At 68.2% G+C, this 57,545-nt stretch carries 54 protein-coding genes (2 of these 54 cut by a window edge); 20 read left to right on the plus strand and 34 right to left on the minus strand.

All coding sequences use genetic code 11. From position 1 onward, the window contains the following. Both D5S18_RS33235 and D5S18_RS33240 read right to left on the minus strand, forming a co-directional pair. Window positions 1–618, minus strand: partial view of a helix-turn-helix transcriptional regulator gene (locus D5S18_RS33235; protein WP_120045095.1) — the 5' portion only. It extends 192 nt beyond the left edge of the window; the window shows 618 of its 810 coding nt (coding positions 1–618); the start codon lies at window positions 616–618; its stop codon lies beyond the left edge, outside the window. 32 nt (window positions 619–650) lie between these two features. Beyond that, the gene (locus D5S18_RS33240) at window positions 651–950 is read right to left on the minus strand and encodes a hypothetical protein (RefSeq protein WP_120045096.1); all 300 of its coding nucleotides are present in this window, start codon (window positions 948–950) and stop codon (window positions 651–653) included. Window positions 951–1,011: 61 nt separating this feature from the next. On the opposite strand from D5S18_RS33240, the gene mptB reads away from it, so the two are divergent. From mptB to D5S18_RS33260, 4 genes are all read left to right on the plus strand, one after another. Then, window positions 1,012–2,715, plus strand: coding sequence for a polyprenol phosphomannose-dependent alpha 1,6 mannosyltransferase MptB (mptB, locus tag D5S18_RS33245; RefSeq protein ID WP_120045097.1), 1,704 nt, complete (start codon window positions 1,012–1,014; stop codon window positions 2,713–2,715). Window positions 2,716–2,758: 43 nt separating this feature from the next. After that, on the plus strand, window positions 2,759–3,691 hold the full coding sequence (locus tag D5S18_RS33250) for an ABC transporter ATP-binding protein (protein ID WP_120045098.1): 933 nt from the start codon (window positions 2,759–2,761) through the stop codon (window positions 3,689–3,691). Then, window positions 3,688–4,470 (plus strand): ABC transporter permease, encoded by a 783-nt coding sequence (locus D5S18_RS33255; RefSeq protein ID WP_120045099.1) that lies wholly within the window; start codon window positions 3,688–3,690, stop codon window positions 4,468–4,470. Before D5S18_RS33250 ends, D5S18_RS33255 begins: the two co-directional genes overlap by 4 nt. 86 nt (window positions 4,471–4,556) lie before the next feature. Further along, window positions 4,557–5,525, plus strand: a complete 969-nt coding sequence (locus D5S18_RS33260) for a COX15/CtaA family protein (protein WP_120045100.1) — start codon at window positions 4,557–4,559, stop codon at window positions 5,523–5,525. A gap of 24 nt (window positions 5,526–5,549) precedes the next feature. On the opposite strand, the gene D5S18_RS33265 is transcribed toward D5S18_RS33260, so the two are convergent. After that, window positions 5,550–5,897 carry a hypothetical protein gene (locus D5S18_RS33265; RefSeq protein ID WP_120045101.1) on the minus strand — a complete coding sequence of 116 codons (348 nt, stop codon included), beginning with the start codon at window positions 5,895–5,897 and terminating at the stop codon, window positions 5,550–5,552. 76 nt (window positions 5,898–5,973) lie between these two features. Here D5S18_RS33265 and D5S18_RS33270 point away from each other — a divergent pair, with 76 nt between their 5' ends. Beyond that, window positions 5,974–6,939 carry a quinone oxidoreductase family protein gene (locus D5S18_RS33270; protein WP_120045102.1) on the plus strand — a complete coding sequence of 322 codons (966 nt, stop codon included), beginning with the start codon at window positions 5,974–5,976 and terminating at the stop codon, window positions 6,937–6,939. Between the two features lies 1 nt (window position 6,940). Here D5S18_RS33270 and D5S18_RS33275 read toward each other — a convergent pair whose 3' ends face one another. Continuing rightward, window positions 6,941–7,543 (minus strand): TetR/AcrR family transcriptional regulator, encoded by a 603-nt coding sequence (locus tag D5S18_RS33275; RefSeq protein WP_120045103.1) that lies wholly within the window; start codon window positions 7,541–7,543, stop codon window positions 6,941–6,943. Window positions 7,544–7,732: 189 nt separating this feature from the next. Here D5S18_RS33275 and D5S18_RS36010 point away from each other — a divergent pair, with 189 nt between their 5' ends. Continuing rightward, window positions 7,733–8,143, plus strand: coding sequence for an FAD-dependent monooxygenase (locus D5S18_RS36010; RefSeq protein WP_239004168.1), 411 nt, complete (start codon window positions 7,733–7,735; stop codon window positions 8,141–8,143). A gap of 127 nt (window positions 8,144–8,270) precedes the next feature. Then, complete coding sequence (locus tag D5S18_RS36015) at window positions 8,271–8,441, plus strand: hypothetical protein (RefSeq protein WP_239004169.1); 171 nt, start codon at window positions 8,271–8,273, stop codon at window positions 8,439–8,441. Here D5S18_RS36015 and D5S18_RS33285 read toward each other — a convergent pair. Continuing rightward, entirely contained in the window at window positions 8,434–9,423 is a 990-nt protein-coding gene (locus tag D5S18_RS33285; RefSeq protein WP_120045104.1) for a heme o synthase, read from the minus strand. The two genes, D5S18_RS36015 and D5S18_RS33285, sit on opposite strands and share 8 nt — an antisense overlap. 303 nt (window positions 9,424–9,726) lie before the next feature. On the opposite strand from D5S18_RS33285, the gene tkt reads away from it, so the two are divergent. From tkt to D5S18_RS33320, 7 genes are all read left to right on the plus strand, one after another. After that, entirely contained in the window at window positions 9,727–11,868 is a 2,142-nt protein-coding gene (gene tkt / locus D5S18_RS33290; RefSeq protein ID WP_120045105.1) for a transketolase, read from the plus strand. A 7-nt stretch (window positions 11,869–11,875) separates the two neighbouring features. Beyond that, the gene (tal, locus tag D5S18_RS33295) at window positions 11,876–13,000 is read left to right on the plus strand and encodes a transaldolase (protein ID WP_120045106.1); all 1,125 of its coding nucleotides are present in this window, start codon (window positions 11,876–11,878) and stop codon (window positions 12,998–13,000) included. A 5-nt stretch (window positions 13,001–13,005) separates the two neighbouring features. After that, a complete protein-coding gene (zwf, locus tag D5S18_RS33300) occupies window positions 13,006–14,571 on the plus strand; it encodes a glucose-6-phosphate dehydrogenase (protein WP_120045107.1) in 1,566 nt (521 codons plus the stop codon). Next, the gene (opcA, locus tag D5S18_RS33305) at window positions 14,568–15,476 is read left to right on the plus strand and encodes a glucose-6-phosphate dehydrogenase assembly protein OpcA (RefSeq protein WP_120045270.1); all 909 of its coding nucleotides are present in this window, start codon (window positions 14,568–14,570) and stop codon (window positions 15,474–15,476) included. The genes zwf and opcA overlap by 4 nt, the downstream gene beginning before the upstream one ends. Further along, entirely contained in the window at window positions 15,469–16,194 is a 726-nt protein-coding gene (gene pgl / locus D5S18_RS33310; RefSeq protein WP_120045108.1) for a 6-phosphogluconolactonase, read from the plus strand. Before opcA ends, pgl begins: the two co-directional genes overlap by 8 nt. A gap of 141 nt (window positions 16,195–16,335) precedes the next feature. Beyond that, on the plus strand, window positions 16,336–18,489 hold the full coding sequence (locus tag D5S18_RS33315) for a thiamine pyrophosphate-dependent enzyme (RefSeq protein ID WP_120045109.1): 2,154 nt from the start codon (window positions 16,336–16,338) through the stop codon (window positions 18,487–18,489). A gap of 91 nt (window positions 18,490–18,580) precedes the next feature. Next, window positions 18,581–19,309: a tetratricopeptide repeat protein gene (locus D5S18_RS33320; protein WP_147404340.1), complete on the plus strand. Its 729-nt coding sequence runs from the start codon at window positions 18,581–18,583 to the stop codon at window positions 19,307–19,309. Here the strand turns inward: D5S18_RS33320 and D5S18_RS33325 are convergent. From D5S18_RS33325 to D5S18_RS33340, 4 genes are all read right to left on the minus strand, one after another. Beyond that, the gene (locus D5S18_RS33325; RefSeq protein WP_239004170.1) at window positions 19,260–20,282 is read right to left on the minus strand and encodes an alpha/beta hydrolase; all 1,023 of its coding nucleotides are present in this window, start codon (window positions 20,280–20,282) and stop codon (window positions 19,260–19,262) included. The two genes, D5S18_RS33320 and D5S18_RS33325, sit on opposite strands and share 50 nt — an antisense overlap. A 118-nt stretch (window positions 20,283–20,400) precedes the next feature. Then, entirely contained in the window at window positions 20,401–20,634 is a 234-nt protein-coding gene (gene secG, locus D5S18_RS33330; RefSeq protein WP_120045112.1) for a preprotein translocase subunit SecG, read from the minus strand. Window positions 20,635–20,718: 84 nt separating this feature from the next. Next, window positions 20,719–22,311: an MFS transporter gene (locus tag D5S18_RS33335; RefSeq protein WP_120045113.1), complete on the minus strand. Its 1,593-nt coding sequence runs from the start codon at window positions 22,309–22,311 to the stop codon at window positions 20,719–20,721. A 93-nt stretch (window positions 22,312–22,404) separates the two neighbouring features. Further along, a complete protein-coding gene (locus tag D5S18_RS33340) occupies window positions 22,405–23,289 on the minus strand; it encodes a DMT family transporter (protein WP_120045114.1) in 885 nt (294 codons plus the stop codon). A gap of 352 nt (window positions 23,290–23,641) precedes the next feature. Here D5S18_RS33340 and D5S18_RS33345 point away from each other — a divergent pair, with 352 nt between their 5' ends. Continuing rightward, on the plus strand, window positions 23,642–24,427 hold the full coding sequence (locus D5S18_RS33345; protein WP_120045115.1) for an META domain-containing protein: 786 nt from the start codon (window positions 23,642–23,644) through the stop codon (window positions 24,425–24,427). A gap of 52 nt (window positions 24,428–24,479) precedes the next feature. Here the strand turns inward: D5S18_RS33345 and tpiA are convergent, their stop codons facing one another. From tpiA to D5S18_RS33390, 9 genes are all read right to left on the minus strand, one after another. Continuing rightward, the gene (tpiA, locus tag D5S18_RS33350; protein WP_120045116.1) at window positions 24,480–25,265 is read right to left on the minus strand and encodes a triose-phosphate isomerase; all 786 of its coding nucleotides are present in this window, start codon (window positions 25,263–25,265) and stop codon (window positions 24,480–24,482) included. Next, entirely contained in the window at window positions 25,266–26,483 is a 1,218-nt protein-coding gene (locus D5S18_RS33355; protein WP_120045117.1) for a phosphoglycerate kinase, read from the minus strand. A gap of 4 nt (window positions 26,484–26,487) precedes the next feature. Then, the gene (gene gap / locus D5S18_RS33360; RefSeq protein ID WP_120045118.1) at window positions 26,488–27,507 is read right to left on the minus strand and encodes a type I glyceraldehyde-3-phosphate dehydrogenase; all 1,020 of its coding nucleotides are present in this window, start codon (window positions 27,505–27,507) and stop codon (window positions 26,488–26,490) included. 211 nt (window positions 27,508–27,718) lie between these two features. Next, window positions 27,719–29,350: a GMC oxidoreductase gene (locus D5S18_RS33365; protein ID WP_120045119.1), complete on the minus strand. Its 1,632-nt coding sequence runs from the start codon at window positions 29,348–29,350 to the stop codon at window positions 27,719–27,721. Window positions 29,351–29,496: 146 nt separating this feature from the next. Beyond that, window positions 29,497–30,480 carry a DNA-binding protein WhiA gene (gene whiA / locus D5S18_RS33370; protein ID WP_120045120.1) on the minus strand — a complete coding sequence of 328 codons (984 nt, stop codon included), beginning with the start codon at window positions 30,478–30,480 and terminating at the stop codon, window positions 29,497–29,499. After that, window positions 30,471–31,517: a gluconeogenesis factor YvcK family protein gene (locus D5S18_RS33375; RefSeq protein WP_120045121.1), complete on the minus strand. Its 1,047-nt coding sequence runs from the start codon at window positions 31,515–31,517 to the stop codon at window positions 30,471–30,473. The genes whiA and D5S18_RS33375 overlap by 10 nt, the downstream gene beginning before the upstream one ends. Continuing rightward, on the minus strand, window positions 31,514–32,404 hold the full coding sequence (rapZ, locus tag D5S18_RS33380) for an RNase adapter RapZ (RefSeq protein ID WP_239004182.1): 891 nt from the start codon (window positions 32,402–32,404) through the stop codon (window positions 31,514–31,516). The genes D5S18_RS33375 and rapZ overlap by 4 nt, the downstream gene beginning before the upstream one ends. Before the next feature lie 232 nt (window positions 32,405–32,636). After that, a complete protein-coding gene (uvrC, locus tag D5S18_RS33385; RefSeq protein WP_120045123.1) occupies window positions 32,637–34,640 on the minus strand; it encodes an excinuclease ABC subunit UvrC in 2,004 nt (667 codons plus the stop codon). Window positions 34,641–34,721: 81 nt separating this feature from the next. Beyond that, window positions 34,722–35,411 carry an HAD family hydrolase gene (locus D5S18_RS33390; RefSeq protein WP_120045124.1) on the minus strand — a complete coding sequence of 230 codons (690 nt, stop codon included), beginning with the start codon at window positions 35,409–35,411 and terminating at the stop codon, window positions 34,722–34,724. A gap of 170 nt (window positions 35,412–35,581) precedes the next feature. On the opposite strand from D5S18_RS33390, the gene ggt reads away from it, so the two are divergent. Further along, window positions 35,582–37,528, plus strand: coding sequence for a gamma-glutamyltransferase (ggt, locus tag D5S18_RS33395; RefSeq protein ID WP_120045125.1), 1,947 nt, complete (start codon window positions 35,582–35,584; stop codon window positions 37,526–37,528). Here the strand turns inward: ggt and D5S18_RS33400 are convergent, their stop codons facing one another. The 4 genes from D5S18_RS33400 to D5S18_RS33415 all read right to left on the minus strand — a co-directional run bounded on the left by D5S18_RS33400 (window position 37,529) and on the right by D5S18_RS33415 (window position 40,504). Beyond that, window positions 37,529–38,017, minus strand: a complete 489-nt coding sequence (locus D5S18_RS33400; protein WP_120045271.1) for a PH domain-containing protein — start codon at window positions 38,015–38,017, stop codon at window positions 37,529–37,531. 11 nt (window positions 38,018–38,028) lie between these two features. Further along, window positions 38,029–38,508: a 6,7-dimethyl-8-ribityllumazine synthase gene (gene ribH / locus D5S18_RS33405; RefSeq protein ID WP_120045126.1), complete on the minus strand. Its 480-nt coding sequence runs from the start codon at window positions 38,506–38,508 to the stop codon at window positions 38,029–38,031. A 51-nt stretch (window positions 38,509–38,559) separates the two neighbouring features. Then, a complete protein-coding gene (locus D5S18_RS33410; protein ID WP_120045127.1) occupies window positions 38,560–39,804 on the minus strand; it encodes a bifunctional 3,4-dihydroxy-2-butanone-4-phosphate synthase/GTP cyclohydrolase II in 1,245 nt (414 codons plus the stop codon). Between the two features lie 76 nt (window positions 39,805–39,880). Next, window positions 39,881–40,504: a riboflavin synthase gene (locus D5S18_RS33415; protein WP_120045128.1), complete on the minus strand. Its 624-nt coding sequence runs from the start codon at window positions 40,502–40,504 to the stop codon at window positions 39,881–39,883. Window positions 40,505–41,005: 501 nt separating this feature from the next. On the opposite strand from D5S18_RS33415, the gene D5S18_RS33420 reads away from it, so the two are divergent. Continuing rightward, window positions 41,006–41,464: a hypothetical protein gene (locus D5S18_RS33420; RefSeq protein ID WP_120045129.1), complete on the plus strand. Its 459-nt coding sequence runs from the start codon at window positions 41,006–41,008 to the stop codon at window positions 41,462–41,464. A gap of 19 nt (window positions 41,465–41,483) precedes the next feature. Here D5S18_RS33420 and rpe read toward each other — a convergent pair whose 3' ends face one another. Continuing rightward, complete coding sequence (gene rpe, locus D5S18_RS33425; RefSeq protein WP_120045272.1) at window positions 41,484–42,140, minus strand: ribulose-phosphate 3-epimerase; 657 nt, start codon at window positions 42,138–42,140, stop codon at window positions 41,484–41,486. A 97-nt stretch (window positions 42,141–42,237) separates the two neighbouring features. Here rpe and D5S18_RS33430 point away from each other — a divergent pair, with 97 nt between their 5' ends. Together D5S18_RS33430 and D5S18_RS33435 are read left to right on the plus strand one after the other, a co-directional pair. After that, window positions 42,238–42,660, plus strand: a complete 423-nt coding sequence (locus D5S18_RS33430) for an anti-sigma factor (protein WP_120045130.1) — start codon at window positions 42,238–42,240, stop codon at window positions 42,658–42,660. Further along, window positions 42,660–43,538 carry an RNA polymerase sigma factor SigF gene (locus D5S18_RS33435; RefSeq protein WP_439651206.1) on the plus strand — a complete coding sequence of 293 codons (879 nt, stop codon included), beginning with the start codon at window positions 42,660–42,662 and terminating at the stop codon, window positions 43,536–43,538. The genes D5S18_RS33430 and D5S18_RS33435 overlap by 1 nt, the downstream gene beginning before the upstream one ends. A 273-nt stretch (window positions 43,539–43,811) precedes the next feature. Here D5S18_RS33435 and D5S18_RS33445 read toward each other — a convergent pair whose 3' ends face one another. The 6 genes from D5S18_RS33445 to D5S18_RS33470 form a co-directional block, all read right to left on the minus strand. Next, window positions 43,812–45,167, minus strand: coding sequence for an RsmB/NOP family class I SAM-dependent RNA methyltransferase (locus tag D5S18_RS33445; RefSeq protein ID WP_120045131.1), 1,356 nt, complete (start codon window positions 45,165–45,167; stop codon window positions 43,812–43,814). Between the two features lie 960 nt (window positions 45,168–46,127). Beyond that, window positions 46,128–47,051, minus strand: coding sequence for a methionyl-tRNA formyltransferase (fmt, locus tag D5S18_RS33450; RefSeq protein ID WP_120045132.1), 924 nt, complete (start codon window positions 47,049–47,051; stop codon window positions 46,128–46,130). Further along, window positions 47,051–47,599 carry a peptide deformylase gene (gene def / locus D5S18_RS33455; RefSeq protein ID WP_120045274.1) on the minus strand — a complete coding sequence of 183 codons (549 nt, stop codon included), beginning with the start codon at window positions 47,597–47,599 and terminating at the stop codon, window positions 47,051–47,053. Before def ends, fmt begins: the two co-directional genes overlap by 1 nt. Before the next feature lie 159 nt (window positions 47,600–47,758). Further along, window positions 47,759–48,715: an esterase/lipase family protein gene (locus tag D5S18_RS33460; RefSeq protein ID WP_120045133.1), complete on the minus strand. Its 957-nt coding sequence runs from the start codon at window positions 48,713–48,715 to the stop codon at window positions 47,759–47,761. 136 nt (window positions 48,716–48,851) lie between these two features. Next, window positions 48,852–49,472, minus strand: a complete 621-nt coding sequence (locus D5S18_RS33465) for a PadR family transcriptional regulator (protein WP_120045134.1) — start codon at window positions 49,470–49,472, stop codon at window positions 48,852–48,854. Between the two features lie 82 nt (window positions 49,473–49,554). Next, window positions 49,555–51,000: a carotenoid oxygenase family protein gene (locus D5S18_RS33470; RefSeq protein ID WP_120045135.1), complete on the minus strand. Its 1,446-nt coding sequence runs from the start codon at window positions 50,998–51,000 to the stop codon at window positions 49,555–49,557. Window positions 51,001–51,063: 63 nt separating this feature from the next. Between D5S18_RS33470 and D5S18_RS33475 the strand changes: the two genes are divergently transcribed. Next, on the plus strand, window positions 51,064–51,732 hold the full coding sequence (locus tag D5S18_RS33475) for a TetR/AcrR family transcriptional regulator (protein ID WP_239004171.1): 669 nt from the start codon (window positions 51,064–51,066) through the stop codon (window positions 51,730–51,732). A 3-nt stretch (window positions 51,733–51,735) separates the two neighbouring features. Here D5S18_RS33475 and D5S18_RS33480 read toward each other — a convergent pair whose 3' ends face one another. From D5S18_RS33480 to coaBC, 5 genes are all read right to left on the minus strand, one after another. Further along, window positions 51,736–52,485 (minus strand): YqeB family protein, encoded by a 750-nt coding sequence (locus D5S18_RS33480; protein WP_120045136.1) that lies wholly within the window; start codon window positions 52,483–52,485, stop codon window positions 51,736–51,738. Further along, complete coding sequence (locus D5S18_RS33485; protein ID WP_120045137.1) at window positions 52,482–53,087, minus strand: TetR/AcrR family transcriptional regulator; 606 nt, start codon at window positions 53,085–53,087, stop codon at window positions 52,482–52,484. Before D5S18_RS33485 ends, D5S18_RS33480 begins: the two co-directional genes overlap by 4 nt. 77 nt (window positions 53,088–53,164) lie before the next feature. Further along, on the minus strand, window positions 53,165–55,309 hold the full coding sequence (locus D5S18_RS33490; protein ID WP_239004184.1) for a primosomal protein N': 2,145 nt from the start codon (window positions 55,307–55,309) through the stop codon (window positions 53,165–53,167). Window positions 55,310–55,373: 64 nt separating this feature from the next. Beyond that, window positions 55,374–56,585 carry a methionine adenosyltransferase gene (gene metK, locus D5S18_RS33495; RefSeq protein ID WP_120045139.1) on the minus strand — a complete coding sequence of 404 codons (1,212 nt, stop codon included), beginning with the start codon at window positions 56,583–56,585 and terminating at the stop codon, window positions 55,374–55,376. Window positions 56,586–56,798: 213 nt separating this feature from the next. Then, window positions 56,799–57,545: the 3' portion of a bifunctional phosphopantothenoylcysteine decarboxylase/phosphopantothenate--cysteine ligase CoaBC gene (gene coaBC, locus D5S18_RS33500; RefSeq protein WP_120045140.1), read on the minus strand. 480 nt of this gene lie beyond the right edge of the window; the window shows 747 of its 1,227 coding nt (coding positions 481–1,227); its start codon lies off the right edge, out of view; the stop codon is at window positions 56,799–56,801.

Consider the following 57,545-nt stretch of genomic DNA (forward strand, 5'->3'; position numbering starts at 1 on the left):
TTCGGCTTCGCAGAGTTGGGGGAATTCCTCGGCCACGTGCGAGACCGGGCAGTGGTGCTGGCAGATCTGCACGCCCGCGCCCACCTTGCGGGTGGTGGCGGCGAAGCCCGCGTCGGTGAACGCCGCCGCGATCTCCTCGGCCTTGGCCGCGGTGCGCTCGGGGGTGTGCCCGCCGACCGGTTCGATGCCCGCGACGATGGTGCGCGCGCGGCGACGGGCGAATTCGGCGATGGCCGCCTCGCCGCCGATCTCGCCGAGTTGGCGGATGGCCGCGCCCGCCAGGTCGTCGTAGGCGTGGCCGAGTTGGCCGCGACCGGCGGCGGTCAATTGGTATTGCTTGGCGGGACGGCCGCGACCCTTCTGCTGCCACGGCGCGGATCTGCCCGCCCGCGCCCGGCCCGATTCGATGAGTGCGTCGAGGTGGCGGCGCACGCCCGCGGGGGCGAGGCCGAGTCGAGTGCCGATGGCGGTGGCCGTGATCGGCCCCTCCTCCAGCAGCAGTTGGATGATCGCCGCCCTGGTGTGGCCCTCACCGCTCGGTGCGGGCGCGCAGGACGACGCGGCGCCGGTCTCGCGACCCGCGCCGTTGTCGACTTTCCGCAAACCCACGGTTTTCACAACATCAGTGTGGCGGAATTCGTTCCCGAAATCTAATAAGGGTTACCTGATTCTTCGCGCGAATCGCACGTCGCGGCCGGTGCGATCCGCGTCACACCGCGACCGGAGATAACGAAACGGTCGCGGCGCTCCGTTACCGATGGGGTGTCAACGGACGGCGACGAGCTTGTGCGGGTCCCCAGCAGGGCTTCGACGGTGTCGTCCCAGCCGACGGTGGTCTCGGTGACCGGGGCAGGATCGAAGCGGCCCGCCGCGACCAGGTCGAGTACGGCCGGGATATCGGGGCGGACATTGGCGCGGCCGGTGTGGAAGGTGCAGCAGCGCGAATACATCGGCGCCGCCGCGCCGCCCGTTGGCCCGCAGGCCCGCGACCGACAACTACGCTCTCCTCTCGTGGCAGTACTGGACGACGCGCGACGCGGCGCAGCGGCATTGCGGCGCAGGACATCCGCGGTGGGTCGCCGGGCACTCGGACTCGATGTGCCCGCCGCCGACCACACCATCGCGGTGCTGCATGTGCGCGAGTCGGAGGTGCCCGGCCTCGACCGCAGGGAACTGGTGCAGTTGGACCGGATCCGGCTGCTCGGCGCGACCGGCGCGGTGCTCATGGCCATCAGCGCGCTCGGCATCGGCGCGCAGCCGGTGCACCAGAACCCCACCTCCGGGATGCGGGTGCTCGGCATCTTCGCCCGCGCGCACACCGGATCACTGGCCATGTGCATGGTCGGCACGGTGGCGGTGGTGCTGGCCTGGCTGCTGCTGGGCCGTTTCACCGTGGGCGCGTTCAGCGGCGCGCCGCTGCACCGGCTCACCCGCTCGCAACTGGATCGCACGCTGCTGCTGTGGATCATCCCGCTGAGCGTCGCCCCGCCGCTGTTCAGCAATGATGTGTACTCGTATCTGGCACAGAGCGAGATCGCCGCCCGCGGTATCGATCCGTATCAGGAGGGGCCGGTCGCGGGCCTGGGCATCGACAATGTGCTCACCAACAATGTGCCGAATATCTGGCGCAATACCCCCGCGCCCTACGGGCCGCTGTTCCTGTGGATCGGACGCGGTATCGCCGAGATCACCGGCGACAACATCATTCTCGGCGTCATGGCGCATCGACTGCTGGCACTGGCGGGCGTCGCGCTGATCGTGTGGGCGCTGCCCCGGCTCTCGGTGCGCTGCGGGGTCGCGCCGGTGAGCGCACTGTGGCTGGGGGCCGCCAATCCGCTGGTGCTGTTCCACCTGGTGGGCGGTGTGCACAATGAGGCGCTCATGCTCGGGCTGATGCTGGCGGGCGTGGAGTTCTGCCTGCGCGCCATCGAGGATATGCCGCGATTCGACGGACGGGCCTACGCCGTGCTGATCGGGGGGGCCATCACCATCACCCTGTCCTCGACGATCAAGTTCACCTCGATCATCGCGCTCGGTTTCGTCGGCATGGCGCTGGCCAAACGCTGGGGGGGCTCATTGCGCGCGGTCCTGCGGTCGGCCGCGATGCTCGGTGCCATCGCCCTCGGCACCACACTTTTCATCAGCGCCGTCAGCGGACTCGGATTCGGGTGGCTGTTCACCCTCGGCACCGCCAACGCCGTGCGCAGTTGGATGTCACTGCCGACCGCGATCGGCATCGTCACCGGATTCGGCGGCGTGCTACTGGGTCTCGGCGATCACACCACCGCGCTGCTGAGCATCACCCGCCCGATCGCCATGGCCGTGGCGGCCTTCTTCACGCTGCGCATGCTGGTGGCCACCGGCACCGGACGCCTGCACGCGGTGGGCGCGCTCGGGGTGGCGCTCGGCGCGTTCGTGCTGCTGGCCCCGGTGGTGCAGCCGTGGTACCTGCTGTGGGCCATCGTGCCGCTGGCCGCCTGGGCGACCAGGCCCGCATTCCGGGTGCCCGCCATCGTCTTCTCCACGATCGTGAGCGTCATCCTCATGCCGCGCGGCGCGGACCTCGCGGTTTTCCAGATCATCGGGGCCGCCGTAGCCACCGTCATCGTCGGGGTGCTGTTCATCGTGGTGACCAGGAACATACTGCCGTGGCGGCGGGAGCGGGGGGTGTCGGCTCCGTCACACGAACCCACGTCCTACGGTGTGTCCTCGTGAGCGAGCGAACCACGGGCGGTCCGAGATCCGGTGAGGCGCAGCGATGAACGCGGATTCCGAACCGGCTGTCCGGGTCGAGGGCGCGGTCAAGCGCTACGGCGAGATCACCGCTGTCGACGGGATCGGTTTCGAGGTGCCGCGCGCGCAGGTGCTGGCCCTGCTCGGCCCGAATGGCGCGGGCAAGACCACCACGGTGGAGATGTGCGAGGGTTTCCGCGCCCCCGATGGGGGTTCGGTGCGAGTGCTCGGCCTGGACCCGATCGCGGATTCCGAGCGGCTGCGCGCGCGCATCGGCGTGATGCTGCAGGGCGGCGGCGCGTATCCGGGCGCGCGGGCCGGGGAGATGCTCGATCTGGTCGCCGCCTACTCGGCCCATCCGCTCGATCCGGACTGGCTGTTGAAAACCCTTGGGCTGCAAGATAATCGCCGCACCCCCTACCGCAGGCTCTCCGGCGGACAGCAGCAGCGGCTGGCGCTGGCCTGCGCGCTGGTGGGGCGGCCGGAGATCGTCTTCCTCGATGAACCCACCGCCGGACTCGACGCCCAAGCGCGGCTGATCGTCTGGGAGCTCATCGATTCGCTGCGGCGCGACGGGGTTTCGGTGCTGCTCACCACGCACCTGATGGACGAGGCCGAACAGCTCGCCGACCAGTTGGTCATCATCGACCACGGCCGCATCGTGGCGGCGGGCACCCCGGCCGAGGTCACCGCGCACGGCGCGGCCGGACAGCTGCGCTTCTCCGCACCACCCAAACTCGATCTGGGATTGCTGAGAACGGCGCTGCCCGAAGGGTTCGCGCCGCGCGAGACCACACCGGGCGCCTATCTCGTCGAAGGCGAGATCAACCCGCAGGTGCTGGCCACCGTGACCGCATGGTGCGCGCGAGTCGACGTGCTGCCCAGCGACATTCGCATCGATCAGCGCCGCCTCGAGGATGTCTTCCTGGAACTGACCGGACGGGACCTACGCGGATGATCCAAGAATCGACCCGGTTCGCACCCGGCACGTTCCGGCCCGACCCGCGACCGAGTTCACGGCAGGCCATGCTCACCGCGCAGACCCGCCTCGAACTGATCCTGCTGCTGCGCAACGGCGAACAACTGCTGCTGACCATGTTCATCCCGATCACCCTGCTGATCGGGCTCACCCTGCTGCCCTTCGGCGACCCGGGCGCGCACCGGGTGGATCGGATCGTGCCCGCGGTGATGATGGTCGCGGTCATGTCCACCGGTTTCACCGGGCAGGCCATCGCCGTCGGTTTCGATCGCCGCTACGGCGCGCTCAAACGCCTCGGCGCGACACCGCTTCCGCGCTGGGGCATGGTCGCGGGCAAGTCGGCGGCGGTGCTGATCGTGGTGGTGTTGCAGGCGATCCTGTTGGGCAGCATCGGATTCGCGCTCGGCTGGCGGCCCGGCGCGGCCGGGTTGCTCCTGGGCGCGGTGGTGATCGCGCTGGGCACCTTCACCTTCGCCGCGATGGGGCTGCTGCTCGGTGGCACGCTCAAGGCGGAAGTGGTGCTGGCGCTGGCCAATATCCTCTGGTTCGCCATGCTCGGCATCGCCAGTGTGGTGTTCGCCACCGACAGTCTGCCCGGCGCGGTCGAGATCATCGCGCGCCTGGTGCCCTCGGGAGCGCTGGCGGCCTGCCTGGAGGAGGCGCTGCGCGGCGGGATCGACTGGTTCGGCGTGGTGGCGCTCACGGTGTGGGGCGCGGTGGCCGCGGTACTCGCGGTGCGCTGGTTCCGCTTCGAATAGCGGCTTCCACCAGAGCATTTCCACGAAACGACAAATTGTAGTAGACCGGCTGCGGGCGGTCGGGAGCCGGTCGCTACCATCGTTGCGTGCTGTATCGCGCCTTTCTGCGACTCGTCGACCGGCTCCCGCGCCCCACCCTGCGGGCGCAGCGCCTCATCGCGCTCGCGGTCCTCGCCTCGCAGGCCGGAATCTGCGTCACCGGCGCGGTGGTCCGCGTCACCGCCTCCGGCCTGGGCTGCCCCTCCTGGCCCGAGTGCTTCCCCGGCAGCTTCACCCCGGTCGGCGTCTCCGAGGTGCCGGTGCTGCACCAAGCCGTGGAATTCGGCAATCGCCTGCTCAGCTTCGCGGTGGTGCTGTGCGCGGCGCTGATCGTGCTCGCGGTCACCAGGGTGCGGCGCCGCCGCGAGGTGCTGGTGTACGCGTGGCTGATGCCCGGCGGCACGGTGCTGCAGGCCGTCATCGGCGGGATCACGGTGCGGGCCGGACTGCTGTGGTGGACCGTCTCACTGCACCTGCTGGCCTCGATGCTCATGGTCTGGTTGGCCGCGGTGCTCTACGCCAAGGTCGGCGAACCCGATGACGGCGTCGAGGTCGTCCAGGCCCCCGCCCCCCTGCGCTGGTTGACCGGTCTCACCGCCCTCGCCATGGCGGGCGTGCTCATGGCAGGCACCATGGTGACCGGCGCGGGTCCGCACGCGGGCGACAAGAGCATCACGCGGCCGGTGCGGCGGCTCGAGGTCGATATCACCACGCTCGTGCACCTGCACGCCGAACTGCTCGTCGCCTACCTGGCGCTGCTGATCGGACTGGCGTTCGGTCTGCTCGCCATCGGCGTCTCCCGCGCCGTGCGGATGCGGGTCTTCGTGCTGCTCGGGCTGGTGCTCGCGCAGGCGCTGCTCGGTCTGGTGCAGTACCTCACCCACGTACCGGCGGTGCTGGTGGTATTCCACGTCGGCGGCGCGACCGTGTGCATCGCCGGGACGGCGGTGCTGTGGGCCGCGCTGCGCAGCCGCGAGAAGATCGAGACGGTCGCACCGGTCGGCGAGCCCGCCTGAGCGGAACCGGCCGACCGGAGCCGGTTATTCGTTGCGGGCCTTGGGGAATCGCGTCTGACCCGCGACCCAACCCGCCATTTTGGCCCAGTGCCCGCGCCGGGGCGTGACGATCGAGGTGAGTTCGCGATCCCATTCGTCGGCCTCGGTCAGCCCGTCCACGATTTCGACGAGCCTGCGCGCGGCGGCGAGATCGACCACCACACGATCCCCCAGGATCCCGTCCGAACCGACCAGGGTGACCCGCACGCCCGCGCGGCCGATCGGCTGCAGCACGGCCGTGGCGGCGCCGCCGTGCTCGGCGACGAATCCCTTGACCGAATCGATGACCGAACCCGGCAACTGCGGCGGGGCCGGGGCGACAGAAGCACTCATGGGCCGAAGTTTACCGGCCGGTAGTAAGTCCGCCCAGCCGGGCGGCCCGCGAACCCACGGTGTAGAACTGGAATCCATGCGCGCCATTCAGGTTTCCGAAAACGGTGGTCCAGAGGTCCTGAGGTATGCGGAGGTCGCCGACCCGCAACCGGGTCCGGGCGAACTGCTGGTGCGCACCGAGGCCATCGGCGTCAACTTCATCGACACCTACATCCGCATCGGCCGCTACCCCACCGCACTGCCCTACATTCCGGGCGCGGAGGGCAGCGGCGTGGTGACGGCGGTGGGTTCGGGCGTCACGGAATTCACCCTCGGCGACAGGGTCGCCTGGGCCGACGCCAAGGGCAGCTACGCCGAGCAGGTCGTGGTCAACGCGGCGGCCGCCATTCCGGTGCCCGCCGGGGTGAGTCCCGCCGTCGCCGCTTCGGCGCTGCTGCAAGGGATGACGGCGCACTACCTGATCGAATCCATCTACCGGCCCGAACGCGGCGAGACGGTCCTGGTGCACGCGGGTGCGGGCGGTGTCGGCCTGATCCTCACCCAATTGGCGGTCGCGCGCGGCGTTCGGGTCATCACCACCGTGTCCACCGACGAGAAGGCGGCGCTCTCGCGCGAGGCGGGCGCGGCCGAGGTGCTGCGCTACGACGACGACCTGGCCGAGCGGGTGCGCGCGCTGACCGACGGGATCGGCGTCGCCGCCGTCTATGACGGGGTGGGCGCGGCCACCTTCGAGGCGAGCCTCGCCGCACTGCGGGTGCGCGGCATGTTGGCGCTGTTCGGCGCGGCCAGCGGGCCGGTGCCGCCCTTCGATCTGCAACGTCTCAATGGTGCGGGCTCACTGTTCGTCACGCGCCCCAAGCTCGGCGACTACACCCGCGACCGCAACGAATTGCTGTGGCGCGCGGGCGATGTCCTCGCCGCCATTGCCGACGAATCGCTGCGGATCCGGATCGGCGCGACCTATCCGCTGGCCGAGGCCGAGCAGGCGCATCGTGATCTGGAAGGGCGCAAGACCACCGGATCGATCGTGCTGCTGCCGTGAATCAGAAGTCGCGGCCGCTGAGTCCCCGGTAGACGAAGCGGGTCAACGCGTCGACGGCCTGTTCGTCCGTGAGTTCCAGCGCGCCTTCCTCGACGGCCTGCAGCAGGCTCTGGGTGAGACCGAACATCATGGCGAGCGCCACCTCCGGCGCGGCGGGCAGGGTGGGGCCTTCGGCGCCGAAGCCGTCGAGGTGGTCGAGGATGTCGCGGCGCTGCCGGACGGCGAATTCCCCCGCGCGCCGGGCGAATTCGTCGTCGACCAGGGCCGCCTGCTGTATCGACCGGTAGACGGCCCAGTGTTTGCGCGCCGCCAGCCAGAACTGCTCGATGTGCAAGCGCACGGCCGCCGGGTCGGTGAAATCCGGATTGTGTGCGGCCGTCTCGGCGCTGAGGTCGCCCTCGGCCGCGATGTCGTCGAGCAGTTCCTGGAGCAGTTGCTCCTTGCCGGTGAAGTGGTTGTAGAACGAACCCGCCGCGCGCCCGGCCGCCGCGGTGATATCGGTGATCTTGGTATTGAGGTAGCCGCGCTCGGCGAATAGCCGCCTGGCCGCGGCTTTGAGCGCCTGCTCGGTTTCTGCCGAGCGTTCCTTGCGGCTCTGTGACATGAAATCACCTCCTTGACAGCGAAAGGTAGCAACTCCAATACTGAAACTGCATTCACTGAATATAATTTCAGCAACTGGGAGGAGTCATCATGTCGCCGCGCGCACTCATCGCCGGCGCCGGACCCACCGGCCTCACCGGTCTTCGACGACCTCGGCGTCCTCGACGCCATCGCGGCCGCGAGCATTCCGGTGCCGAGCACCCGCGTCACCCTCGACGGACAGGTCGTCGACGAGCGCCACTTCGCCGCCAGAGTCGACCCGACCCCGGACGTCCCCTACCCCAACGCGCGGATGCTCGGACAGGCCGATATCGAGGCCGTGCTGCGCGCCCGACTCGCCGAATTCGGCGTCACCGTCGAACTGTCCACGGCCCTGGTCGATTTCACCGCGGGCGATAGGGGTGTCACGGCTCTACTCGACGGGCCTGCGGGCCGCGAACAGGTGCGGGTCGACTATCTGGTCGGCGCGGACGGCGGGCGCAGTACGGTGCGAACCGTCCTTGGCATCCCCTTCGAGGGCAGTACCGACGATTCGCTGCGCATGCTGCTCGGCGATGTCCGCGCCGACGCGCTCGACCACGACCATGCCCATCACCGGTGATCGCGCACCCGACGCACCTGTGAAAGACGCGGCCGGACAAACGATCCGACTGTTCGATCTGTTCCGGGGGCCGCATGCGACACGGCTGGTCTTCGGCGAAACGGCAGGTGCACCAGGTGAATTCGTCATGCCACCGTGGACCCTCAGCACCGGCGTGCGGACCCGCACGATCGCTCGACCGGGCGGATCAGGCGATCTGATCGATGCCGAGGGCCACGCCTTCGCCGCCTATCACGCCGTCGACGGCACCGATATCCTCGTCCGCCCCGATGGCTACCTGGGCGAGCGGATCAGCTGAAGAAGCTCCCGACGGTATCCCAGCCGAGAACCGAATCCACCGCCAGACCGCAGAACACCACGGCCAGATAGTTGTTCGACTGCAGGAACAGTCGCAGCGGCTTCACCGATTCGCCACGGCGCACGCCCGCGTAGAGCTGATGGGCCATGAGCAGGAACCAGGCGCCCGCCACCAGCGCGACCGCCGTGTAGATCACGCCGGTGGCGGGGGCGAGGGCCAGCGTGGTCAGCACGGTGAGCCACGTGTAGATGACGATCTGCTTGGTGACCTTCTGCTCGGTGGCCACCACCGGCAGCATGGGCACGCCCGCCGCGCGGTAATCCTCCTTGTAGCGCATGGCCAGCGCCCACGTGTGCGGCGGAGTCCAGAAAAAGATCACGCCGAACAGGGCGATGGCGGGCCAGCCGATACTCCCCGTGACGGCCGACCAACCGACCAGTGCGGGCATACATCCGGCGGCCCCGCCCCACACCACATTCTGCGAGGTGCGGCGCTTGAGGCCGAGGGTGTAGACGAAGACGTAGAAGAGGATGGTGACCACGACGAGCACGCCGCTGAGCAGGTTCGCCTGCCACCACAGCCAGGCGAAGGAGGCCGCGCCGAGCAGCACACCGAAGACCAGGGCGTGCGAGGTGGGCACGGCGTCCCTGGCCAGCGGGCGCTTGGCGGTGCGCTTCATGACCTTGTCGATATCGGCGTCGACCACGCAGTTGAGGGTGTTGGCGCTGGCCGCGCCCATCCAGCCGCCGAATAGGGTGGCCAGGATCAGGCGGATATCGATATGGCCGCGGTCGGCCAGCAGCATGGTGGGAATCGTTGCCACCAGCAGCAATTCGATGACGCGCGGCTTGGTGAGCGCGATATAGGCGAGCACGCGCCGCAGCAGTCGGGCCGGTAGGCCCTCGCCCTTGATCCGGTCGGCCTGCGCCGTCGCTGAGGAGCCGTGCGCACCATGGCCACCCGGCTTTTCACCGATCCGCACTGTCTCTCCTCGCACGCTGTGCATCTATCCGGCATGAACAAGCAGTGCGCCCTGCCCTGCTGATCATGCGGTCCGGAGCGACAACTACTACAGGGGATGGTAGACCCATCGCCGTCCCCGACCCGCCATCGGCCCTCGCGCGGCGACTGGATCGACCGACACCGCGGGATGTGAATAGCCGACACGGCTGTGGATGTAAGCCGGGTTACCGACAATCCTTTCACCGGGCACATCTAGGGTGGAACCGGTACGCCGCCAGTACGCGAAAACACCCGACGAAACCATGTCAGGAGAACTCCGGTCGTGTCAGTCACAGACGACATCCGCGCCCTCACTCAGCCGAACCACCCGGACGACTGGTCGGAGCTGGACACCAAGGCCGTCGACACGGTTCGGGTACTGGCCGCCGACGCGGTACAGAACGCGGGCAATGGCCATCCCGGCACCGCCATGAGCCTCGCTCCCCTCGCCTACACCCTCTACCAGCGGGTGCTGCGGCACGATCCGCGCGACCCGCACTGGGTCGGCCGGGACCGCTTCGTGCTGTCCTGCGGGCATTCCAGCCTCACCCAGTACATCCAGCTGTACCTGGCCGGATTTGGGCTCGAGCTCACCGATCTCGAGCATCTGCGCAAATGGGGTTCGCTGACCCCCGGCCATCCCGAGTACCGGCACACCGACGGCGTGGAGATCACCACCGGCCCGCTGGGCCAGGGTCTGGCCTCGGCCGTCGGCATGGCGATGGCCGCGCGCCGCGAGCGCGGCCTGTTCGATCCGGACGCCGCACCGGGCAGGAGCCCGTTCGATCACTTCATCTACGCCATCGCCTCCGACGGCGACCTGGAGGAGGGCGTCACCTCCGAGGCGTCCTCGCTGGCGGGCACCCAGCAACTGGGCAACCTGGTGGTGATCTACGACGACAACAAGATCTCCATCGAGGACGACACCACCATCGCCTTCACCGAGGATGTGGCCGCGCGCTACGCCGCCTACGGCTGGCACGTGCAAACCGTCGAGGGCGGCGAGAACGTGGTGGCCATCGAATCCGCCATCGCCGCGGCCAAGGCGGAGACGGGCAAGCCGTCGATCATCGTGCTGCGCACCGTCATCGGCTACCCGGCCCCCACCAAGATGAATACGGGCGCCTCGCACGGCGCCGCGCTGGGCGCCGACGAGGTCGCGGCCACCAAGCGCGCGCTGGGCTTCGATCCCGACAAGAGCTTCGATGTCGATCCGGCCGTCATCGCCTACACCCGCAAGGTCGTCGAGCGCGGCGCGGCGGCGCACGCCGCCTGGCAGGTCGGCTTCGACGCGTGGGCCGCGGCCAACCCGGAGCGCAAGGCCCTGTTCGACAGGCTGGCGGCCCGGCACCTGCCCGAGGGCTGGGCGGCGAATCTGCCGGTGCACCAGCCGGATCCGAAGGGTATGGCCACCCGCAAGGCGTCGGGCAAGGTGCTGGCCGCGCTCGCGCCGGTCCTGCCCGAACTGTGGGGCGGTTCGGCCGACCTGGCCGAATCGAACCTCACCACCATGCCCGGCGAACCGAGCTTCGGCCCGGAATCCATCTCCACCGGCATGTGGAAGACCAACCCCTACGGCCGGACCCTGCACTTCGGTGTGCGCGAGCACGCGATGGGCGCGATCCTCAACGGCATCGCGCTGCACGGCCCCACCCGCCCGTACGGCGGCACCTTCCTGGTGTTCAGCGACTACATGCGTCCGGCGGTGCGACTGGCCGCGCTCATGCGGGTGCCCGCCATCTACGTCTGGACCCACGACTCCATCGGCCTCGGCGAGGACGGCCCCACCCATCAGCCGATCGAGCATCTGGCGGCGCTGCGCGCGATCCCCGGCCTGAATGTGGTGCGCCCCGGCGACGCCAACGAGACCACCTACGCCTGGCGCACCATCCTCGAACGCGACAGCAGCGAGCGCACCTCGCACTTCTCGGTCTCCGAGCCCGCACACCAGGACGGCCCGTCCGCACTGGCGCTCACCCGGCAGGATCTGCCGATCCTCGAGGGCACCAGCTTCGAGGGTGTTGCCAAAGGTGGGTACATCCTGGCCGAGGCGTCCACCGCAACGCCGCAGGTCATCCTGATCGGCACCGGTTCGGAACTGCACCTCGCGGTCGAGGCCCGCACTAGGCTGGAAGCGCAGGGCATCGGAACCCGCGTGGTGTCGATGCCGTGCGTCGAATGGTTCGACGCGCAGGACCGCGCCTACCGCGACGAGGTGCTGCCGCCCGCCGTCGCCGCCCGCGTCACCGTCGAAGCGGGTATCGCGATGCCGTGGCATCGGTTCGCGGGCGACCGGGGCGAAATCGTCTCGATCGAGCACTTCGGTGCCTCGGCCGACTACAAGACCCTGTTCCGCGAGTTCGGTATCACCACCGACGCCGTTGTAGCCGCCGCCGAGCGCGCGGTCGAGAACGTGAAGGGATAAAAAGTCCATGGCACAGAACGAGAACCTCGCCGCCCTCTCGGCCGCCGGTGTATCCGTCTGGCTCGACGATCTGTCCAGGGACCGGATTCGGTCCGGCAACCTGGCCGAGATGGTGAGCACCCGCAGCGTGGTGGGCGTGACGACGAACCCGACCATCTTCCAGGGCGCGCTCAGCAAGGGCCACTCCTACGACGAGCAGGTCAAAGCCCTTGCCGCACAGGGCGCCGACGCCGATGCCGCCGTTCGCACCATCACCACCGACGACGTGCGCGCGGCCTGCGATGTGCTGGCCGGGGTGTACGAGGCGTCCGGCGGTGTGGACGGCCGGGTCTCCATCGAGGTCGACCCGCGCTTGGCCTTCGACGCCGACAAGACCATCGCCCAGGCCATCGACCTGTGGAAGACCGTCGACCGGCCCAACCTGTTCATCAAGATCCCGGCCACCGAGCCGAGCCTTGGCGCCATCACCGCGGTGTTGGCCGAGGGCATCAGCGTCAATGTGACGCTGATCTTCTCGGTGCAGCGCTACCGCTCGGTCATGGGCGCGTACCTGGAGGGTGTGCGCAAGGCCAGGGCCGCCGGGCACGATCCCGCCAAGATCCACTCGGTCGCCTCCTTCTTCGTCTCCAGGGTCGACACCGAGATCGATAAGCGGCTCGAGGCCATCGGCACCCCCGAGGCGCTGGCGCTGCGCGGCAAGGCCGCGGTCGCCAATGCCCGGCTCGCCTACGCCGAGTACCAGGACGTGTTCGATGGCGGCGCGCACACCTCCGTCTACAGCAACCTGGCCTCGGCGGGGGCGAACCGACAGCGTCCGCTGTGGGCCTCCACCGGCGTCAAGAACCCGGCCTACTCCGACACGCTCTACGTCACCGAGTTGGTCGCGCCGAATACGGTGAACACGCTGCCGGAGCAGACGATCGAGGCCATCGCCGATCACGGCGAGATCCGCGGCGACACCGTCACCGGCACCGCCGCCGAGGCCCAGCAGGTCTTCGACCAGTTGGCCGCCGTCGGCATCGACCTCGACGACGTCTTCGCCGTCCTGGAACGCGAGGGCGTGGAAAAGTTCGAGAAGTCCTGGGAGGAGCTGCTTTCCGCGACCGCAGCCGAATTGTCGGGAAGTAACTGACCGAGATGGCAGAAACCACCCTGGCGTGGCGCAACCCGCTGCGCGACGAGCGAGACAAGCGCCTGCCGCGTATCGCGGGTCCGTGCAGCATGGTGATCTTCGGAGTCACCGGCGACCTGTCGCGCAAGAAGCTGATGCCCGCCATCTACGACCTGGCCAATCGGGGGCTGCTGCCCCCCGGTTTCGCACTGGTCGGCTTCGCCCGGCGCGACTACGCGAACGAGGATTTCGCCGAGGTGGTGCTGGACGCGGTGCGGGCGCATGCCCGCACCCCGTTCCGCCAGGAGGTCTGGGATCACCTGGCCGAGGGCATCCGCTTCGTCCAGGGCACCTTCGACGACGACGCCGCCTTCGCCACGCTGGCCGACACCCTGGCCAAGCTGGACCAGGAGCGCGGCACCGGCGGCAATCACGCCTTCTACCTGTCGATTCCGCCGAATAGCTTCCCGGTGGTGCTCGACCAGTTGTCCCGGCACGGTTTGGCCAAACCCAACGGCCCGCAGAAGAATGCCAACGGCGGGCAGGAACCGTGGCGGCGGGTGGTGATCGAGAAGCCGTTCGGGCACGACCTGACCAGTGCGCGGGAACTCAACGCCCTGGTCAATCGGGTCTTCCCCGAGGAGACGGTCTTCCGCATCGACCACTACCTCGGCAAGGAGACGGTGCAGAACGTCCTGGCGCTGCGCTTCGCCAACCAACTGTTCGACCCGATCTGGAATGCCAACTACGTCGACCACGTCCAGATCACCATGGCCGAAGATATCGGCCTGGGTGGGCGCGCGGGGTACTACGACGGTATCGGCGCGGCCCGCGACGTCATCCAGAATCATCTGCTGCAACTGCTGGCGCTCACCGCGATGGAGGAGCCGATCAGCTTCCATCCGACGCAGTTGCAGTTGGAGAAGATCAAGGTGCTCTCGGCGACCAAACTCGTCGAACCCCTGGACGAGACCACGGCGCGCGGCCAGTACGCCGAGGGCTGGCAGGGCAGCGACCACGTGGTCGGCCTGCTCGAGGAGGAGGGTTTCGACCCCAACTCCACCACCGAGACCTACGCGGCGATCACGCTGGAGGTGGACACCCGCCGCTGGGCGGGCGTCCCGTTCTACCTGCGCACCGGCAAACGCCTGGGCCGCAGGGTCACCGAGATCGCGGTGGTGTTCAAGCGCGCCCCGCACCTGCCCTTCGATCAGACCATGACCGAGGAGTTGGGGCAGAACGCGCTGGTCATCCGGGTGCAGCCCGATGAGGGCATCACCATGCGCTTCGGATCGAAGGTGCCGGGCACGGGAATGGACGTGCGCGATGTGAATATGGATTTCAGCTACGGCGAGGCATTCACCGAATCCTCCCCCGAGGCATACGAGAGATTGATCCTCGATGTGCTGCTCGGGGAGCCGTCGCTGTTCCCGGTCAACGCGGAGGTCGAATTGTCCTGGCGCATCCTGGATCCGGTGCTCGACCGCTGGGCCGCCGATGGCAAACCCGAACAGTACGAGTCCGGGACCTGGGGTCCGGCCTCGGCCGATGAGATGCTCGCCCGCACCGGGCGGGAATGGCGGCGGCCATGATCGTCGATATGCCCGACACCGATACCGGTGAGGTCACCAAGCGACTGGTGCAGCTGCGGGAGAGCAACGGCGTCATCACCATGGGCCGGGTGCTCACGCTGGTGGTGTGCACACTCGACAGCTCCGAGGCCGAGGACGCCATCGCCGCCGCCAATGACGCCAGCCGCGAACATCCGTGTCGCGTGGTCGTTTTGGCGCGCGGCGACCGCGAGGCCGCGACCCGGTTGGACGCGCAGATCCGGGTCGGCGGCGACGCGGGCGCGGCCGAGGTCATCGTGCTGCGCCTGCAAGGTGAGCTGATCAGCCACGAGAGCAGCGTGGTCATCCCGTTCCTGCTGCCCGACACACCGGTGGTGGCGTGGTGGCCGCGCGGCGCACCGGAATTCCCGTCCAGGGATTCGGTCGGGCGGCTGGCCACCCGACGCATCACCGACGCCACCTTCGCGGCGGATCCGCAGTCCGCCATCAAGAAGCGGCTCGCCTCCTATGCCAGCGGCGATACGGATCTGGCCTGGAGCCGGATCACCTATTGGCGCGCGCTGCTCGCCGCGGCCATCGATGAGCCGCCGCACGAGCCGGTCGCCTCGGTGATCATCTCCGGTCTGCGCGAGGAACCCGCCCTGGATATCCTGGCCGGCTGGTGCGCGGCCCGGCTCGGCTGCCCGGTGGTGCGGCGCACCGGTCCGCTGCGGGTGGAATTGCACCGCCCGAGTGTCTCGATTTCCCTCGAGCGTCCGCAGACCGGCCGCACCGCGACCCTCGCCCGGACCGGCGATCCCGATCAGCGCATCGCGCTGGCCCGCCGGGAGACCAACGAATGCCTCGCCGAGGAGTTGCGCAGGCTCGATCCGGACGAGATCTATGCCGAGGCGCTGGCGGGCATCGAGAAGGTGACCTATGAGTGACCATGAGATCTTCGCCGACACAGCGGCTTTGGTGGCCGCCGCGGCCGCCAGGTTCGTAGCGGTGGTCGAGGCCGCGCAGGCCGCGCGCGGGTCGGCGTCGGTAGTGCTGACCGGCGGCGGGACCGGAATCGGGCTGTTGGAATTGGTGCGCGCGCAGCCGGGCGCGATCGACTGGTCGCGACTGGATGTGTTCTGGGGTGACGAGCGGTTCGTGCCCGCGGGCGATCCGGAACGCAATGAACTGCAGGCCCGGCAGGCCCTACTCGATCACGTACCCGTCGATCCGGCGCGGGTGCGTGCCGTGGCGGCCTCCGACGGCGAATATCCGGACCCGGTCGAGGCGGCGGCCGAATATTCGGCGGCGGTGCACGCGCACCTGGCCGAGCACGGCGCGTTCGACCTGCACCTGCTCGGTATGGGCGGTGAGGGGCATGTGAATTCGCTGTTCCCGCACACCGACGCGGTGCGGGAGGCGCACGAACTGGTGGTGGCGGTGACGGATTCGCCGAAACCGCCGCCGGTTCGGGTGACGCTCACCCTGCCCGGCGTGCGGCGGGCCAGGCATGTGGTGCTCGTGGTCGGTGGCGCGGCCAAGGCCGAGGCGGTCGCGGCGGCGCTCGATGGCGCCGAGCCGGTGGATATTCCGGCGGTGGGCGCGCTCGGATCGGAATCCACCACCTGGCTGCTCGATCAGGAAGCCGCCGCCCGGCTCAGCTGAGATACTTCGGATTTCCCACCCGTTTCACACAAGATCACCGCGCGCGACGGGTATTTGCCGGTATTGTTCCGGAATACGCTGGCGGACTGAGTATTCGAGCCACGGGTATTCGAGCCCTGGCTCCTTGGCGGTGAGGGTGCCATGACGGAAGAACTGGACGAGCGGTTCCGCACGGAGGTCTCGGCACTCGCCGCCGCGCCCACACGGTCGCTCAGCGCGACCGTCGCGGGCTACACCGGGGCGGAGCTGGTGGAGTTCTTCGAATCCCAGTCGGCCAGTAGGCGCCTGGATCTCGCGGCCCGGCGACTGGGCGCCGAGCGGCGCGGCTACTACAGCATCGGCTCCTGCGGACATGAGGGCAACGCCGCGCTCGCCATGGCCCTGCGCCCCACCGATCCCGCACTGCTGCACTATCGTTCGGGCGCGTTCTTCGTGCAGCGGTGTCGGCGGATCGCCGGACTCGATCCGATTCGGGATGTGCTGCTCGGGGTGGTCGCGGCCGCCGCCGACCCCATCTCCGGCGGCAGGCACAAGGTCTTCGGCAGCAAACCGGCGAGCATCATCCCGATGACCTCCACCATCGCCTCGCATCTGCCGCGCGCGGTCGGACTCGCCTTCGGCATCGAACGCGCGGCGCGGCAGGGGATCGCGAGCGAATGGCCGTCGGATTCGGTGGTGCTGTGCAGTTTCGGCGACGCGTCGGCGAATCATTCGACGGCGGTCGGCGCGATCAATGCCGCGATTCACACCGCGCACCAGGGAGTTCCGCTGCCGCTGCTGTTCGTGTGCGAGGACAACGGGATCGGGATCAGTGTGCCCACCCCGCCGGACTGGATCGAGATCGCCTATGGTCGGCGGCCGGGGCTGCGGTATTTCACGGCCGACGGGTGTGATCCCCTTGCCGCGCTGACGGTCTCCGCGCAGGCGGCCGAGTGGGTACGGGTCAATCGCAAGCCCGCGTTTCTGCGACTGCGCACGGTCCGGCTGCTGGGTCATGCCGGGTCGGATGTCGAAGCGGCGTATCGGCGGCCCGCAGATATCGCGTCGGATTTGGGACGCGATCCGCTGCTCGCCACCGCGCGCCTGCTCGTCACGTCGGGGTATTTGCGGCCCGAGCAGGTCATCGACCGGTACGACGCGATCGGGCGACGTGTCGCGGAAACGGCCGAATCGGTGTGCCTCGAACCGAAATTGGTCTCGGCTGCCGCCGTACTGGCGCCGCTCGCCCCGGCGCACCCGGACGCTGTTCGTGCGGAGGTGCGGCGCACCGCGGCCCGGTCGGTAGACCTTCCGGTGACACTGGCGCAGGCGATCAATCAGACCCTCGCGGATCTGCTTGCCCGCGACCGCGACATCCTGGTGTTCGGCGAGGATGTCGGTCGAAAGGGCGGCGTCTACGGGGTGACCAAGGGGCTGCGCAAAACCTTCGGCGCGCGCAGGGTTTTCGACACCCTCCTCGATGAGCAGAGCGTGCTCGGCACGGCATTGGGGACGGCACTGGCCGGATTCGTGCCGATTCCGGAGATCCAGTATCTGGCCTACGTCCACAATGCCGCCGACCAGATTCGCGGTGAGGCGGCGACGCTGCAATTCTTCGCCGCCGGGCGGTATCGCAATCCGATGGTGGTGCGGATCGCGGGCCTGGCCTATCAGAAGGGGTTCGGCGGGCACTTCCACAATGACAATTCCGTTGCGGCCCTGCGGGATATCCCCGGCCTGGTGCTGGCCGCGCCTGCCCGCGCCGATGACGCGGCGGCCATGTTGCGGACCTGTGTGGCGACGGCGCGGGTGGACGGGCGGGTATGCGTATTCCTGGAGCCGATCGCGCTCTATCACACCCGCGACCTGTACGCGGCGGGTGACGAGGCTTGGCTCGCACCCGATTCCGGCGCGCATATCCCCATCGGCAGTGCTCGCTGCTATGGCGACGGAGCGGATTTGACGCTGGTCACCTTCGCCAACGGTGTGCCCATGAGTCTGCGGGTGGCGGCGCGGCTGGCCGAGCGCGGTATTCGGGCGCGGGTGCTCGACCTGCGCTGGCTGTCCCCGCTGCCGGTCGAGGATCTGGTGCGCCATGCCGTCGCCACCGGGCGGGTGCTCGTTGTCGATGAGACCCGGCGCAGCGGCGGTGTCAGCGAATCCGTGTGCGCCGCACTGCTGGATGCCGGGTTCGCGGGTCGTCTCGCGCGGGTCGCGAGTGCGGACAGTTTCGTGCCGCTGGGTCCGGCCGCCGATACCGTGCTGTTGGACGAGGCTGAGATCGAGGCTGCCGCCGACAAGCTGCTCGCCGGCTGAGGGGGCCGGCCCTCCTACCTGCGCTCCGGCCGCGAGTCTTGCAAAGCGTGTAGTGTAGATCGGTTCGGCCGATGAACATGTGGAGGCTGCGGTGCAGGTCGGGGATGTGCTCATCAGACGCGAGGATTCCGGCGAATGGTCGGTGGTCAAGGTTCTCGCGGTGGACTCCTGGCCCGATGGAGCACCCCTGCTGCACTGTCTGATGTACCGGGCCACCGCCGAACCGCCGACCCCCGCCACGGTGCCCTCGCTGGAGGTGCTCGCCTATCACGCGCCCCTGCGCCCCACCGCATTTCGCGGCGACTGGTCGGTCCTCGGCTCCTCGCCCGTCATCCAGGGCGACCTGATCGGCTTCCACGAATATCTCAAGCGCGTCGACTTCCAGCGCTATCTGGAGGCCACGGGCCAGGATCTGGAAACGGTGCTGACCCGTGCCAATTCACACTACGCGGCGGGTGGCGAACTGACCCTGCTGCGCCGCTACCGCGAGGCCATCGACGAATACACCAGGGCCACCGACCTTTTCCCGCTATTCCACGAGGCCATCGACCGACGCGGCTTCAACTACATGCACCTGGGTGACTATCGGCGCGCCCTCGACGATTTCGACCATTCGCTGCACCTCAATCCGGATGGTGAAGCCGCCTGGTTCGCCAGCGGCGAATGTCTGTTGCGGCTGGGCGATCTGGCGGAGGCGGAGGAGGTGTTCGCGACGGGTGCGCTGGATTCGACCCAGTACCGCGACCGGCACGAACAGTATCTGGCGCGGGTCAGGGAGTTGCGCGCCGAGCAGTCGCCGCCGACCGCTCCGTGCGCGTGAGTGCGCCGAGATGGGCTAGCAGCAAGCCGTTTACTTGATCGGTGCGTTCCAATTGTACGAGGTGGCCCGCGCGCGCGATCCTGGTCACCGCGCGCAGGTCGGTGACGTGGGTGCGCAGGGTGGTCAATGGATCTCGGCCGCTGAAGCCCGCCATATCCAGATCGCGGGCGCCGTAGAGGAAGAAGGTGGGTGTCGCGACCGTCGCGGGCAGTCCGGCGCTCGACTCCCAGTTGCGGTCGATGGCGCGATACCAGTTGAGTCCGCCGGTGAATCCGGTGCGCACGAATTCTGCGGCCAGCGTGTCGAATTCGGTCTTGGCGAGCCACGGCCACGGCAGCGGGGGCGCGGTGGGCAGCACGTCGAGGTAGCCGTTGCCTTCGGGCGGGAAGCGCCAGATGTCGAAATAGTCGTAGTCGGCGCTCAGCGCGTAGTAGAGGCGGGCCAGGAAATCCCTGGGCCGATCAGCCAATTCGGCATCGGCCGGTCCCGGTCGCTGGAAATAGTCCAGATGCAGGAAGTGCCTGCGCGCGGCCATGGCCCACAATTCGCTCGGTTTGCGGGTGGTGCGGGGCGCGTAGGGGTTGTTGAGCACGATGAGCGCGCGGATCCGCTCCGGCGCCCGCCGCGCCAGCTCCCACAGCAGTGCCGCACCGAAGTCCAGTCCCACGAAAACCGCGCGCTCGGCGCCGATTTCGTCGAGTAGGCCCAGCAGGTCGGCACCGGCCTCGACATTGGTGTAGGCCGCAGGGTCCTCGGGGGCGTCGCTGCGACCGTAGCCGCGCATATCCGGGGCGATGGCCCGATATCCGGCGGCCGCCACCGCGGCCATTTGCCGATGCCAGATGTACCAGGTGTGCGGGAAGCCGTGGCAGAACACCACCGGATCGCCGGCACCCTGCTGGGCGACATGCAGTCGAATGCCATTGGTTCGCACGAATCCGGTGCTCAGCCGCACGGCCGCCTCCCCAGTCACTGGAACACGTCCGAGTGTACGTGCGCGGCCCGCTCCTCGCCGGACAGCACAAAACGGCCGGACCACACGGGGTCCGGCCGAAATGCCTGGCGCGCCGGGTGCTTCCCGGCGGATCAATTCAGGAGAACTTGATTTCCAGCCCGATGCCCAGAATCGAGATGACCCAGATCAGGCCGGTGAAGATGGTGATCCGGTCCAGGTTCTTCTCCACCACGGTGGAGCCGGACAGGCTCGACTGCACGCCGCCGCCGAACAGGCTGGACAGACCCCCACCCTTGGCCCGGTGCAACAGCACCAGCAACACCAGCAGCACGCTCGTGATGATCAGGAGGATATCCAGGAACATCTTCATGCGGGCCAGTCTAGGCGGGGCGCGGTTTGTCTCCACAGCCGGGCAGTCCTGTTCCCGGCCCGAACACACAGCCGGGCGGTCCCGTCAGTGGGCGTCCACGGCCACCAGGTGGATCTGCGGCTCTCCGGTGGCGAATTCGGCCACACCCTGCTCGAACTGCTGATCCTGCGCGGTCAATCGGATCTGGTGCTGATGCATGTGCTCGGCCCAGGAACGCACCACGAACGCCTCGATATAGCGGTCCACCTCGCCGACATCACGGTAGAGCCGCCACTCCATCGCACCGGTCCGCTGCATCGAGCGACCCACCTTGGCCATGGCGGCGAGGAATTCCTCCAGTTTCGGCTCCGGCACGTCGTAGCGGCGCAGCACCAGGACCGGACCGTCGGTGGGATCGGGTTCGACCACCAGTTCCGGATCAGGCCAGAAGGCGGTGGGCGTCAGGTCGACCTGTTCGGCATTGTGCCGGATCGGCAACCACAGCGTGCTCAGCGCGCAGCCCGCGAGCAGCGCCGCCGCCGCCAGCAAAGCCGCCTCCGGTCCGAACGCGCCGGCCACCAGACCCCAGATCAGCGACCCGATCGCCTGACCGGCCATGAACACCAGCAGGTACACCGACATGCCGCGCGCCCGCACCCACGCGGGCAGCAGCAGCTGCATGGTCGAATTCAGCGTGGACATCGACAGCATCCACGCCAGACCCGCGCCGACCAGCAGTATCAGCACCAGCGCGACACTGTGCGACAGCGCCGCGCCCGCGCACGCCGCGCCGAACAGCACCGCCGCCAGCGCCAGCCGCTGGGTGGGGGTCAGCAGCACCCTGACCCTGGACAGGCTCAACGCGCCGACGACCGCGCCGACGCCGAGGGCGCCCAGCAGCACGCCGTAGCCGGAGGAGTTCAGTCCGAGCCGGTCGCGGGCGATGACCGGGAGCAGCGCCCAGATGGCGCTACCGGGCAGCACGAACAGGATGCTGCGGTAGAGCACCTTCCGAATCGACGGCGCGGACCGGACGAACCGGGTGCCCGCCTGCACCGCCGCCAGTGGTCGTTCACTGGGCAATTTCTGTGTGCGCGCCGGTCGACGCCAGATCGCCAGCACCGCGACGATCCCGGTGAACGACAGCGCGTTGAGCGCGAATACCACCGTCGGCCCGAACAGCGACACCAGTACACCGGCCAGCGCAGGCCCCAGCGCCCGCCCGATATTGAAGTTCATGCTGCCCAGCGCCGCGGCGGCCGGAATCTGTTCGCGCGACACCAGATCCGGTTGCAGGGCCTGCCAGGCGGGCGCGGTGAGCGCCTGCCCGCAGCCGAGCAGGAACAGCAGGATCAGCAGCACCGACGGGGTGAGATGCCCCGAGGCGGTGAAGACCGCGAGCACCACGGCCAGCACCGCCATCGCGGACTGCGCGGTGAGCAGCAGCCTGCGCCGATCCACCAGGTCGGCGATGACACCGGACGGTATCGCCAACAGCATGACCGGCAGCGTGAGCGCCGTCTGCACGAACGACACCAGTGCCGCCGCGTTCGGCTCATCGACCAGGATCCACTGCGCGCCGACGGTCTGCATCCAGGTGCCCAGGTTGGAGACCAACTGCGCGATCCACAGCGCCCGGTAAACCTTGGATCGCAACGGCGCCCAAGTGGATGTGCTCGGGGCCGTCGCGGTGCTCATTACCACGAGCTTACTGTGGGCACTCCAGTCATCCGATGTTTCAGTTGGCCATCTCACGCGGCAGCGGGCCTGCCGCGGCGTCGCGGCGCGACACTATTTCGCGCGCGCCGCGAGCAGCAGAGCCAGAACCAGCAGACCCGCGCCGACGAGGCCGGCCGGGGTGAGGCGTTCGCCGAGGACGATCGCGGCGAGGATCGCGCCGGTAAGGGGTTCGAGCAGGGCCATGACGGCGGCGATACCCGAGCCCGCGGCGGGCAGGCCCTTGAAGTAGCAGGTGTAGGCGGCCGCGGTGGGGATGAGGCCGAGTGCCAGCAGCAGGATGAGGGATTCGACCGTCACCGCGAAGGTGGGTGCGGTGGCGGCGGCGAACGGCAGCAGCAGCAATGCGCCGCCGGAGAAGCCGAAAGCCGTGGTGGCCATGGGATCGAGACCGGCCACCGGTTTCGCGCCGACGACGGTCATGGTGGCGAATCCCGCCGCCGCCGCGACGGCGAGCGCGACACCGAGCAGCATGCTCCCCGACGCGTGGGACGGGACACCGACGAGCAGGGCCAAGCCGCACACGGCGAGGCCGATGGTCGTGACGCGGTCGCGATCCAGTGCGCGGCGGCCCGTCAGATGGTCCAGTAGCGCGACGATGACCGGTGACGTGCCGATGGTGGTCAGGGTCGCGACGCTCACCGAGGAGGCGGCGACCGCGCCGAAATAGGTCATCTGAAACCAGGCGGCGAGGCAGGCGACGACACCTATTCTGCGCCAGGCCAGGGGATTTCGCGGCAGCGGCCGTCGCGTGACCGCCAGCGCGGCGAGCAGCAGCAGACCACCGACGCCGAGGCGGCAGGCGGCCACCGCGATCGGGGACAGTTCGGTGGCGCGACCGAGCAGGCTGCCGAGCAGACCGCCGAAACCCCAGAGGGTCGCGCCGAGGACGAGGAAGATCAGCCCGGAACGCCGGGCCGTGGGCAGTGCGGTGGACATGGCGGATTCGCGCTCCTGCGACGGGATCGCGACGAAAAGCCCTGCGGCAGGTCGCGATCGAGGAATGAGAGGTCGCGGATGCGAGGTGCGTGCGAGATCGCCGGGCCTGGTGCACGCGGGATCACCGAGAGAGCGCACTCACCTACTGCGGTGGCGCGCTGCGGAATACACCTCGCTCAGGAGGCAGGGGGCGGGGTGATGGGAAAGCACCGGTGCACAAGGCGATCCTAACGGTCTCCCCCTGGGCGAGCCGCGCGGGTTTCCGAAAACCAGAATGTGACACATCGCTCGGTCGGTTCGCGACAGACGTGTCTGCCGGGTCGACACGCGCCGTATCAGTAGCATTCGCGGCATGTCGGCTAAATTTCCACGGCTCGGCCCCTTGGTTCTGCTGGCGCTGTGCGCCCTCGCCGCGTGTTCGCGCGGCGATTCCGAGGCCGCGCAAGCCGAACCGACGCCCATGGGTCGCACCTTCGTCTCCACCGAGATCCAGGGCGCGCCGATACCCGGCGGCGGCCCGCTGACGCTGACGTTCAAGGACGGCCGCATCTCGGCCGACGCGGGTTGCAATCCGCATTCGGGCGCGGTGGCCCTCGACGATCACAAGGTGCACGTCACCGGGATGGCCAGCACGCTCATGGCCTGTCCCGGTGAGCGGCAGGGCGCGGACGAATGGCTCAATGGCCTGTTGAATTCGCGCCCCACCTGGCGGTTGGACAAGGCGACGCTGATCCTGCAGGGCGACAACCTGACCGTCACGCTGCTGGACAAGAAGGTCGCACTGCCGGATAAGCCGATCCAGGGCACCACCTGGATCGTCACCGCGCTCATCACCCCCGACGCGCAGATCCGCTCGCAGGCCATCGACGAGGTCAAGCCCACCCTCACCATCACCCCCGACGGCGTGGTCTCCGGTCAGGCGGGCTGCAACCGGATGACCGGGCGGGCCGCCGTCGCGGGCGCCGAACTCACCTTTCAGGTCGGCGCGACGAAGATGCTGTGCTCACCGGAGGTGATGGAGGTGGAGCAGCAGGTGTTGCGAACGCTGGACGGCAAGGTGAACGCGAGCGTCGACGCCGATGTGCTCACCCTGCGCAAACCCGATGGCAGCGGACTCATCCTGCACGCCGAACAGTGAAGCGCGGCCCGGCGCCTCCGAAGAGGGTTGCCGGGCCGCGCCTGTGCCGTACTCAGAGAATCGGTCCGCCCGCGGCGATGGCCGACAGGGTGGCGAATTCGTCACCCTTGAGCGAGGCGCCGCCGACCAGCGCGCCGTCGACATCGGTCTGCGCGATCAGCTCGCCGACATTCTTGGCATTCACCGAGCCGCCGTAGAGCACCCGCACGCCCGCCGCGACCTCGGCGCCGGCCAGCTCGACCAGTTCCGCGCGGATCGCACCGCACACCTGCTGGGCGTCGGCCGGGGTGGCGACCTTGCCGGTGCCGATGGCCCACACCGGTTCGTAGGCGATGACGACCTTGGCGATCTCCGCCGCCGAGAGCCCCTTCAGCGAACCGCGCAACTGCTCGAGGTTGTGCTCGACATGGGTTTTGGCCTCGCGCACGCCCAGACCCTCGCCGAGGCACACAATCGGTGTCATGCCGTACTTGAGCGCCTGCTTGGCCTTGGCGAGCACGGTGGCGTCGTCCTCGCCGTGGTACTGCCGACGTTCGGAATGTCCGACGACCACGAAGGTGCAGCCGAGCTTGGCCAGCATGGAGCCGCTGATCTCGCCGGTGTAGGCGCCCTCGTCATGTGTCGAAACATCCTGCGCGCCATAGGTGATGCGCAGTTTGTCGGCATCGACGAGCGCCTGCACGCTGCGCAGATCCACGAAGGGCGGGATGACCGCGACGTCGACCCGGTCGAAGTACTTATCGGGCAGCGCGATCGCGATCTTCTGCGTCAGGGCGATGGCCTCGAGGTAGTTGAGGTTCATCTTCCAGTTGCCCGCGATGAGCGGTTTACGTGCCATCTAGTTGGCCTCTTCCAGAACACTGATGCCCGGAAGTTCTTTGCCCTCCAGGTATTCCAGCGATGCGCCGCCGCCGGTGGAGATATGACCGAAACCGTCCTCGGGCAGCCCGAGCGCGCGCACCGCCGCGGCCGAATCGCCGCCGCCGACGACGGTGAACGCGCCCTTGCCGGTCGCGGTCACGATGGCTTGGGCGACCCCGCGGGTGCCCTCGGCGAAGTTCTCGAACTCGAACACGCCCATGGGGCCGTTCCAGAAGATGGTCTTCGCCTCGGTGAGCAGGGCCGCGAACCGCTTGACCGACTCCGGACCGATGTCCAGACCCATCCAGCCTTCGGGAATCTCGTTGGCGGATACCACCTTCGACTCCGCGTCGGCCGCGAACCTGTCGGCCGCGACGATATCCAGCGGGAGGTGGATGACATCACCGAAGCGCTCGAGCAGATCCTTGCAGGTCTCGATCATTTCCGGCTGCAACAGCGAGGTGCCGACCGAAAGACCTTGCGCGGCGAGGAAGGTGAAGCACATACCGCCGCCGATGACGAGGGTGTCGACCTTCGGCGCGAGCGATTCGATCACGGCCAGCTTGTCGGAGACCTTGGATCCGCCGAGCACCACCGCGTACGGGCGCGCCGGATCGGCTGTCAGGGTGCGCAGCACCTCGACCTCGGCCGCGACCAGCGTGCCCGCGTAGTGCGGCAGCAGTTTCGCCACGTCGTAGACCGAGGCCTGTTTGCGGTGCACCACGCCGAAGCCGTCGGAGACGAAAGCGCCGTCCTCGCCGACCAATTCGACCAGTGCGCGCGCCAGTTTGCCACGTTCGGCCTCGTCCTTGCTGGTCTCGCGCGGATCGAAACGAACATTCTCCAGCAGCAGCACATCGCCGTCGGTCAGGCCCTCGGACCTGGCCAGCGCGTCCTGACCCACCACATCGCCCGCGAGTTGGACATTGCGACCCAACTCCTCGGCCAGTCGCGCCGCGACCGGTGCGAGGGAGAACTTCGGATCGGGCGCGCCATCGGGGCGGCCCAGGTGCGCGGTGACGACGACCTTGGCCCCCGCCTCGACCAGTGCCCGCAGGGTGGGCACCGAGGCGATGATCCGGCCCGGATCGGTGATGACCCCGTTGTCGAGGGGGACATTCAGGTCGGAGCGCACCAGCACGCCCCGACCTTCGACGCCCTCGTTCAGGAGGTCCTGCAGCATCTTGACCGTCATGCGATCAGAGCGACTTGCCGACGAGGCCGATGAGGTCGGCCAGGCGGTTGGAGTAGCCCCACTCGTTGTCGTACCAGGAGTACACCTTCACCTGGTCGTCGATGACCTTGGTCAGCGGCGCGTCGAAGATCGAGGAGTGCGGATCGGTGACGATATCGCTGGACACGATCGGGTCGACGCTGTACTTGAGGATGCCCTTCAGCGGACCCTCGGCGGCCGCCTTGAACGCGGCGTTGATCTCCTCGACGCTCGCCTTCTTGGCCAGGTCCGCGGTCAGGTCGGTGATCGAGCCGGTGGGCACCGGCACGCGCAGCGAGTAGCCGTCGAGTTTGCCGTTCAGTTCGGGCAGCACCAGGCCGATGGCCTTGGCGGCGCCGGTGCTGGTTGGCACGATGTTCAGCGCGGCGGCACGGGCGCGACGCAGATCCTTGTGCGGGCCGTCCTGCAGGTTCTGGTCCTGGGTGTAGGCGTGGATCGTGGTCATCAGGCCCTTGACGATGCCGAATTCGTCATTGAGCACCTTGGCCAGCGGACCCAGGCAGTTGGTGGTGCAGGACGCGTTGGAGATGATGTTCTGGCTGCCGTCGTACTTGTCGTCGTTGACGCCCATGACGATGGTGATGTCCTCGTCCTTGGCGGGCGCGGAGATGATCACCTTCTTGGCGCCTGCGGCCAGGTGGCCCTTGGCCTTGGCCGCGTCGGTGAAGATGCCGGTGGATTCGACCACCACGTCGACGCCGAGGTCGCCCCACGGCAGCGCGGACGGACCCTCCTTGATGGCCAGCGCCGTGATGCGCTGATCGCCGACGACGATGGTGTCGGTGCCGTCGAGCGACACGTCCTGCGGCAGCCTGCCGAGGATCGAGTCGTACTTGAGCAGGGTCGCGAGGGTCGCGTTGTCGGTGAGGTCGTTGACCGCGACGATCTCGATATCGGTGGTGCCCAGCGCCTTCTGCGCCTGCACCGCCCGGAAGAAGTTGCGCCCGATACGGCCGAAGCCGTTGATGCCTACCCGGACAGTCACGTTATCGCTCCTCAGCTTTCCAGCGGATCATTCCAGATGCCGCCCCCCACCCTAGTGCCCGCCGGTGCGCTCGCCCACACGTGCCCGGCATCCTCGGGCCTCCGATGCCTGGTCAGACGCCCAACGGCGGGTCGGGAAGGGGTGACCCACCGTTGGGCAAATTGTCCGTTTCTGCTGGAAAATGGCCTATACCAAGGGTTTCCGGCCGCGACTAATGCAGGTCGGTGGCGATGACCTTGGCCATATTCCGCTCGGCCAGCGCCGTGATGGTCACGAACGGGTTGACCCCCACGCTGCCGGGGATCAGCGACCCGTCCACGACGTACAGGCCCGGATACCCGTTCAACCTGCCGTAGTTGTCGGTGGCCGAGCCGAGCAGACATCCGCCGAGCGGGTGGTAGCAGAAGTCGTCGCCCCAGGTCTTGTACACCCCGAACAGATCGGTGCGGTACGAGGTCAGGGTTTTGCTGTTGATCTTGTCGAAGACCCGTTTCGCGGCGTCGATAGATGGTTGCGCCTGTCCGGCAGACCAATCCAGGCCGACCTTGCCGCTACCGCTGTCAAAAGTGAAGTTCGCTCGATTCGGATTCTTGGTGATCGCCAGGTACAGGCTGATCCACAGTTCGGTGCCCGCCGGGAACGGCGCGATCTCGGCGAAGACCGGACCCGCCGGATCATCCCAGTTATCGATGCCCATCGCCGGAATCGCGGACTGATTGCCACCGGTGAGTTTCGAATTCGCCCGTCCCACCATCACATTGCCGTTGTTGCCCCAGCCTGCGCCGACGGTATCGCTCAGATTGGGCAGCTTCCCGGTCGCCTTCATCGCGACCAGCAATTTGCTGGTGCCGACGCTGCCCGCCGCGAAGAACACCCGGTCGGCCGTCACGGATTTGGTCGCCACCGTCGCACCCGAAGTATTGATCTGGGTCATCGTGACGGTGTACCCGCTGCCCGGACCCGCCGTCACGCCGGTGACGGTGTGCAGCGCGGAGATGGTGAGTTTCCCGGTGCGGGCCGCCTCGGCGAGATAGGTCTTGTCCAGGCTCTTCTTGCCGTAGTTGTTGCCGTAGATGACCTCGCTCGCCAGGGCCGATTTGGTCGCGGAGCCCGCCGCCTCCCGCTGCATATACCCGAAGTCGTAGACATTGGGCACGAAGGTGGTCGCGTATCCGGCCGCCTGCGCGTCGTCGCGCCCGACCCTGGCGAACTGGTACCACTCGGTGCTGTCGAACCAGGCGCTGTCCATATTGTTGACGCCGAGTCCCGCGCTCGCGCGCGGAAAGTACGTGCCGTACATCTCGCCCGCGTCCACCGAGGGCAGAATCTGTTCGAAGTACGGACGTTTGGGAATCACGGCCATACCGCCGTTGACCAGCGAACCGCCACCGACACCACGTCCCTGATAGACGCGCATGGCGCCGAAATCCTCCGAATCCAACACTCCCGCATAGGAATCGATGTCCTTGTTGACATCGGAGCCGATGAACCAGCCGACGGGTTGATCGGTGCGATTGCGGAACCAGGATGATCGACCGTCCGGTTTGAGCATGCTGCAGAAGATCTTTCCGTCCGCACCGGGTGTGGTCCAGTTCTGCCCCATCTCGACGATATGGGTGTCGATACCCGCCTGCGTGAGCCGCAGTGCCGCGACCGCGCCGCCGTAGCCGCTGCCGATGATCAGGGCGGGAACATGCGCCCCCGGCGAGATATCGGCGTGTGCGGCGACCATCCGGCGCGCGGAGAGCGCCAATGCGGCAATAGTGACACCTGTTCCTGCTAGAAAACCCCGTCGATTGATTGCGGTGAATCCGCTGGCCCTGCGGGCATTTTCACTGATCATCTCGAGTCCTCGTCGACTAGTGAATGAGAACTCGTTATACCTGCCAATGACAGGCTGACTATGCCGTACTAACCGGTAACGTCCGGATAAAAAAGATGCCCGCGCCGACCTGCGTCGTCGCGGGCATCCGATGACCGGGTAGCGCCTCAGGCGTCGTCGAGAAGTTCCGCCGTGACGGCCGATTCGGTATCGGGCACACCGAGATCCTTGGCTCGCCGGTCCGCCATCGAAAGCAGCCGCCGAATACGGCCCGCCACAGCGTCTTTCGTCATCGGAGGATCGGCCAACTGACCCAGCTCCTCCAGCGAGGCCTGCCGGTGCTGCACCCGCAACCTGCCCGCAGCCGCCAAATGATCGGGCACCTCGTCGCCGAGAATCTCCAGCGCGCGCTCCACCCTGGCCGCGGCCGCCACCGCTGCGCGGGCACTGCGCCGCAGATTCGCGTCGTCGAAATTGGCCAGGCGATTCGCCGTCGCCCGCACCTCACGGCGCATCCGGCGATCCTCCCAGGTCAAACGGGTGCCGTGCGCACCCATCCTGGTCAGCAGCGCGCCGATGGCCTCACCGTCGCGCACCACCACCCGATCCGTGCCGCGCACCTCCCGCGCCTTGGCGGTGATACCCAGCCGCCGCGCCGCACCGACCAGCGCCAGCGCCGCCTCCGGACCGGGACAGCTCACCTCGAGCGCCGAGGAACGACCCGGCTCGGTAAGCGAACCGTGCGCCAAAAACGCACCGCGCCAAGCGGCTTCGGCGTCGGCAATACTGCCGCCCACCACCTGCGCGGGCAGTCCGCGCACCGGACGGCCGCGCACATCGAGCAGACCCGTCTGCCGCGCCAACGCCTCGCCCTCCTTGGACACGCGCACCACATAGCGGGAGGTCTTGCGCAGACCACCCGCACCGAGCACGTGCACATCCGAGCCGTATCCGTATAGCTCGAAGATCTCCCTCCGCAGCCGCCGAGCGATGGAACCCATATCCACCTCGGCCTCGACGATCACCCGGCCGCCGACGATGTGCAGGCCGCCCGCGAACCGCAGCAGCGCGGACAGTTCCGCCTTGCGAGAACTCACCTGAGAGACGGTGAGCCTGCTCAGCTCGTCTTTCACATCGGCTGTCATTGCCACGAGACGCGCTCCTTTCCACCCAACCCGGAACGCACATCCTGACCCATGTGCCGTCCCTCGACTCGAAGCCCTGCCATGTGTGGCCGAGGTTGCCGGATCAGCTGATCCAGTGCGGCGGCAAGCTTTCCGGGATGATGCCGGGCCGTACCCGCTTCGGCGACATCGGAGAAGGTTACTCGCGCCCGCAACTGCTCGGCAGCCCTGGCCACATGTTCTCTTTCCCGCCCCTCGGGCACCGAGCCGGAATCGACCAGCACCTCGTCGACCACGAATTCCGGTGCGTGCTGGGACAATACATGCAGATGCCGCTCGGCGGAGAATCCGGCCGTCTCACCCGGCTCGGCGACCAGGTTGAGCACCAGCACCTTCCTGGCCCTGGTGTACACCAGCGCGTCGCGCAACTCCGGCACCAGCACATGCGGAATCACACTGGTGAACCACGAACCCGGTCCCAGCACAACGACATCCGCGTGCTCGATGGCCGAGGTCGCCTCCCGACTCGCGGGCGGATCCGACGGAATCAACCGCACCCGACGCACCTTGCCCGGCGTCGTCGCGATGGCCACCTGACCGCGAATACAGCGACTCACCCTGGGATCGGCCTCCAGCCCGGACACGTCGGCCTCGATATCCAGCGGAATCGGCGACATGGGCAGCACCCGACCGGTGATCTTCAGCAATTTGGCCACCTCGTCGAGCGCGGCCACCGGATCGCCGAGCACCTCGGTGAGGCCCGCCAGGATCAGATTCCCGACCGAATGCCCGGCCAGCGCGCCCGTCCCGCCGAAACGGTGCTGCACCGTGGTGGTCCACACGCTCTCCGATTCGGCCGCCAAGGCGGCCAGCGCCATCCGCAGATCACCCGGCGGCAGCACCCCGAGTTCGCCGCGCAGCCGCCCGGAGGATCCGCCGTCGTCGGCGACCGTGACCACCGCGACGATCTTCCTGGTCAACCGGCGCACCGCCGACAATGTCGCGTACAGCCCGTGCCCACCGCCCAGCGCGACAATGGCGGGATTGGCCTCCCACCCGGTCATTCGCGCCCCAGATCCCGGTGGACCACCCGAACCACGTCCACCACGCCCTCACCGATATCCGCACCGGTCACCTCGCCCAGCGCCTCGGCGATCGCGACGCTGCGATGTCTGCCTCCGGTGCAGCCGACTGCCACCGTCATGTATCGCTTCCCCTCTTGGCGGTACCCGCTCGTCGTCAGGTCGATCAAGTGGTGCGCGGTACGCAGATAGTCGTCCGCGCCGGGGCGCGACAACACGTACTCGCTCACCACGCCCTCCCGACCCGTATGTTCCCTGAGTTCCGGAATCCAATGTGGATTCGGTAGAAAACGCACATCCAACACCATGTCGGCGTCCAACGGAACTCCGTGCTTGAAACCGAACGATTGGATTGTCAGTTGCAGCGCGGCGGGTGCGCCGCCGCCGTAGGCCTCCTCCAGCTTGCGATGCAGCTGGTGGATGGACAATTCCGTGGTGTCGATGACCAGGTCGGCGGCCGCGCGCACCGCCGCGAGCCGAACCCGCTCGGCCGCGATACCCGCCACCAGGGTGCCGTCGGCGCTCTCGCTCTGCAGCGGATGACGGCGGCGCGCGAAACCGTACCGTTTCACCAGGACGTCATCGGACGCCTCCAGGAACAGCACCCGCGTGGCCACACCCTGGGCCCGCAATTGCTCGGTGACCGCCGACAGATCACCGGTGAAGAAACGACTGCGCACATCCATCACCAGCGCCAACCGCCGAATCGGCGGCTCGGTGGCGGCGCCGAGTTCGATGAGGCGACCGATCAGCTCCGGCGGCAGATTATCGGTGACATACCAGCCCAGATCCTCCAGGACCTTGGCCGCGGTGCCGCGGCCCGCTCCGGAGAGGCCGGTGACAATGACGACTTCGACCTGCGGGTTCAGTCGACCTCCCGATTTGCTGGGGCGCGGCCCGCCGCGCGGCCTGTCGCTCACGGACGTCCCGCACTGTTGCTCGATTCGACGCGTGTCATCTTCCACCGGATTCGTGCCTTGATGCCTCTCGATCATCCCGCACCGGTTCCGGTATCGGGCGCAGACACAACGTACGCGACCGCGACCGCGAATCCGACAACCACGCCCGCGAATCCGGCGACAGCGCCGCGCGGCCCGGCGCTCACTCGCCGCGCAGCGCCGCCACCACCGCCTTCGCCGTGGCCACCCCGATACCGGGCACCTCGGTGATCTGCTCCACGGTGGCCTGCTTGAGTTTGGCCACCGAACCGAAATGCGTGACCAGCGCCGTGCGTCGGGCCGCGCCCAGACCGGGCACCGCGTCCAGCGCCGAGGCCGTCATCCGGCGCGAGCGTTTACTGCGGTGGAAGGTGATGGCGAAGCGGTGCGCCTCGTCGCGCACCCGCTGCAGCAGGAACAGCGCCTCGCTGTTGCGGGGCATGATGACCGGATCGGGCTCACCCGGCACCCACACCTCCTCCAGTCGCTTGGCCAGACCGATCACCGCCACATCGGTGATGCCCAATTCGTCGAGCACCTCCGCCGCCGCGGCGACCTGCGGGGAGCCGCCGTCGACCACGTACAGATTGGGCGGATAGGAGAATTTGCGCGGCCGACCGGTATCCGGATCGATACCGGGGCGCGAGAGCAGATCCTCCGGCTCGGCGCCGCTGTCCAGCTTGGCCAGCACCTCCCGCTCCGCCTCATCCCGATCGCGCCGCAACCGCTGGAAACGGCGGCGCGTCACCTCGGCGATACTGCCGACATCGTCGGAGCGGCCCTCGCCCGCGGCCTCCTTGATGGCGTAGTGGCGGTACTCGGATTTACGGGGCAGCCCGTCCTCGAAGACCACCAGCGAGGCCACCACATCGGTGCCCTGCACATGGCTGATATCGACACATTCGATGCGCAGCGGGGCGCTGTCGAGTTCCAGGGCGTCCTGAATATCCTGCAGGGCGGCCGAACGCGAAGTCAGGTCGCCCGCGCGCTTGAGTTTGTGCTGGGCCAGCGCCTCGAGCGCGTTGCGCTGCACCGTCTCGGCCAGCGCCTTCTTGTCCCCGCGCTGCGGCACCCGCAACTGCACCGCCGACCCCCGCAGATTCGACAGCCACTGCTGGATCTGCGCGGCGTCGGCGGGCAACTCCGGCACCAGCACCTCGCGCGGCACCACGGCGGCGGGCTGTTCGGCGGCGCTCTGCTCGGCCACCGAGACCTGCTCGCCGTAGAACTGGGTGAGGAACTGCTCGACCAGCGCGCCCGTCTCCCCCGCCGCATCGTCGACGGCATCGCCGGATTTATCGACCACCCAGCCGCGCTGACCGCGCACCCGGCCGTCGCGGACATGGAAGATCTGCACCGCCACCTCCAGTTCGTCGGTGGCGAAGGCGATCACATCGGCGTCGGTGCCGGTGCCGAGCACCACGGCCTGCTTCTCCAACGCGCGGCGCAGCGCCTGCACATCGTCGCGCAGGCGGGCCGCCGTCTCAAAATCCAACTCATCGGAGGCCGTGTGCATGCGACGCTCCAGGTCGCGCACCATGCGGTCCGTGCGGCCCGCGAGGAAATCGCAGAAATCCTCGACGATATCGCGATGCTCGGCGGCACTGACCCGGCCCACGCACGGCGCGGAACACTTATCGATATAGCCGAGCAGACACGGCCGACCGATCTGGCTGTGCCGCTTGAAGACTCCCGCGGAACAGGTGCGCGCCGGGAAGACCCGCAGCAGCAGATCGAGGGTTTCGCGAATGGCCCAGGCATGCGCGTACGGGCCGAAGTAGCGCACACCCTTCTTGCGCGCGCCCCGATACACGAACAGCCGCGGAAACTCCTCGTTCAAGGTGACCGCGAGCACCGGGTAGGACTTGTCGTCGCGATAGCGGACATTGAAGCGCGGATCGAATTCCTTGATCCAGTTGTATTCCAGCTGCAGCGCCTCCACCTCGGTGGAGACCACCGTCCACTCGACGCTCGCCGCCGTGGTGACCATCTGCCTGGTGCGCGGATGCAGGCCGGCCACATCGGCGAAGTACGAGTTGAGCCTGCTGCGCAGACTCTTCGCCTTGCCGACATAGATGACCCGCCGGTGCGCGTCGCGGAATTTGTAGACGCCCGGTTCCACTGGAATCGTGCCCGGCTTGGGCCGGTACGTAGCTGGATCTGCCACCCATCCAGCCTAGTGCGCGGGTCCGACAGGGTGCGTCGGTCGGCCGGGTGCGCCGCGAATCATACTGCGGCGCAGCGGGAATCAGGATGCGAGACCGTTGGCGCGCAGCACGGAGAGCAGGGCGTCGGGGCGCTCGACCGTGGGCAGCGGATCGACCAGGGCGAAGGCGCAGCCCAGCGCGGTCGCGCCGCCGTCGGCCTCGGCGCTGTCGCCGACCATGAGCGCGGCCGCCGCCTCGACGCCGAGTTTGTCCAATGCGGCCCGGAAGATGCGCGGGTCCGGTTTGACCGCCCCGAGTTCGAAGGACAGGACGAAGGTGTGGATCAGATCGGCCCAGCCGTGCCGGGCGAAGACGGGCCGGATATCGAAGGCGATGTTGCTGACGATGGCCACCGGGATCTCCCGCGCGGCAAGCGATTCCAGCGTCGCGGCGAGATCCGGATAGGGGCGCCAACAGGCCGGGTCGACGGAGCGCGCGTAGAGGCGCTCGGCCTGCTCGAGTGTGGGGACGCCGGAGCGGCGCAAGACCTCCACATAGGCGTACCGATGCTCTTCCGGGTCCAGATCCCTATTGTCCCAAGCGTATTGGCCACGCTCGTCGAAACCGAGGAACTGCCCGACCGGGGAGGTCATGCGGCGCACCAGTTCGGCCTTCTCGTCGAGGTCGAATACGCGACCGTCGGCGGCCGTCAGATCCGCATTCCAGGATTCGTCGGCCTCCAAGCGGAAAACCGTGCCGGAGAAGTCGAAGAGCACCGCCTCGATCGTCATCGCGTCAGCCTACCCATCGGGATATCGAATCGCGAGGCAAGCACCTCGCGCCCGCGGGATCGTACGGTGCGCATTTAGTTTGTGCCAGGCCCGAATTGACTCCTGTGCACCCTGCCTACCACCCGGGGAAAAACGCTCGACGCGGGTAGCACGCGGGCTACAGTCCGTCCATGAGAAGGACGCCAGGAACCTGGATCGCCGCCGCGGCGACGATCCTGCTCGCGGCGGGAACGGTGGCAGGCTGTTCCTCCGAGAGACAACAGTCCGCGCCATCGTGCGAGACCACCCCGAACGGCACCCCGGTCGCCGCCACCCCGTCGGCGGGCGCGGGTCCCGGCAAGGACATCAGCACCCATCCGGAGATCGCCACCGGCTACCGCACCGGCATGACCCCGGTCCACACCGGCGCCTATGCCGTATCCACCGCGAACCCGGTATCCACCAAGGCCGCCTGCGGGGTGCTCAGCAGGGGCGGTACGGCGGCCGACGCGCTGGTCGCCGCGCAAATGGTGCTCGGATTGGTGGAGCCGCAGGCGTCCGGTATCGGCGGCGGCTCCTTCCTGGTCTACTACGACGCGGCGAGCAAATCGGTCGAGGCGTACGACGGTCGCGAGGTCGCCCCCGCCGCCGCCACCGAGAACTACCTGCGCTGGACCAGCGACGCGGACCGCACCGAGCCCAAGCCGAGCGCCAGGGCCAGCGGCCGCTCGATCGGCGTGCCGGGTGTGCTGCGCATGTTGGAGACGGCGCACCGCGAGCACGGCAAACAACCCTGGCACGAGCTGTTCGATCCCGCCGTCAAGCTCGCCGATGGCGGCTTCCCCATCAGCCCGCGCATGGCGGGCCAGATCGCCGATTCCGCCAAGGATCTGGCGGTCGACGAGAATGCCAGGGCCTATTTCCTGAATCCGGACGGCTCCCCGAAGGCCGCGGGGACGGTGCTCACCAATCCGGCCATGGCCAAGACGCTCGGGGCCATCGCCACCGACGGTGCGCAGGCATTCTACACCGGGGCCATCGCCAAGGATGTGGTGGCCGCCGCCGCGTCCACGGCGGGCGGGCGCACCCCGAGCGTCCTCACCGCCGAGGATCTGGCCAACTATCAGGCCAAGAAGCGCACCGCCCTGTGCACTCCCTACCGCACCCATGAGATCTGCGGGATGCCCGCACCCTCCTCCGGCGGTATCACGGTGGCCGCGACACTGGGCATCCTGGAGAATTTCGACCTCGCGGCCCTGGCTCCCGACAAAATCGACCGCGACGGCGGCAAACCCAAAGCCGAGGCGGTGCACCTCATCTCCGAGGCCGAGCGGCTGGCCTACGCCGATCGCAACAAATACATCGCGGACCCGGATTTCATTCCGCTGCCGGGCAATTCACCGCAGACCCTGTTGAATAAGGACTACTTGCGCAAACGCGCGGCCCTCATCGACCGCAACCACAGCATGGGCACCGCCCAACCGGGTGATTTCGGTCCGGTTCCGGTGGGCAACGCACCCGCGCCGCCCGAACACGGCACCAGCCATATCTCCATGGTCGACAAATACGGCAATGCCGCGAGCATGACCACCACCGTGGAATCGGCGTTCGGCTCCTTCCACCTGGTCGACGGCTTCATCCTCAACAACCAGCTCACCGACTTCAACGCCGATCCGCTGGCCGCCGACGGCACCCCGGCGGCCAATCGGCTGCAACCGGGCAAGCGGCCGCGCAGCTCCATGAGCCCCACCCTGGTGTTCGAGCACGCCGCCGACGGATCGCGCGGCAATCTGGTCGATGTCACCGGGTCGCCCGGCGGCGCGGTCATCATCCAGTTCGTGGTGAAAACCCTTGTCGGACTGTTGGACTGGGGTCTGGACCCGCAGCAGGCGGTCTCCCAGATGTCCTTCGGCTCCGCCAATACCCCCGTCACCGGACTCGGCGGGGAGCATCCGTCCCTGAATACCGTCGATAAGGGTGATCACGATCCGCTGGTGCAGCGGCTGCGCGAGCTGGGCCATCAGGTGTCGGTGGACCCACAGTCCAGCGGCTTGAGCGCCTTGCAGCGCGACGGCAGCGGCTGGGTCGGCGGGGCCGATCCGCGCCGTGAGGGGGCGGTGCTCGGCGATACTCGCTGACTACGTGGTGTACTTAGCTGCGGTGTATTGAGCTGCGGTGTATTGAACTCCGAGTTCGCGAAGCCGATCCATCGCCCGCGCGGCGCGCTCCTTGTCATTGGAGCGGATGGCGAGCATCGGGACGTAGTCGTCGTCCACCAGTTCCAGTCTGGCCCAGGACTTGCGGTCCTGGAAGGAGACACCGCGAATGTAGTCCCAGGGGAAATCGCTGTCACCCAGGATATTTCGGACCGAGACCCCGCTCGGTCCGACCCGCACCCGAGGGCGGGTGAGCAGCAGAATGGCCGCGGCGAGCAGCAGGCCGGTGCCGATCAGCGCGAACTGATCGGCCACCCGGAACTCGACGCCGGTGGAGCCGGTGCGCATCCAGATACCGCCGACGATGAAGACGAGGGCGACCACGGCGGCACATATCCAGGCGGTGCGCACCGCGCGATGCGGGCGCACCACCAGGTCCCACTCGGGGGTCGTCGGGTTCTCCGCTGCCATGCGCGCCATCCTCAGACGGACCGGCGCAGGGCGCGCAAGGTGAGCGCCGCGTCCAGGGCGGCGGCGCAGGCTTGCTCGCCCTTGTTCTCGGCGGAGCCGGGCAGCCCGGCCCGATCCAGTGCCTGCTTCTCGTTGTTGGTGGTGAGCACGCCATTGGCCACCGGGGTCGACGCGTCGAGCGAGACGCGGGTCAGCCCGGCGGTGACCGCGTCGCAGACGTAGTCGAAATGCGGTGTGTCGCCGCGGATCACCACGCCGAGCGCGACCACGGCGTCGTGGGTGCGGCTCAGTTCCTGGGCCACCACCGGCAATTCCATCGCGCCCGCGCAGCGGACCACGGTGATATCGGCGACGCCCGCCTCCTTGGCCACCCGCTCGGCATTGGCCACCAGGGTGTCGCAGATCTCGGTATGCCAGCGCGACGCGACGATGCCGAGCCGAAGGTCCTTGGCATCCTCGAGTGCGAAGCTCGGTACGCCGGTGCCGCTCATCGGGATATCCGCCCTTTCATTGGGTTCGAATTCGGGAGCTTCGGGTTCGGGCTACTGAGCCGTCTCGCCCAGGTCGAGTTCGTCGAGGCCGATCAGGTCGTGGCCCATGCGGTCGCGCTTGGTGCGCAGGTAGCGCAGATTCTCCGCATTGGCGCGCAACGGCATGGGCACCCGCTCGAGGATCCGCAGACCGTAGCCGTCGAGGCCGACCCGCTTGGCGGGATTGTTGGTGAGCAACCGCATGGAGCGTAGGCCGAGGTCGACCAGGATCTGCGCGCCGGTGCCGTAGTCGCGGGCATCGGCGGGCAGGCCCAGTTCCAGATTCGCGTCCACCGTGTCGTGGCCGGAATCCTGGAGCTGATAGGCCTGCAACTTGTGCATCAGGCCGATACCGCGACCCTCGTGCCCGCGCATGTACAGCACCACACCCCGCCCCTCGGCCGCCACCATCTCCAGGGCGGCATCGAGTTGCGGACCGCAGTCGCAACGCAGCGAGCCGAACACATCGCCGGTGAGGCATTCCGAATGCACCCGGACCAGCACATCCTCGCCCGCGCCCAGATCGCCGCGCACCAGGGCCACATGTTCGACATCGTCGTAGAGGCTGCGGTAGCCGACGGCGGTGAATTCGCCGTGCGCGGTGGGGATTCGGGCCTCGGCGACCCGGATGACCTGCTGTTCGTGCTTGCGGCGCCAGGCGATCATATCGGCGATGGAGATCAGCGCCAGGTCGTGCTCGTCGGCGAAGACGCGCAGCTCATCGGTGCGGGCCATATGGCCCTCGTCCTTCTGGCTGACGATCTCGCAGATGACGCCCGCCGGGAACAATCCGGCCATGCGGGACAGATCGACGGCGGCCTCGGTGTGGCCGGGGCGGCGCAGGACGCCGCCCTCCTTGGCGCGCAAGGGAACCACGTGACCCGGCCGGGTGAAATCGTCGGCCTTGGCGTCGGGGTCGGCGAGCAGGCGCATGGTGGTGGCCCGGTCCGCGCCGGAGATCCCGGTGGTGACGCCCTCGCGGGCGTCGACGGTGACGGTGTAGGCGGTGCCGTGCTTGTCCTGGTTCACCCCGTACATGGGCGGCAGGCCGAGGCGGTCGCAGGACTCGCCGGTGAGAGGTACGCAGATGTAGCCGGAGGTGTAGCGGATCATGAAGGCCACCAGTTCGGGTGTCGCCTTCTCCGCCGCGAAGATGAGGTCGCCCTCGTTCTCGCGATCCTCGTCGTCTACGACGACGACCGCTCTACCGGCTGCGATATCGGCGACTGCGCGCTCGATGGTGTCGAACCTGGTCACGATTGTTGTGCTCCATCTCGAAAAGGTGCCCCACTTACATTACGGCGTCCAAGATCCGCCGCCGCTGCGAGGAAGCTCACCCGCGCTGTTGCAGTCGCTCCACGTATTTGGCGATGACGTCGACCTCGAGATTGACCGAGGCGCCCACCTCGGCCAGGCCGAGGGTGGTGAGCGACAGGGTGGTGGGGATGAGCGAGACCTCGAACCAATCGCGCGCGCCGGGTTCGGCGGGCGGCACGAACTCACCCAGTCCGGAGACGGTGAGCGAGACGCCGTCGACGGTGATGGAGCCCTTCTCCACCACATAGCGGGCGATGGTGTCGGGCAGCGCGATCCGCACCACATCCCAGTTGTCGGACGGGGTGCGCGAGACCACGGTGCCGGTGCCGTCGACGTGGCCCTGCACGAGATGGCCGCCGAGGCGGCTGTTGAGCGCGGCGGCGCGCTCCAGGTTGACCTTCGCGCCGGTATCCAATTTGCCGACGCTGGAACGGTGCAGTGTCTCGGCCATGACGTCGACGGTGAAGCTGTCGCCGTCGATCACCTCGACCACGGTGAGGCAGACGCCGCTGACGGAGATCGAATCGCCGTGGGCCGCATCGGAAGTCACCAGTGGGCCGCGGATCGTCAGGCGCGCGGCGTCCACCAGCCGCTCGGTGGCGACGATCTCGCCGATCTCCTCGACGATGCCTGTGAACATGCCATGACTCCCTGTCGCGTGTGGTTACCGGTGCGAAACGGCCACGGTGCGGACGCTATTCCCGCAGGCCGACATCTGCTCTCAGCGTAGGACGACCCGGCGCGCGGGGCGCGCCCGGCCTGAACCCGACCGCGCCTCGGGAAAGATCGCGCTCCGATAACTGCCGATCGGCGTTTGTCCGGAAAATCATGACCCGCACATCGGTACGACCGCGATTCACCGTATCGCGGCAAGAATTCAAGCGTTTTTCAAGGACCGCGTGATCGAATTTATTCGACGTTCATCGGTGGCAGGTAACTTCGATACCCGTCGGGCCATACAGCGAAACACGCTCGGAGCTTTTACTTGCGGCGGAGGACAAATGGAAGCAGAATCGTTACGGACCCGATCCCAAACGTTCAACTATCCATCCGCCCAGTTCAGAGCGGCCCCGAAAAGCAGGCTTCAAAAAATAGACCTCGAAAAGACGGTCTCCAAAAAAACACAGTTGGGGGTAGCGGCGTGACCACACTTCTCGATTCGACGCTGGAAGTTCGCTGCGTGCAGTACTGCCGCGAATTCCACCTGCCCGCATCGATCGACCCCACCGCCCGCCGCATTCTGCTACGGATCGGCACCCATTACGGTGCCATCACAATGCCCGCCGACCTCGGCGAACGAGTCCAGCGCCTACTGGCGACCGAGGGTGTGGCCGGGCCGGTCGTGCACCATCCCAGAGCCAGACGCTGGACCTTCCTCACCGGTCCGGCCGGTCCGGAGGACGCGCATATCGGCGCCGAACTCTTCCGCCGCTACGCCACCGTGGCCTGCACGGGCAGCGAGGTCGCCCTCCCCTCCGCCGAGGACGAGCGCACCGGCTACCGGGTGTGGATCCGGCGGCCCGAATCGACCGAGCAGTTGCCGCCGCAGGCCGCGGTCATCGCGGCGGCCATCGGCGCGGCGGAAGTCCGCGTGTCGTAAGGGTTTTCCGCGCGGCAGGTCAGCGCCGCTGCGCGGCGGCGGCTTGCGCGCGCAGCGACCGGACCGTCGCGGCCGGATCGGCCGTGTTGTAGACCGCCGATCCGGCGACGAAGCAGTCCACGCCCGCCGCCGCGGCCTGCTCGATGGTGTCGGCGTTGATACCGCCGTCGATCTCCACCAGCAGCCGCAACTCCCCCGCGTCCACCAGGCGGCGCACCGTGCGCGCCTTGTCCAGAACGTGCGCGATGAACGACTGCCCGCCGAATCCGGGCTCCACGCTCATCACCAGCAGGGTGTCGAATTCGCGCAGGATCTCCAGGTACGGCTCGATCGGGGTGTTCGGCTTCACCGACAGGCCCGCCTTCGCACCCGCGGCCCGAATATCGCGGGCCACCGCGACCGGGTCATCGGTCGCCTCCGCGTGGAAGGTCACATTGTGCGCGCCCGCCTCCGCGTACGGCGGCGCCCAGCGGCCCGGATCCTCGATCATCAAGTGGCAGTCCAGCGGAATATCGGTGGCCCGCAACAGACTCTGCACCACCGGCAGGCCCAGCGTCAGATTCGGAACGAAGTGCGCGTCCATCACATCCACGTGCAACCAGTCGGCCCCCGCGACGGCCGCGACCTCATCGGCGAGATGCGCGAAATCCGCGGACAGGATGGACGGGGCGATCATCGGCTCGGCCGGGCGCGTGAAGTTCAGGCTGGACACATCGCGGCAGTCTATCGGTAGCGGGGGTTGTCACCGGTCGCGAGTGGGTAGCCTGCATAGAGTGATCAACATATCGGCGGAACAGGGGCTTTACAGCACCCCGGTGGAGATCAGGGTGGCCGCGGCGGTGAGTCAGCTGCCCATAGCGCGCGGCCTGGCCGAAACCCTGGTGCTACTCAGCGATTTCACACTGGACGAGGTCGCCGACATCCGGCTCGCGGTCGACGAGGTGTGCTCAACACTGATCGCGGTCGCCGTGCCGGGCACCTTCCTACACTGCCGTTTCACGGTGGGCGAGAAGGAATTGCTGTTGCGCGCCGACGGTATCGCGGCGGTCGAGGGCCTACCCGATCAGCGCAGCTTCGGCTGGCATGTGCTGCGCACCCTCACCAACGAGGTGTACGCCACGCAGCAGCCCTACGATCCGACGGTCTCCGGCTTTCCGACGACGGTGGAGTTCCGGCGGGTCCGGGGGAAGGCGTAGTGACGGACCCGAAGGACAGCGTGCCCGAACCGGATCCACCCGAGGAGACCGAGCAGGAAACCGCCGAGGAGGCAGTCGAAGAAGCTGTCGAGGAATCCGAGACGCTGGCAGCCGCCGCATCGGTGCCCGGCTACGACGATGTCGGCGCGCTGTTCACGAAACTCAGGGCGGCGCAGGCCGGTTCGGGCGATCACAGCGCCGTGCGGGCGGAGCTGATCAACCGGTGCCTACCGCTGGCCGATCACATCGCCCGCAAATTCAGCGGGCGCGGCGAACCATTCGACGATCTGACCCAGGTCGCGCGGGTCGGATTGGTGCACGCGGTGGACCGCTTCGATATCGAACGCGGTTCCAATTTCCTGTCTTTCGCGGTGCCGACCATCATGGGCGAGGTTCGCCGCTACTTCCGCGACAACACCTGGGCCATGCGGGTGCCGCGCCGGGTCAAGGAGACCCATCTGCGGATCGGCGCGGCCATCGACGCGCTCTCGCAATCCCTGGGCCGCTCCCCCACCGCCAAGGAGATCGCCGCCGAACTGGGCGTCGAACCCGACGAGGTGACCCAGGCCGTCATCGCGGGCAATGCCTATCAGCCCGGTTCCATCGACGCCGCCTCGGCCGGACGGGATTCCGAGGCGTCACTGCTCGACACCCTCGGCGAGGAGGAGTCCCAGTTCGATCGGGTCGAGGAGTATGTGGCGATCCGCCCGCTGCTGGCCGGGCTGCCGGAGCGGGAGCGGCGCATCCTCACCATGCGCTTCTTCGAATCCATGACCCAGACCCAGATCGCCCAGCAGATGGGTATCTCGCAGATGCATGTGTCGCGCATTCTGTCCAAAACCCTGGCGCGGCTGCGGGAGCAATCGCGCCGCGAGTGAATCATTCCCGCAGCCTGCGCACCTTCGGCGGGGCCGGCAACCACCAGGCGGCATCGAGCATTTCCCGCAACTGCTCCGGCGCTATCCGATCCAGATCAATGAGGATCATCGGATAGCCGTCGTAGTGCAATCAGCGCCGGACTCCGAAACCAGGTCGACTCCTCGACGCCGGGGAGTTCCGTCGCGAGAGCCACCACATCCTGCCAGGTCACCGCCATAGGGCAAGTCTGCCGCAGCGCGGCGGACCTGCCTTGGACGAATGTCGCCTGTTGCTCAGGCCAGTGGTTTGCGGAGGGCGGCGACGAACATGGCGTCGGTGCCGTGGCGATGCGGCCAGAGTTGGGCCGAGGGGCCGTCGCCGAGATCGGTGACGCCGGGGAGATAGTCGCGGGTGTCGAGTTCCTCGGCTCCGGTGCGGCGCACCGCGTCGGCGACGACCGAGACCGTCTCCGCCAGGTGCGGGGAGCAGGTGGAGTAGAGCAGGACGCCGCCGGGGCGGAGCAGATCCCATGCGGCGGAAAGCAATTCGCGTTGCAGGCGGACCAGGTCGGCGACATCGGCCGGGGTGCGCCGCCAGCGGGCCTCCGGCCTGCGACGCAGCGCGCCGAGGCCGGTGCAGGGGGCGTCGACCAGGATTCGGTCGTAACCGGGGGTGAGGCCGGATTCGCGACCATCGGCGACGTGCACGTCGACCGGAAGGTCGTGGGTGGCCTTGCGAACCAGTTCGGCGCGGTGTTCGGCGGGCTCGACGGCATCGAGACGGAAACCGTCGATCGCCGCGAGCGCGCCGAGCAGCGCGGCCTTGCCACCGGGACCCGCGCACAGGTCCAGCCAGCGGCCGGTGTCCGCACCGAGCAGCGGCGCCCTGGTGAGCGCCAGCGCGACGAGCTGACTGCCCTCGTCCTGGACGGCGGCCATACCCTCGCGGACCGGCTCGAGTTTGCCCGGATCGCCGCCCTCCAGATAGACGGCGTAGGGCGACCAGCGACCCTCTTCACCGCCGGTCACCAACGCCAATTCCTCGGCGGTGATCTCGCCGGGCCGCGCCACCAGATGCACCAGGGGGCGGGCATCGTCGGCGGCCAGCGCCTCGCCCAGTTCACCCGCCCGCGCGCCGAGCGCATCGGCGAACGCCTGCGCGATCCACACCGGATGCGCGTGCTCGAAGGCCAACCGCCCCACCGGATCCTGCGGCGCGAGCCGCTCGACCCATTCCTGCGCCGAACGCTCCCCCGCCCGCCGCAGCACCGCGTTCACGAATCCGGCTTTCCCGGCGCCGAATTCGGCCCGCGCCATCGCCACGGACGTATCGACCGCGGCATGCGCCCCGATCCGGGTCCGCAACAGCTGGTAGACGCCGAGGCGCAGCACATCCAGCAGCGGCCCATCGATCTCCTCGACCGGACGACCCGCGCCCGCCGCGATCACCGCGTCCAGCAGTCCGATCGACCGAGAAGCGCCGTAGGCCAATTCGGTGGCCAGCGCCGCATCCCGGCCTTCGATCCGCCGTTCCCGCAGCAGTCCGGGCAGGATCAGGTTGGCGTAGGCGTCGCGTTCCCGCACGGCTCGCAACACATCGCGTGCTGCTTCGCGCACCTGATCGACGCCGGCGCCTTTCCGTTGCCGCACGCCGGCTTTCGTTGTAGCTCGAGCGCTCGCCCGACTCGCGCCGGAATCGCTGTCGGTCGGTCGTTGCGAATCACGTTGCGCTGCCGCACCGCTGCGTCGCTGCGCATCATCATTCGCGGCGGGTCGGCGGCGGCCGGACTCACCGCTCGCGTAGTCCCGACGGCCCGAGGAAGAAGCGCCGCCCGCGTCACCCCTCCCGGACCGCTTCGAGCCCGAATCACGCTGTGCTGCTGGGCCACTGCGCCGGCCGCTCGAATACTTCGCGGGCGCATCATCATTCGCGGCAGGTCGGCGGCTGGACTCGCCGCTCGCATATTCCCGACGGGATGAGGACAGAGTTCCGCCCGCCTCGCGCCTTGCCGCGCTACGACCTGCGGACTCGCCGCTTGTGTAGCCCCGACGAGATGAACTCTCGCCGTCGCGCCCGATGGCGCCACGACCTGTGGAGCGTTCTCCCGAACCTTCGAATCGCCGCGAGCCTTCTTGCTGGGTCCGCCTCGGCCCTTCTTGCTCGGCGCGCCTCGACCATCCGGCGGAACTGCCGCCACGATCGGAATCGCGGCGGGCGCTGTCGGTTCCGCGAGACGGCTGGTCCCCTCGGCCGAACTCACGCCGAGCACTGCCACCGCGAGACGGCTGGTCTCCCCGGCCGTACTCACGCCGGGTGCTACCGCCGCGTGATGGTTGATCTCCTCGGCTGAATTCGCGCCGACCTCCGTCGCCTCGTCCCGCATCGTCGCCCGCCCCGGACTTCGCGGCCTTGGCATCGCGTTCGGCACGCGCCATCCATCCGCCGTCGATGGAGGCGCGGCGCTGCCCTCCGGCACTATTGGCGCCTCGGGTACCGGCGGCACCGCGTCCGGGCTCCCGTCGATTGTCGCCGGTGCCTCGGTTCGGGTTTCGCCGGTCGGCCATACTGTCTCGCTTTCGTGGATTCAGGGAAGGGGATGGGTTGCGGGGTTATTCGACGGTCGCGCCGGGTTCCAGGCGGGCGCCTCTGGCCCAGTCGAGGGCGGGCATCATGCGTTTGCCCTGGGGTTGAACGTGGGTGAGGCGGACGGCGGTGGTGGCGGTGCCGATGTAGACGCCGGATTTGCGGATATCGATGGCGCGTGCCGGGAGGGTTTCCTCGATCATGTCGACCGGGCCGAGTTTGAGGCGGGCGCCGCAGATCTCGGTCCAGGCGCCGGGGGCCGGGGTGACGGCGCGCACGCGGCGGGAGATGGCGAGGGCGGGTTGATTCCAGCGGATGTGGCCGTCCTCGGGATTCACCTTGGGCGCGTAGGAGATTCCGTCGGCGGGCTGCGGGATGGCCTGCAGGGTGCCCGCCGCGACGCCGTCGAGGGTGGATTCCAGGAGGTGGGCGCCGGATTCGGCGAGGCGGTCCAGCAGTGTGCCCGAGGTGTCGGCGACGGCGATCCGCTCGGTGACCACACCGAATACCGGGCCGGTGTCCAGGCCGGTCTCGATGCGGAAGGTCGACGCGCCGGTGATCTCGTCCCCCGCGTCGATGGCGGCTTGGACGGGGGCCGCGCCGCGCCAGGCGGGGAGCAGGGAGAAGTGCAGGTTGATCCAGCCGTGGCGGGGGATGTCGAGCACGGTGCTCGGCAGCAGCGCGCCGTAGGCGACGACCGGGCAGCAGTCGGGAGCCAATTCGGTGAGCTGCTCGACGAATTCGGGTTCGGAAGGGCGGCGCGGGGTGAGCACCGGGATGCCGTGCTCGTCGGCGACCTGCCCGACAGGGGACCGGTGCACTTTGCGGCCCCGGCCGGAGACGGCGTCGGGGCGGGTGAGCACGGCGATCACCTCGTGTCGCGGCGAGGCGATGAGCCGACGCAGCGAGGGCACCGCCGGATCGGGGGTGCCCGCGAAGACTATCCGCATCAGCGGCTCCGTTTCCGCGCGCCGACCGCGCGCGACTCGCGCACAGTGATGCCCGCGGTGAACCAGTCCGACTCGCGGATGGCGCGCATGGCCTGCTTGCGCGCGGCCGGGTCGAGCCGGTCGATGAACAGCACGCCGTCGAGATGGTCGGTCTCGTGCTGGATGCAGCGGGCCAGGTAGCCTTCGGCCTCGAATGCGACCGGCGCGCCGTCGACATCGACACCCTTGGCTCGCACCCGTAGCGCCCGCGTGGTGTCGTAGAACAGGTCGGGTATGGACAGGCAGCCCTCGATACCGACCTGCTCCTTGGTCCCGATGACCTCGTAGGTCGGATTGATCAGGTAGCCCTGCGCGCCGTCGGCGTCGTAGACGAAAACCCGCAGCCCGACCCCGATCTGCGGCGCGGCCATTCCCGCGCCGCCGTCGTCGCGCATGGTGTCGGTGAGGTCGGTGACCAACTGCCGCAGCTCGCGGTTGAACTCGGTGACCTCGTCGGCGCGGGCGCGCAGAACTGGATCGCCGAAGAGGCGGACGGGCTGAATGGTCACGGTGAACTCCCCGGAGACGGACGTATGCGGTCGTCTCATTCTAGTGAGACGCCACCATCCGACCGGATCGCCCGGACCCTCCCCCGGAAAACTGGTAGAACTCGGGTGCGGTCCGGACGGGGTGTCAATGCTCCCCCGTCCGGCCGCCCGGCTTGTGGATCAGGAATGTCCGGCGATGATCACCTGCGGAATGCCGGTGCCCAGCGCGACGGGTTTGCACACCGGTTTGGGTGCGCTCGGATCCAGCAACTGCAGGGTGAGCTGCTGGATGAAGGGGTCGAAGACCATATTGAAGTGTCCGGTCAGATCCTCCGGGCACAGGTCCTGCAGGGCGATGTTCTGCGCGCCGGGACCGCGCAGCGCGATATTGCTGAACGGCTGGATCATCTCGTCGACCTTGCTGCCGACGGTGATGTAACGCACGCCGGGCACGGTGTCACCGCCCGCGTTGAGGTCCTTCATGACCGGCGAGTCCTGCGCCTGTTCGACGGCGGCGGTGGAGGTCGCCTTCTCGAACGCGTCGAGACCGCCGGGTATGGCCTGCACCACCGGGACCAGTCCGTACATCACGCCGCCGTAGGTGGGTGAGGCCAGGCCGATCCATTGGTCGACCTTCGGCGCACCGCCGAGTTTGTTGATGTAGAGCCGGGTGACGTTGGCTCCCTGGGAGAATCCGACCAGGTCGACCTTGGCGGCGCCGGTGGCGGCGAGCACCCGGTCCACGAATTCGCCGAGTTGATAGCCGCTGAGCTGCATGTGCTCGGTGCCGTAGGTCTTCGCGTTGGCGCTCGCGCCGCCGTAGTTCAGCGCGAAGACGCAGAGTCCGTCGGCGGTGAGTTGGGGTGCGATCCCGGACCAGTCGGAGTAGACGCTGGAATCGGTGCCGTGCGCGAGGATGACGGGCCTGGGGTGTTCGGCGGTGGGTTTGCATCCGAAATCATTGGTGCCCGCCGGAACTGCCTGCGGGTGGGTCTTGGTGTAGACCGCGGCCGCGAGATGATCGGACTGGGCGGGGGCGGCGTTGGTGGGGACGTCGGGCGGGTGATAGCCCTCCGGCGCCGCAGTGGCCTGCGTCGCGCCGGAGCCGATCAGGACTCCGGCCAACGCGCATGCCATCAGCGTTCTTCGGAATTGTGAGGTTCTTCGGAATTGTGAGACGCCCCAACCTCGGGTGCCACCCATTTGTCGCATGGCACCAATAATGTAGCGCCATAGCCCGAAATGGGTACTCGATAAGGCTCTTTCGACGCCCTCAATTCTCGGGGGTGTCGTCCTCGGCGAGAATCCGGTAAAGGGAGCGGCGCGCCTCGGTGAGCACCTCGGCCGCTTTCGTGGCCTGCTCGGGTGTGCCCGCAGCGGCCACCTGCGCGACCGCGCCCATCAACTGGCCGACGAGTCCGCGAAGATCGATGGCCTGTGCGCCGACGTCCTCGGTGATCTCGGCCCACGGATCGCCCAATTCCTCGCGATGATTCGCCAGGTATTGGGTGCCCGCCTCGGTCAATTGGGCCGTTTTGCGACCGGACACCTTCTCGATGACCAACAGGCCCTCGTCCTCGAGTTGGGACAGCGCCGGGTAGATCGAGCCGGGGCTCGGCCGCCAGATGTCGTTGCTGCGCTCGCGGATCCGCTGGATGAGTTCGTAGCCGTGCATGGGGCGCTCGGCGAGCAGCAGCAGGATCGCCGCCCGCACGTCCCCGCGCCTGCCTCGTCCGCCGCGGCCGCGGCCGCGGCCGAAGTGCGGGCCGAAACCGGGACCGAAGCCGGGGCCGAATTCCGGGCCGAAGCCGCCGCGGCCGTGCCGGTGCCGAGCCAGATGGTCTCGGTTCCGGCGGCCGCGCCGACCGAAGTCGCGCTGTTCTGCGTATTCCATAGGTGCCTCCTCGGGCCTTCGTGTTCTAATCATGCTATCGACGATATATCGACAATAGATCGAACGCAAGGGTCCGGGTGAATCAGGAGGCAGCAGGCACCCAGTTCCCGTGGAATCCGGTGGGCACCCGGTGCGGCAGATGAATGGCGGCCACCGTCTCCAACGTGCCCGCGTCGAGCAGCATCAGATCGCTGCGATCGGCCGCCCGGTCGTAGACGAAGCCCATGAGCACGCCGTCGTCCTCGGCGGCGTCGGGCGCGGAAGGATGAAAGATGAACTCCCCCACCTCTTTCCCGGAACCGAGCGAACGCTCGACACTGCCGCCGCCGAGCACGTCGTGCTTGAGCACCGTCGAATTCCCGGACAGGCCCGCCCCAACACCCGCCGCGTAGCCGTAGCGATGCCGCCGCCCGACCAAACGCTCGTCGACGCGCGGGAACTCCTGCGGGAAGTCGTGCAACCGGGACTGACGCACCTTGCCCGCGGCCAGGTCGACCACCCAGCGATCCAGCGTCGGCGCGCCTTCATTCGGGCCGAGGGGGGAGGTGTCGAACATCTTCGGGTGACGCACCACATCCAGGACCACGGTGTCGCCGTCGTCGTAGGCATTCATCGGGTGGAAGACATAGCAGGGTTCGATCTCGAACCAGCGCACGTCCCCGGCGCCGCCATCGCGCGGGAGCACGCCGACGCGGGCCGGATACTTCGGATTCCACCGGTAGGGCAGCCTGCGGTCGCGCGGGGGTTTGGTCGGTGCACCGGCGCGCGGCGCCGGAATCTTTACCCGACCGATCAGTGCCGACAGCAACAGACGCGCGGGCAGCCGCAGCAGTCTGGGCACCGGAATGCGCTCGGCGATCAAACCGGTGTCGAAGGTGACCGGCAGGTCGTAGAGGATGACGTGCCGCTCGGTGAGCGAGAAGTCGTGCATCATCGGTGAACCGGTGACCTCGATATCCAACGCGCGCCGCGCGCGGCCGTCCGCGCCGATCACGGTGTACTGCACCGTGTTTCCGCGACCAAACGAATAGGACACCGCGTGCAGCTCGCCGGTTTCGGGATCACGCTTGGGATGGGCGGTGTAGCCGCCGGAGAGGGTGCCGTCGAAATCGCACACGCCGACGGTGTCGAGTTCTTCGGACAGTTCGTAGACGGGGCCGCCGCCTTCCATCAGCGCCAGCGTCTTCCCGGCGTGCCCGACGACATTGGTGTTGGCGCCCACCCCGAAGACACCGGGCAAGCCCGTGACCACGGGCTGCTCGTCGAGGGCCATGGAGGTGATCGGGCCGCGCACCCAGCGATTGCGGTACCAGTGCGCCTTTCCGTCGGCGATGCGGATGCCGTGCACCATTCCGTCGCCCCCGAACCAGTGGTAGAGCTCCGGGTCCAGGTCGCCGATGGGGTTGGGGCCGTTGCGCAGGTAGCGGCCGTCCAGATAGTCGGGGATGGCGCCGGTGACCGTCAGGTCGGTCAGCGTGAATTCCTTGTCGATCGGGGCGAAACCGCCCTCGAGATACCGATTGCTCATGGCTTCCCTCGGTTCATAACAGTGTTATAGGGACTAGGATAACCTTGTTATGGAGGTAGGACAATGATGAATCGAGGCCCGAGGGAAGCCAATGTCGGCACCCGAGATCGGTTGATCGAGGCCGGGATACGACTGTTGGAGCAATACGGTCCCGAGGCACTGCAGGCGCGGCGGATCGCGGCCGAGGTGGGCGCGTCCACCATGGCCGTCTACACCCACTTCAACGGGATGGGCGGACTCATGCAGTCCGTCGTCGCCGAGGCGCTCACCCGCTTCGGCGCGGCGCTGGCCGCCGCGGAACGCAGCGACGATCCGGTCGCCGACTTCTTCCGCATGGGCATGGCCTACCGCGACTACGCCATGGCCAACCCGCAGCGCTACCGGTTGATGTTCGGGCTGACCCCGCCGTGGAACGGCTGCGATACGGATATCGACATCACGACGCAGGGCATTCCGGGCGACGCCACCTTCGCCCAGTTGACCGAGATCGTCGAACGCATGATCGCCGCGGGACGCCTGCACGGCGATAGTTCCGTCCTCGATCTGGCGGGGCGGATCTGGGCGCTCACCCACGGTGTGGTCATGCTCGAACTCGCGGGCTACTTCGGAGCGGGCGACCGGGCGATCACCGATATCCTGCTGCCCGCCTCGGTGGACCTGATCGTCGGCATGGGCGACGAGAGAGGCCGAGCGGAGCAATCGCTCCACTCGGCCCTGTCATCGACTGCCTAGCGGCTATTCGAACCGATCCTCGCGCCGGGGTGCAGGTGCCGACCGGCGCTCCATCGGAGCAGCCGGGCCGAACCTGCGGATCTGCTGCTCGTCGTCGCGGTCGCGCGCATCGATACCGCGTTCGAGCAGTTGGGCATCGATTTCGCCCAGTTCGGCGACCTTCTTGTCCGCGCCGCGGGCGTGACGACGGGCGCGCAGCAGCCGGTGGATCTCGTCGTCCACATCGGGTTTGCCGTCGATCCAGCGGGTGTAGTGCGATGCGTACGGGTCGTCCTCCGCGCGCCAGGGATAGCCGTGCTCGCGGAAGCCCGCCTCGATCGCGCCCGCGTTCAGGTCATCGGCCTTGAAACGGGCCAGTCGCGCACCGGCACGGTCGATCAGCACCAGTTCCTTGCCCTCGCGGAAGACCTCGGCCACCTCGGCGCGCGGCACGAAACGCTCGCGGCCCTCCTGGGACAACTCCACGTGATCGGCGGCGATATCGAGCTTCAGACTCTCCTTGCGCGCGATATCGGAAATGAGCAGACCGCCGATCAGGCCCAGAATCGAACAGACGGGAACCACCCAGGCCGGGGGCAGATTCATCGCGACCTTCAGCGGGCCGGGCACGATGTGCACGGTGTTGGTCGCCCAGTCGCCGAGCACCGGCACCAGGAAACCGACGATCACGCCAATCACCAGACCCGCGAGGGTGATCAGGACATCCCAAAGCCAGGACATGCGCACTTTGGTCGACGCGGACGGGGTGGTCATCGAGCCTCCATTCCAAGCGGGCAGAGCAAACGGCATATGGTCGCCCGCACGAGCGGGCGCGGATCCTGCGGATCGGCCGGATCACAGTTGAGGAAGGCCGCGTCCACGATCGCGAGAATCCAACGCGCGAACCGCTCGGGCGCGAAGCCGGGCTCGAATTGCCCGTCCGCCATACCGCGGCGCAACAGTTCGGCGATGACCTCGGCGCTGCGCCGGGCATCTTCGAGCACGATCTCGGTCAGCGCGGGATCGTGATCCATGCGACGCAGCAGTTCCACCATGAGGCCGGGCGCGGACGGATCGAGCACCTCGGCCGCGAGCGTCTCGGCGATATCGACGATGGCGGCCGCGCAGTCCTCGCGATCCCGGTGGCGGGCGAGCATTTCCGCGTGCTCGGGTATCGAGGATTCGAAGATCGCCCGGAACACCGCGGCCTTGTCGGCGAAGTAGTAGAAGACGCTCGCCGAACTCAGCCCGGCCGCGCGCGCGATCTGCGCGGCCGTGGTGCCCTCGTAGCCGTGCTCGGCGAACAGGACACCCGCCGCGCGCACGATCGCCTCCCGTCGCTCGGCGACGCGATTCGGATCAACGGTCCTGGCCATGCCCGGAGTCTAACATTAACTGATTGGACAGTTAAATTATTGGGGTGCGCTCCGACGGCTGCCGAAAGCACCGGTGTTCAGCCGATATCCACCGGATCGATCTGGACGCGCAGCGGCGCGTCGGAGCGGTGTGTGCTGCGGATCGCCTGCGCCGCGACGAGGGCGCGCGCCAACCCCGCGCCCGCGCGTCGATCGGTGCGCAGGATGGTGCGCACCACCTCGGCCGGGGTGTCGCCGCTGAACGGTTTGCGCGCGCCCGGCGGCAGCGGGACCGGGCCGAGGATGTCGACGGCTGCGGGAAGGGTTGCGGCGGAGAGTAATTCGGCGATGGAATCGGTGGTGCCGTCGATCGCGGCCAGCCGAACGGCAGGCGGGAAGCCGACCTCGGCGCGGGCGGCGAGTTCGGCGGCGGCGTGACCGACCGGATCCCAGCGCAACAGCGCCTGAACGGTCGCAATCGTGGGCTCGGCCATCACGATCACCTGGCCGCGCGCGCGGACCAGGGCCGCCGCCGACAGCCAGCGACGCAGCGCGTCCTCGGCGGCGCGCAGGTCGGCGCGGCCGAGCAGCGCCCAACCGTCGAGCAGTAGCGCGAGTCCATAGCCGCCGGGGACATTCGGCTCGGCGCCGACGGTGGCCACCACCACTTGGGGACCGGGTTCGACCGTATCGAGCACCGTGCCGCCGCCCGAACCCCGGATCGGCACGCCGGGAAAGGCGCGGCCCAGTTCCTCGGCCGTGCGCACCGCGCCGATGACCACCGCGCGCAGCACCCGCGAACCGCAGGAACCGCAGCGGAAAGCACTCTCGGTGATCCCGCACCATCGGCAACTCGGGCTGTGCGCCCTTTCGCCATTTCCCTCCGGTAGGGCGAGCGGGCCGTTGCAGTGGCGGCAGCGGGCGGGTGTGCGACACTTCGCGCAGGCCAGCGCCGGTATGTACCCGCGACGCGGCACCTGCACCAGAACGGGCGCACCCTCTTTCAACGCCGCCCGCGCCGCCGCGAACGCGACCCCTGGAATCCGGATGGCGCGGGCGATGGGGTCGCGTTCCAAGGCCGCGTCGGAATCGCCCGGCGCGCTGATCCTCGGCGCGGCCTTGCGCAGCACCGACCGCTCCGCGACGAGATCGTGCGCCCAACCGGATTCCACCACCGCCTGGATCTCGGCGGTGCGCGCGAATCCCGCCGCCACGAAGGCCGCGCCGGAGTCGTGCGCCCGCAACATGGCCACCTCGCGGGCGTGCGGATAGGGTGCGCGCGGTTCGGCGTAGGTGTCGTCACCGTCGTCCCAGAGGGCGATCAATCCGAGATCGCGCGCGGGCGCGAAGACGGTGCTGCGGGTGCCGACCACCACCCGCGCCGACCCCCGCAGCACCGCGAGCCAGCGCCGGTAACGGGCCGCGGGTCCGAGCCCGGCCGACAGTCCCACGGCCGAATCCCCGACCAGCCGAACGCATTCCGCCAAGACCGCGGCCAGATCCCGCTGATCGGGCACCAGCAGGATGGCGCTGCGCCCCTGCGCCGCCACCACCGCCGCCAGTTCCGCGAGTCGCCGCGCCCAGTTCTCACCCGGCAACGCCTGCCAGGCCGCCCGCACGCCGCGCCCCTCCCCCAGCGCGCCGACGAAGGCCGCGCCGTGCGCGTAGCGCCCCCAAGCCGAGATCCCCTCGGCCCCGATGATCTCCTCGAGATTCCGCACCCCCACTGGGTCCTCCGGACTAAATCCCACTTGACCAGGGGTGCGGGTAGGGGTTGTCTCCCCAACTGTCTCATCGAATCGCGATTCAGTGTCCGCACTGTCCGACGCGGACGGCGCCTCGGCCGAATCCTCCGGCGCCGCTGCGGATTTCTTGACGCCGCCGGATTCGGTGCGCGCGTGCCGGGGCGGAATGGCCAGTCGCAGCACATCCGCGCGGGTGCCCGCGTACCGGGCGGCGACGGCGTTGGTGAGATCCAGGATCTCCGGCGTGAGGACGCGTTCGGGCGAGGTGACGCGATCCAGGGGCACGAGTTTGCCGATGTGGTCGGAGTGGGTGCGGCGCTCCAGCAGGTAGCCGTCGACCAGACGGCCCGCGAAACGGACGCGGACCCGAACTCCGGGTTGGGCGATCTCGTCGAATTCAGGGGGGACCAGATAGTCGAAATCCCGGTCCAGGTGCGCGGGCGCGAGCAGCGGGAGCACCCGTGCGATGGGGTGTCCCGCTGCGGTCGCGTTCGGTATTGCGTTGTGCCCCGGCGATTTCGGCTCCGGGGCGGGGTCGGCGGACTCCGCTGTCACGCGGACCTTAGAGGCCGACGGCCGCGCGCAGCTTGTCGGCGCGGTCGGTGTGCTCCCAGGGCAGGTCGACATCGGTGCGGCCGAAGTGGCCGTAGGCCGCGGTCGGCGCGTAGATGGGACGCAGCAGGTCCAGGTCGCGGATGATCGCGCCGGGACGCAGATCGAACACCTCGGAGATGGCGGTGGAGATCTTGGTCGGATCGACCTTCTCGGTGCCGAAGGTCTCCACGAACAGGCCGACCGGGGCCGCCTTGCCGATGGCGTAGGCCACCTGAACCTCGACCCGGTCCGCGAGACCGGCCGCGACGACATTCTTGGCGACCCAGCGCATGGCGTAGGCGGCCGAGCGGTCCACCTTCGACGGGTCTTTGCCGGAGAACGCGCCGCCGCCGTGGCGGGCCATCCCGCCGTAGGTGTCGACGATGATCTTGCGGCCGGTCAGGCCCGCGTCACCCATCGGGCCGCCGAGGACGAACTTGCCGGTCGGATTGACCAGCAGCCGCACATTCGCGATATCGAGCGTGGGCAGATCGAGTTCGGCCAGCACCGAATCGACCACCTTTTCCCGGATATCGGGCGTCAGCAGATTCTCCAGATCGATATCGGCGGCGTGCTGGGTGGAGATCACCACCGTGTCCAACCGGACCGGACGATCACCCGCGTACTCGATGGTGACCTGCGTCTTGCCGTCGGGCCGCAGGTAGGGCAGCACACCCGACTTGCGGACCTCGGTGAGCCGACGCGAGAGCCGATGTGCCAGCGCGATCGGCAGCGGCATCAGCTCGGGGGTGTCGGTGGTGGCGTAGCCGAACATCAGGCCCTGGTCGCCCGCGCCCTGCTGCTCGATCTCGTCGTCCGAACCGCCGACCCGCGCCTCGTGCGAGACATCCACGCCCTGGGCGATATCCGGCGACTGCGCGCCGATGGCGATATTCACGCCGCAGGAATTGCCGTCGAAACCCTTTGCCGAGGAGTCGTATCCGATCTCGAGCACCTTTTCCCGGACTATTTTCGGGATATCGGCGTAGGCGGAGGTGGTGACCTCCCCGGCCACATGCACCTGACCGGTGGTGACCATGGTCTCGACCGCGACTCGGCTGCGCGGATCCGCCGCGAGCAACGCGTCGAGGATGGAATCGCTGATGGCGTCACAGATCTTGTCCGGATGACCCTCGGTCACGGACTCACTGGTGAATAGGCGGCTGCCAGTCGTACCCACAGTATTTCCCTCTCCCTCAACGGGTTACTCGTATTCGGCTGCGACAGTATCGTGCTGGGACGACCTCGCACACCCTTCGAATCAGACTATCCAAACCCTGGACCCGGCGGACCATCGGCGAGCCACTATCCCAGACAGTACGTCCGCGCGAGGGTTGCGACACGTCGGGCAAATCGACCGGTGCGCGATCTCAGCGCGCGGCCGACCGGAATCTCACCGCAGCAGCGGCCCAAGCGCGTCGAGCACTCGCGACGCCAGCAGCGCCTTCGACCCGTGATCGAGCGCGTGTTCGGCGCCGTCCGCGCCGAGCAGCCAGCCGTCGTTGGTGTCGACCTCGAACGCCTTGCCCTCACCGACGGCATTGACCACCAGTAGGTCGCAGCCCTTGCGGGCCAGTTTGGCGCGGGCATGGGTGAGCACGTCGCCGTGCTCGTCGCCCGTTTCGGCGGCGAAACCGACAATGGCGGTGCCGGGTAGCTGACCGTCCCGACGCGCCTGCACCAGACCGGCCAGGATGTCGTCGGTTTTGGTGAGCTCGATCGAAGTGGGTTCGCCCGCACCCTTTTTGATCTTGGCGGCGGCCACATTGGTGGGCCGGAAATCGGCCACCGCGGCCGCCATGATCACCGCGTCCGCGCCGACGGAATGCTTGTCGACCGCCGTCTTCAACTGCTCGGCGGTGGTGATGTGCACCAGATCGACGGCGGCGGGGGCGGCCATCTCGATGGTGTTGCCCGCGATGAGCGTCACCAGCGCGCCGCGCTGGGCCGCCACTCTGGCCAGGGCGTAACCCTGCTTGCCGGAACTGCGGTTGCCGAGGAAGCGCACCGGATCCAGCGGCTCCCTGGTGCCGCCCGCCGTGATGACGACGCGGCGACCCTCGAGATCGCGCGGAACGGCGTCGGACCGCTCGAGCAGCAGCGCGGCCAACCCGAAGATCTCCTCGGGTTCGGGCAGTCG

It is taken from the genome of Nocardia panacis (genome assembly GCF_003598715.1).
GTDB classification, from domain to species: domain Bacteria; phylum Actinomycetota; class Actinomycetes; order Mycobacteriales; family Mycobacteriaceae; genus Nocardia; species Nocardia panacis.

Excerpts from the sequence above, each read along its gene's own strand:
- tpiA (WP_120045116.1), bottom strand. The coding sequence starts at position 25,265 with ATGGCACGTAAACCGCTCATCGCGGGCAACTGGAAGATGAACCTCAAC.
- D5S18_RS33265 (WP_120045101.1), bottom strand. The coding sequence starts at position 5,897 with ATGAGTGCTTCTGTCGCCCCGGCCCCGCCGCAGTTGCCGGGTTCGGTC.
- D5S18_RS33460 (WP_120045133.1), bottom strand. The coding sequence starts at position 48,715 with ATGGCATGCGCGTTGGCCGGAGTCCTGATCGGCTCCGGCGCGACGCAG.
- D5S18_RS33340 (WP_120045114.1), bottom strand. The coding sequence starts at position 23,289 with ATGTCCACCGCACTGCCCACGGCCCGGCGTTCCGGGCTGATCTTCCTC.
- fmt (WP_120045132.1), bottom strand. The coding sequence starts at position 47,051 with ATGCGGATAGTCTTCGCGGGCACCCCCGATCCGGCGGTGCCCTCGCTG.
- rpe (WP_120045272.1), bottom strand. The coding sequence starts at position 42,140 with ATGATCGCCCCGTCCATCCTGTCCGCGGATTTCGCGCATCTCGCCGAT.
- D5S18_RS33390 (WP_120045124.1), bottom strand. The coding sequence starts at position 35,411 with ATGACGATCGAGGCGGTGCTCTTCGACTTCTCCGGCACGGTTTTCCGC.
- D5S18_RS33365 (WP_120045119.1), bottom strand. The coding sequence starts at position 29,350 with ATGATCAGTGAAAATGCCCGCAGGGCCAGCGGATTCACCGCAATCAAT.
- D5S18_RS33475 (WP_239004171.1), top strand. The coding sequence starts at position 51,064 with ATGATGAATCGAGGCCCGAGGGAAGCCAATGTCGGCACCCGAGATCGG.
- ggt (WP_120045125.1), top strand. The coding sequence starts at position 35,582 with ATGAGAAGGACGCCAGGAACCTGGATCGCCGCCGCGGCGACGATCCTG.
- D5S18_RS33335 (WP_120045113.1), bottom strand. The coding sequence starts at position 22,311 with ATGAGCACCGCGACGGCCCCGAGCACATCCACTTGGGCGCCGTTGCGA.
- zwf (WP_120045107.1), top strand. The coding sequence starts at position 13,006 with ATGGCAGAAACCACCCTGGCGTGGCGCAACCCGCTGCGCGACGAGCGA.
- D5S18_RS33270 (WP_120045102.1), top strand. The coding sequence starts at position 5,974 with ATGCGCGCCATTCAGGTTTCCGAAAACGGTGGTCCAGAGGTCCTGAGG.
- D5S18_RS33480 (WP_120045136.1), bottom strand. The coding sequence starts at position 52,485 with ATGACCACCCCGTCCGCGTCGACCAAAGTGCGCATGTCCTGGCTTTGG.
- D5S18_RS33415 (WP_120045128.1), bottom strand. The coding sequence starts at position 40,504 with ATGTTCACAGGCATCGTCGAGGAGATCGGCGAGATCGTCGCCACCGAG.
- D5S18_RS33240 (WP_120045096.1), bottom strand. The coding sequence starts at position 950 with ATGTATTCGCGCTGCTGCACCTTCCACACCGGCCGCGCCAATGTCCGC.
- opcA (WP_120045270.1), top strand. The coding sequence starts at position 14,568 with ATGATCGTCGATATGCCCGACACCGATACCGGTGAGGTCACCAAGCGA.
- ribH (WP_120045126.1), bottom strand. The coding sequence starts at position 38,508 with ATGAGCGGCACCGGCGTACCGAGCTTCGCACTCGAGGATGCCAAGGAC.
- D5S18_RS33355 (WP_120045117.1), bottom strand. The coding sequence starts at position 26,483 with ATGACGGTCAAGATGCTGCAGGACCTCCTGAACGAGGGCGTCGAAGGT.
- tal (WP_120045106.1), top strand. The coding sequence starts at position 11,876 with ATGGCACAGAACGAGAACCTCGCCGCCCTCTCGGCCGCCGGTGTATCC.
- D5S18_RS33470 (WP_120045135.1), bottom strand. The coding sequence starts at position 51,000 with ATGAGCAATCGGTATCTCGAGGGCGGTTTCGCCCCGATCGACAAGGAA.
- D5S18_RS33485 (WP_120045137.1), bottom strand. The coding sequence starts at position 53,087 with ATGGCCAGGACCGTTGATCCGAATCGCGTCGCCGAGCGACGGGAGGCG.
- D5S18_RS33345 (WP_120045115.1), top strand. The coding sequence starts at position 23,642 with ATGTCGGCTAAATTTCCACGGCTCGGCCCCTTGGTTCTGCTGGCGCTG.
- D5S18_RS33275 (WP_120045103.1), bottom strand. The coding sequence starts at position 7,543 with ATGTCACAGAGCCGCAAGGAACGCTCGGCAGAAACCGAGCAGGCGCTC.
- D5S18_RS33400 (WP_120045271.1), bottom strand. The coding sequence starts at position 38,017 with ATGGCAGCGGAGAACCCGACGACCCCCGAGTGGGACCTGGTGGTGCGC.
- secG (WP_120045112.1), bottom strand. The coding sequence starts at position 20,634 with ATGAAGATGTTCCTGGATATCCTCCTGATCATCACGAGCGTGCTGCTG.
- pgl (WP_120045108.1), top strand. The coding sequence starts at position 15,469 with ATGAGTGACCATGAGATCTTCGCCGACACAGCGGCTTTGGTGGCCGCC.
- D5S18_RS33465 (WP_120045134.1), bottom strand. The coding sequence starts at position 49,472 with ATGGAATACGCAGAACAGCGCGACTTCGGTCGGCGCGGCCGCCGGAAC.
- D5S18_RS33250 (WP_120045098.1), top strand. The coding sequence starts at position 2,759 with ATGAACGCGGATTCCGAACCGGCTGTCCGGGTCGAGGGCGCGGTCAAG.
- D5S18_RS33255 (WP_120045099.1), top strand. The coding sequence starts at position 3,688 with ATGATCCAAGAATCGACCCGGTTCGCACCCGGCACGTTCCGGCCCGAC.
- D5S18_RS33375 (WP_120045121.1), bottom strand. The coding sequence starts at position 31,517 with ATGACCGGGTGGGAGGCCAATCCCGCCATTGTCGCGCTGGGCGGTGGG.
- D5S18_RS36015 (WP_239004169.1), top strand. The coding sequence starts at position 8,271 with ATGCCACCGTGGACCCTCAGCACCGGCGTGCGGACCCGCACGATCGCT.
- D5S18_RS33315 (WP_120045109.1), top strand. The coding sequence starts at position 16,336 with ATGACGGAAGAACTGGACGAGCGGTTCCGCACGGAGGTCTCGGCACTC.